This is a genomic window from Rheinheimera aquimaris, from assembly GCF_020531985.1.
Lineage (GTDB): Bacteria > Pseudomonadota > Gammaproteobacteria > Enterobacterales > Alteromonadaceae > Alishewanella > Alishewanella aquimaris.
In genome coordinates this window covers 172,005-229,675 of record NZ_JAJAVQ010000006.1, presented here as the reverse complement: position 1 = coordinate 229,675, position 57,671 = coordinate 172,005, and the positions used below count along the sequence as shown (strand labels likewise).

Genomic DNA, 57,671 nt, shown 5'->3' with positions numbered 1-57,671 from the left:
ACCTGCCACTGCGTTTCACAGCGCTGCAAAGTATAAGAGGTATGGCAGGTAAACAGCACTTTACTGTTACTGTCATAGAAGCGCCAGTACAGGCTGACGAACTGCAGCTGTTCAGATAACCGCAACTGATGCTGCAGCACAAAATCTGCATTTTCTACACCCAGCTCGCGGTATTTCTCAACACGTGACAGCACATAGCCTTGCAGGCTTTCGATATCAGTCAGTAAGGTTTTATTGTCGCCGGCAAGCAACATGCTGGGTAAGGATATCAGCTGGCCGAAACGCTGCAGATCGCTGCTGATATAAGCCTGAGCATATTGCTGAAAAAAATCTGACACTGCTTGCATTTAACTGATCCCCAGATATTTGTGAACCTGCACACTTAAACGAAAGTTATACCGTTTACACATCGCGATGGCTAACTCCGTGGCACGGCGCTGCTGGCTGATTGGCTGCAGGTAAACCAGCTTAGCGGTTGTGTCTGTGCGTTGCAATAACTGCAACAGTTCATCAACATGTTTCTCCATCGCTACCGGGTGTTTAATTTCGTTTGCTCTGTCCAGCGCACTTTGCAGTACTGTATAGCCGCCTGCCATGTTGACCTTGGGTGATACGGTAACCCAGGTGTCAGCAGGCGCTTTTACCTCAAAGGTGCCGCTGGTTTCAATCTGGGTGCTATAACCATGCTGGTGCAGTATATGGCATAGCGGGTTCAGGTCGTACATGCAGGGCTCACCACCGGTAATCACCACATGCTTAGCCTGATAACCTTCGGTTGCAAACAAGGCAAGCAGCTCAGCAGGACTTACCTCTGCCCAGTGTTCAGTCTCAGCGGTTTTAATCACGATATCGCCAAGCGGCTGACGCAGCGTATCTTTTATCTCCCAGGTATGTTTGGTATCACACCAGCTACACCCTACCGGACATCCCTGCAGACGGATAAAAATAGCCGCAGCACCGGTAAAGCTGCCCTCCCCCTGAATGGTTTCAAAGACTTCGTTAACTTTATACACGCTGTGCTTTACCCTTTAGCCCATGGCCGATTTACTGTACAATGCGCGCCCCGCTGCAGCAGAGCGGCGAAGTTGCTGAATTTGAGCTGCATTATACAAGAGAGGGCCAGCGATGCCGAACAAAGTTGTTGTGATTTATTCCGGTGGAATGGATTCGTTTACTGTATTACACAAAGCGATTCAGGCCGGGCATGACGTCTATGCCTTATCCTTTAACTATGGTCAGCGCCACGTAAAAGAGTTGCAATGCGCCGCCGAGGTGTGTCAGGAACTGGGAATAAACCATAAAATTGTTGATATATCTGCTATCAATCAGTTACTTGCAGGCTCTTCGTTAACCGACAATATCGACATTCCGGAGGGCCATTACGCCGCCGACAACATGAAGTCGACCGTCGTGCCTAACCGCAACATGATTTTGCTGTCACTGGCCGTTGGCTATGCCGTATCACTTGGCGCCAGCCAGGTTTATTATGGCGCTCATAGTGGCGATCATTTTATTTACCCGGATTGTCGGCCCGAGTTCGTGCAGAAAATGCATGATGTCTGTCAGATAGCCAACTACGAGCCGGTCGATATTATCAGCCCGTACTTAGCGCAAACTAAAATTGAAATTCTTGCTGATGGCCTCGCCATGGGGCTTGATTACAGCAAAACCTGGACTTGTTATAACGGCCGGGAAAAAGCCTGTGGTAAATGTGGTTCCTGCCAGGAGCGGCTGGAGGCCTTTACGCTAAACAATACTACAGATCCGCTGCCGTACGAGTAGAGCTCTAAATTTACCATCAGATCTGTTACAACTAACGAATCTGTTTGCCCACGCTAACACGCCGTAAACCCATCCCTGGGGGCTCGTTTCAGCCCGTCCAGGGCTTCAACGGTTAGCTTAGGGCAAACCGATTCTTACCTAAGTTTATCTGTTTAACCACACACTCTTTGTATCAAGCTGCGCTAAACAGGTTCTGGTGCAATTGCTTCACCACACCCGGTGCATCAGCATCCTGCACTAAGAAGCACAGGTTATGCTTGGACGCACCATGGCAAATCAGTCGCATATTGATGCGCTCCAGCGTATTGAACAAATCGCCGGTAATACCTTTACTGCTGTGCAGGTGATTACCAATTACTGCAACTAAGCTCAGCCCCTGCTCGACTGACACTTCACAAAAGCTGCGCAGCTCACTAAGTGCTGGCTCGACAGAAACATTGAACGCGCTGGTCATGCCGCCTTCATCCAATGTCAGTGCCACACTGATTTCTGATGTGGTAACCAAATCTACCGAGATCTGATGCCGGCTTAAAATATCAAACACCCGGGTTAAAAAGCCGGCGGCATGCAACATGGCAGGGCTTTTCACGGTGATCAATGTCTGTGATTTTCTGAGTGCAATGGCACGGTACGGCGGCCGGTCTTTTACGTCTTTGGCTATCCAGGTTCCTCCCGCTTTGGGTTCGCGGCTGGAGCCAACAAATACGCCGATATTGCGCCGCATTGCCGGTATTAACGTTGCAGGATGCAGTACCTTGGCACCGAAAGTGGCCATTTCTGCCGCTTCATCGAAACTGATTTCTTTAATACAGCGCGCCTGCTCGGTTAACCGTGGGTCAGTGGTAAAAATGCCCACGACATCAGTCCAGATTTGCACGACAGAGGCACTGAGTGCTTCGCCAAATAACGCCGCGCTGTAATCAGAGCCGCCACGGCCGAGCGTGGTCGTCTGGCCGATTTCATCGGCACCGATAAAGCCCTGTGTTACCACGATATTATCGGCCAGTAATGGCTGCAGGTGCACTGCACACAACTCGCTTATCTGGTTGACTTGCGGCTCGCCTTTACCAAAACGGCTGTCGGTACGCATCACACGGCGGGCATCGAAGCACAACGCTGATGCGCCGCGCTCACGCAGTACCTGCGCAAACAACACTGAGCTTAAGCGCTCACCAAACGACTGTATTTCATCTTTATGTGTACCGCTGTATACCGCGCCGTTTTCTATAAGTTCACGCAGCGCCGATAGAATCGTTTCAATCTCTGGGGCTGCCTGCTGTGGATTATCCAGCCGGTTTAATACCGCTAACGTAATACGCTCAATACCCTGATAACAGGTATAACGCTCTGCCACATCGGCATGCCTGGTGATATCTACCAATAAATTAGTGACGCCTGAGCTGGCACTGACAACCACCAAACGAATGGCAGGTTCAGCCAGAATAATGTCGGCACAACGCGACATAGCTTCGAAGTCTGCGACACTGGTGCCGCCGAATTTTGCAACGATAAGTTTGGACAAAGGTGCCTCTCCTTATAAAACATAATAAGCAGAGCATGGCATTTGCTAACAGCAAAACGAGAATGGAACAGACAGCTTCTGTAATTTCTGTAAACTGTAGTTAACAAAGGCCAGAAGCTCTCCACCGCTATTCAGGTGACAGTCGTAAGGATTCAGCCTTAGCGACCGAGAAGTAATGCTCTATAACATTACTTCTCTCGGCGTTAGTCCCCCTCATTCAGGCTGCGATGTATAGACATCTGTCCTGAGTTACCTGGCTAACGCACCTCTTCTGGTCTATCAGATATGATTGACGGACGACACCTTAACCTGTTTTACGGTCGCAGGCAATAGCCTTTTAGCCGTCTAAACAGAACTTTCTCAGAGGTTAACCGCGATCATATCTGCCAGCGCTTATATTTGAGCGCCATGGTAGCGGTTTAATCTGAACAAATCCTTAGCATCAATGAAATAAATCAGTAGTTAAGGTTAATTTTTTTAAGCTGTGCGACAAAAGCGTCCATATCGGCTTCATTGGCTGCATCGCTGTGCCATTTATGGTGAAAACCCAATGTTAACTGCACCTTGCCGTTACTGAAGTAAACTTCATAACCATCAAAGCCGGAGTTAACCGTTATACCATCCAGTTCAAAGCCTGCACCCAACTCATTGTTAATCGGCTTACCGTGTTTCTCCACTTTGCCAAACACATTAAGTAAAAACTTAGCATCCAGTTCGTTTTGCATGGTGTTATCCCCGGGTTATTTTCTGTCATCATACCACTGCTTTGCGCCAGCCACTGACAAAGGTTATAGTCCGGCGCGATAAAAAGGAGAAATACCCATGCAAAAGCTTATTTCCGGCTGTGCGCTGCTACTTAGCATTTCAGTTCAGGCCAACAGCATTAAAGAGGCGCCTTTGGTATCAATTGCCAGCCACGATAGCTTCTTTAATAATCTGGCGGCGCTTTGTGGCAAAGCATTTGCTGGCAACGTCAGTGTTGATACGCCTTCAAGTGATGGCTTTAACGACCGGCTAATCATGCATGTGCGTAAGTGTACAGACAACCAGTTGCAGATCCCCTTCCATGTCGGCGATGATCACTCACGCACCTGGATTATCACTAAAACCGGTTCTGGCCTTAGCTTAAAGCACGATCACCGGCAAAAAAATGGCGACTATGACAAATCCACTATGTATGGTGGCCATACCGTTGACGCCGGCTGGGCTAATGTACAAAGCTTCCCGGCAGATCAGTATTCCAAAGAGTTGTTTGCCCGCTTAGGTAACCCGCAGTCCAGCAGTAACATCTGGCAGATGTATATTTACCCGCAGACTTTCAGCTATCGGATGATCCGCGAAGGGCGAGAATTCAGAGTCGATTTTGATTTAACCAAACCGGTTACTTTGCCACCAGTGCCTTGGGGGTATCAGGATTAACCGTCAATTGTGGGCGGTCAGCAAACTGGTCAGTACATTAGCGGTACGCTAAGATAAATGGCTTTTATATCAGGCTTGCTCTGCAGCGGGCTTTATAACGATAACAATACGGAGTATTTATGACTACCCTATCCAGGTTTACCAACCTTGCCGCAGCTCTGGCAGCAGCAAGCTTGCTTGCCGCCTGTTCAGAGCCGGCAACCGACGTTAACACAGCCGAGCCGGCAAAAACTCAGACAGAGGAAGCTCAGCAAGCACTGAAGCTGACTGAAGTAAATCCACGTCTGGGAGAATATATCAAAACCTTGTCGTCAGACGAGTTTCAGGGCCGCGCGCCGGCAACGAAAGGTGAAGAGCTGACAGTTGCCTATCTGGAAGACAATTTCCGCCGTATTGGCCTCAAACCTATCGACGGTGACAGCTACAAACAGCCGGTATCATTGGTACAAATCGATCCGAAAGAGGTGTCGGCGATGACACTGAGCGGCGACAACGTGCCGGCCCAGTTTGCTTATCGTGACGAAATGACGGCCTGGACCAAGCAAGTGACTGAACAGGTAGAAGTGAAAGACAGCGATATGGTGTTTGTCGGCTACGGTATCGTCGCACCGGAATATGGCTGGAACGACTACGAAGGCCTGGATGTAAAAGGCAAAACCGTGGTGATGTTTGTTAATGACCCGGGCTTTGCTACGCAGGATCCTAAGCTGTTTAATGGCAATGCTATGACGTACTACGGCCGCTGGACCTACAAATATGAAGAAGCTGCCCGTCAGGGTGCTGCTATGGCGCTGATCATTCATGAAACCGACGCTGCCAGTTATGGTTGGGGTGTGGTCGCGCATGGTTCGCCGATTAAGTTTGATTTAATCAACGAGAACAAAAACGCGGATCTGGCAAAAGTAGAAGGCTGGATCACCACCGAGTCGGCAGAAAAGTTGTTTGCCAATGTCGGCACAGACCTGGCCACCATGCATAAAAAAGCGCTGGAAAAAGACTTTGCCCCGGTTCCCTTGAATACCAAAGCGTCAATCACGGTGAAGAATAACCTGCGTGAGCTGACATCAAGCAATGTTGTCGGCTATATAGAAGGTAGCAAGTATCCGGATGAGTACGTGCTGTATATGGCGCATTGGGATCACCTGGGAATGGATTTTTCTAACCCGACCAACAAAGTGTTTAACGGCGCCCAGGACAACGCCTCCGGCACCGGTGGCTTACTGGCGCTGGCTGAATATTTCACACAGCAGCCACAGCCTGAGCGCTCGGTGGTCTTTGTTGCCGTGACTGCAGAAGAGCGTGGCTTACTGGGCTCCGCCTGGTATGCAGCTAACCCGGTGTTCCCGCTGGAGAAAACCGTCGTTGGTATCAATATGGACGTGATGAACGTCTATGGCCCGATGAAAGATATGGTGATTGTTGGCCTGGGTAACAACAACGCGGAAGATATTCTGATCAAGTACACCAAGCAGCAAGGCCGTTATGCCGTGCGTGAGCATAACCCTGAAGCGGGTATTGCCTATCGCTCAGATCATTTCAACCTGTCGAAAAAAGGTGTGCCGATTTTATATGCCAAAGGCGGTAATGATCATTTTGAGAAAGGTGCTGATTGGGGTAAAGCGCAGCGTGCCGAGTTTAACAAATGCTGCTACCACAAAGTGAATGACGAATACGATGATAACTGGGATTTACGTGGCGCCCAGCAAGACTTGTTCCTGTTTTATCAGGTAGGTAACGAGCTGGCTAACAGCCGTAGCTGGCCAAACTGGAATGAAGGTAACGAGTTCCGCGCCCTGCGCGATGCGTCAGCGGATCAGCGCAACTAAGCAGCAATACCGCAACTCAGAATTAAGGGCAGCGTTCGCTGCCCTTTTTTATCCAACATCGTGTATTCATACAGAGCCCGCCCCCGTGCACTGCAGATGGCAGCGCCCTACTAAGCCTGATATATTCATAATCTATTCAGTGAGTTCGGCTTAATGTCAGCCTATCAACCGAAAGGACACTCTATGCGCTGGTGGCACAAAACGCTGCTTACAGGCTTAGCTTTATTACTGCTATTAACGGCAGGCGCCTACTGGTACCTGCAAAAGCAGCTGGCGGCGTTACCGGTGCAAAATCTGCAATTTAATATTGACGCTATCAGTCTGCACCAGCTACGCCTTGACAGCATTAGTTTTCAGCTCGAGCAAACTGCTGCGCAGTTTACCCTCAGCGATATCAACGTTGTCTGGTCTTTTAGTGGTGGTTTCAGCCCTGCGCTACGTGAAATCAGGCTTGGCGCTGCCGACATCAAGCTGACACAATGGCCTGAGCAGGACTCGCCCGCTGCAGCTACCGATAATGAGCCTTTTAGCCTGCCACAAAACTGGCAACTTCCGCCCACGCTGCCCGAGCGCATCAGTCTGCAACACGTCAGTCTGCAACTGCCTTGTGGCGACAGCCTGTGCCACTACCAGCTTAATGGCCAGATGACAGCCGAACAGCAAAAACTGCGCTTTGCACTCACCGGTTTTGACGCTACAGACATGCAGCAGCGTTTGACGCTAAACGGCAGCTATGAAACGGTGCAAAATTTGCCACTGCTAAATGTCCGGCTAATGCTTGATGACAGCATCAATCTGAGCTTACATCAAAGCCTGATACAACAAAACAATCTGCTGGCTGAGGGCGCTGTAGAACTTACGATATCCCCGCCCTCATCCTGGCTGCTGCAGCAGGCAAAAGCCTGGCAGCTTGAATTACCAGCCGATGCTGTCGCGCAGTTCACAGCACCGGTACGTGTTTTCAGCCAATGGTCGTTTGATCTGCCAGAACAAACCGACCTGGCCAGTATCAGCCAGCACATAACAGGCCACTGGCAACTTGATGCGGATTTACCAGTACCTTTCGCCGTGCCGGGCATTGGCAACTTGCAGGGCCAGTTAACGGCAGCCGTTGGCTTCAAACAGGGCGAACTTAACCAGTACCAGCTAAACAGCAAGCTGACACTGCAGCAGCCGGTTGTACCGGAGCAGCTGCAACAGCGCGGGATTAATAGCGACACCGTGTATCTGGATTTATCGGCTGATGGCAGCAACCAGCCGCAGCTGACCGCTTTGCCACTGAGCGTAAATATCCGTACAACCGGTGCCAGTCAGTTAACGTTGTCTGCCGATACGTTGATGAACCTGACGCCGCCGTTCAGTGCCAGTTTAAAAAATGGCAAACTGACATGGGCACAGCCGCATTTAACAGCGGCAACGGGTATCGAACTTGAAAAGCTGAAATTGCAAAGCCAATTTAACGCTTACTGGCTGGCAGACAGCTGGCAACTCAACTTAAGCAACAGCGAGATCAGCACCGCAAAGCTGCAGAGCACAGAATATGGCGCCAGTAATATTAAGCTTTCGGCCACATCATCGCGGTTAACTGGCGACAGTGTCTTTTCTGCGCTGACGTTTAAAACGGATATGCTGGCTAACGCGGGTGATATTAAACAGGCCGCATTAAAGGCACAGAGCTGGCAGTGGCAGGGTAAGCTCGAAGGCACGGTACGAAGCGGCAGCACTGATAACCTGCGGCTTAAAGCCGAAGGCAAACTGAGTAATCATGCCAGCCTCGGGCTTAGCCATCAGCTCGATTATCAGGCGAGCGTGTTAACGCTTAACTGGCAACTGGACGATGCTTTTTTACTGGCCGGCAACCCTTTTCAGCAGAGCCTTACCGATTGGCCTGCCCTGTTAGAGTTTAACCGTGGCCGTATAACCGCAAGCGGCAGCGTAACACTGGCCGATACCATCGCCGCTCAGGCGGACATTGCGCTGTCGGGTGTCAGTGGTATTTATGACCGCAGCCTGTTTACCGATCTTAATCTGCCGCTGTCAGTCGAGTACAAAGGCGATACCGTATCAGTTCGCACCAGTGGTGCAACGCTGGCTGAAATACAGCATGGTGTTGTTGCCGGCCCGCTGCGGATGCAAGCCAGTTATGTGACACCGGCTAACACCTTAACCGCCGGTAAACTTGATATCAGGCAGCTGCAGCTGCTGGCGATGGGCGGGCAAATCCGTGTTGAGCCAACGTTATTGGATCTGGCGCTGCAACAGCAGCAGATCACCATGCAAGTTGAGCGCATAGATCTGACCAAATTACTGCAGCAACACCCCACGACAGACTTAACCGGTAACGGCCTTATCTCCGGTACCATTCCACTGCGGTTAAACCGCAGCGGCGCCAGTGTCGAAGGGGGTTACATTGCGGCAGAAAGCCCGGGCGGACAGTTACAATACCGCCCGCCCACAGCTGAAAACATGGCGGCGACCAATCCGGGAATGAAAGTAATGTTAAAAGCACTGGATGATTTTCATTACTCTGTGCTGTCCAGTAATGTTAGCTATGATACAAACGGTAAGTTACTGCTGGCACTGAAGCTACACGGTAACAACCCGGCGCTGGAGGGCGGACGGCCGATTAATCTGAATATTAACCTGGAGGAAGATATTCCGGCACTCATCACCAGTTTGCAACTTAGCAGCCAAATCAGTGACAAAATAAAACAGCGGGTACAACAACGTCTTCAACAGCAAAGCGCCGGTAAGCGCTAATGGAGCATCTTAATGATTAAGCAACTGAGCAGTACCATATTCCTCCTGCTGAGCCTGGCAGCCTGCACCCCCAAAGTGCAGGTTGCGATGCCAGCTGAGCCAATTAATATCAACCTGAATGTAAAAATTCAGCATGAAATTTATATCAAAGTCGATAAGCAGCTCGATGAGCTATTCAGCGACGACAGTGGGTTATTTTAAGGAGCATAAAATGAAATCTTTAAGCAAACTGAAAATGTTGCTGTTACCTGCCCTGTTTGCCATCAGCCTGCCGGTGCTGGCAATGAATTTACAACAGGCGATGGCGGCGTTAGGCCAAGCAAAAGCGCAGGGGTTGGTTGGCGAGCAGGCCAATGGCTATCTGGGTGCGGTGCAAAACAACAGTGAAGCAAATGATATCGTTAAACTGATTAACGATGCCCGCCGTGCTGAATATGCCAAACTGGCTAAGCAAAACAGCATTGCCGTGGCCGATGTAGAAGCCATGGCAGGCAAAAAAGCACTGGAGCGCACCAGTGCCGGCCATTACATACTGTTGGATGGTAATTGGGTAAAAAAACCCTGATTGCTGATTTTGTATTACAGTAATAGGCAAATAAGCAGCAGCTGCTAAGCTATTGACAGGCAGCATGTAATGAAGGCGATGTATGGCAATTAAGCGGCTTTTCTGTGCACTGATTGTACTTTGCTGTAGTTGCGCGCATGCAACGCCTGAGCAGTTTGATGAGCTGGTACACCAGATTGAAAGCGGTCAGCGTTATTTTTTCAGCCTGACCGACTTTCAAACCACCCTGCAAGAGTTAGAAACCTCACTGCCTGCCAATGACCCGGTACGGCGTAATATCTTTGACAGAATGCGCTGTATGCTGGGCTTTTTCGACCAGCCGCAAAAAGGCATTGAATACAGCGATACGCAACTCGCCGCCGCCAAAGCACGCGATGATAGCGCAGCGTTGGCCGATTACTACGTTTGCCGTTATTACCTGTTCAGCCAGCTTGGACAAGCGCAGCAGGCAGAACAAAACGCGCAGTTGGGTTATCAGGCCGCCAGCGATAGTGAAAACCCGCTTAGCATTGCTATCAGCCTGAGCCTGCTTGGCAGCATAGCGTCTTATCAGGGCAATTATGCCGATGCGATGCAGCATTATGTTACCGCTTATCAGTTGCAACGTGGTTTAGGCTACAAACCTTATATCAGTGATTTAGTATTATCCATCGCTGCCACCTACCGGCGAATGGGGCTTTATCAGGACGCGCTGAATTACATTGACCAGGCCGAGCAGGAGTTTAACTCACCGGATGAGCAGTTCCGGCATGCTTTAATCATGCATGAAAAAGCGTACTCCTATGCTGAGCTTGGCCAGTATCAACAAGCGCTGCAATTGTTTGAACAGTCGATGACAGTGTACCAGCAGTTAAAAGAGCCAATGTGGCGCACCTTTACCAAAGTGAATCTGGTGTGGATTAACAATTTGCTTAAACGTTACGACATTGCGATGACACTGGCAAAGGAGGCGAAAAGCGAACTGGATACGCTGCAAACTTATGATATGTCCTCTGTTGGCACATACCGCGGCTTGCTGGCAATGTACCATGGTGAAACCTTGCTGGCTCTGCAGCAGGTGCCGGACGCATTGCAACAGTTTGCCCTGGCTAAGACCGCGCTTAGTGCAGACGGCAACCCGCGCTATTTGCTGATGCTGTACAAAGCCAAGGCAGCAGCGCTAGCGGGTGCTAAACGGTATGATGAAGCCTATGCATTGTTAAACCAGTATCTGCAGAAAACGCAAATCCAGCAGCAAAAAGCCCGTGAGCAACAAAGTAATTTATTACGGGTACAGTTTGATTCTGTGCGCCAGCAAGAGCGTAATACCCAGCTTAAAGCGGAGAAACAACTGGTAGAGCAGCATGTCAGCGCATTACAACTGGCACAGCGCTGGCAATACGCGGCACTGGCACTTATTGTACTGATGCTGGTCATTTTACTGGCGTTTGCTGTCTCGCTGAAAAAGCGTAACCAGCGCCTGCACCGCCTTGCCATGACAGATGAGCTGACCAATGTTGCTAACCGGCGTCGCATTATGATGCAGGCTGAGCAGGAGCGGATAAAGGCGATTGATACCAAGACTGAGCTGAGTTTTCTGATCCTCGATCTGGACCATTTTAAACAGGTCAACGACTGCTTCGGCCATGACGCCGGCGATATAGTGTTACAACAAATGTGTATCACCGTCTGTGCCATGCTGCGAGAGCAAGACAGATTTGGCCGCACCGGCGGTGAAGAGTTTTTAATCGTATTACCTGATGCCAATGCGCAGCAGGCAGAAATCATTGCCGAACGGCTGCGTCAGGCGATAGCAGCAATTGCCTTTACCGGCTATGACAATTTAGCCGTCACCTGCAGTATTGGTATCAGCCAGTATCAGGCACCGGAAGCGCTGAATAACAGCCTGGCACGAGCGGATAAAGCGCTATATCAGGCCAAAGCAGAAGGCAGAAATAAAGTGGTGTGTGCGTAATAAAAAAGGCCGTTAAACGGCCTTTTTTAATTCGATAAACACTAAGCGTGCGCTGGTGTACGTTTTTGGTGCGCAACAAATAAACCGATAAGCACCAACACGGCGACCGCTACACCAATAGGCTTGCTGTACGTAGCTGGCAGGTTAAAACCAATACCCGCAGTGGCAATATACGCCACTGTAATTGCCGTACCAATTACCGCAGGAATACTGGCAATCCAGTGGAAAGTGCCACGGTCAAACAGGTACTTAGTTGCTAACCACAATACGCTGGTGGACAACAGCATGTTAGAGAACGCGAAATAACGCCAGATAAGAGAGAAATCCAGGAACGTCATTAAATAAGCAACACCCAGCAGTGGAACTGCTAACAGCAAGCGGTGCAATGTGGTCTGCGAAATATTAAACGCATCCATAATGGTTAAACGTAATGAACGAAACGCGGTGTCACCTGATGTGATTGGGAATATAGCAACAGCCAGTATTGCCATTACGCCACCGAACACGCCAAGGTAACTGTTCGCAATATGGTTAACCACTAAGCCCGGGCCACCCTGCGCTAACATCGCTTTTAACTCGACATAGCCACCCGGGAAAGCTGAAATACCGGCTAAGGCCCACACACAGGCTACTATACCTTCACACATCATAGCGCCATAGAATACCGGGCGTGCATACTTTTCATTAGTAAGACATCTGGCAATCATCGGTGACTGAGTAGAATGAAAGCCACTGATGGCACCACATGTAATCGTCAGGAACAGCAACGGCCAAATAGGCGCGCCATCCGGGTTAGGTGTTAAAAAGTCATGGTGTTCGTGCGAGTCAAAGTAAGCAAAGATATCGTTTACCTGAGGTAAATGTGGTGCTTCCAGCAGTATTGAAATGGCAATAAGGCTGGTCATCACAATCATTAATGCACCAAACATTGGGTATAACTTAGTGATGATTTTATCAATGGGTAATAACGTCGCTAAAAAGTAATAGGCCAGAATCACCAATACCCAAAAGGTATTACCCGCCAGAATCGTACCTTCAAAGAAAGATAGGTTACTCAGTAAGCCTGCCGGGCTCATGATAAACACGACGCCAACGAAGAACAGCAACATCGCAGTAAAAATCAGCATGAAGCCTTTAAAAATCACATTGTAATAATGGCCGGCTATTTCGGGTAAGCTCTTACCGTCTTCTTTTAAGCTCATTACACCAGAGAAGTAATCGTGCACAGCTCCGCCGACAACGTTACCTATTACAATCCACACTAGTGCAACAGGGCCATATACAGCACCTAAAATAGGACCGAAAATTGGCCCTACCCCCGCTACATTCAGAAACTGAATGAGGAATGCTTTTACAGGATGGATAGCGACATAATCAACACCGTCATGCAGACGCTCCTGAGGCGTGACAGCGCTGGGATCTATGGCTGCTTGTTTTTCAACAAACGGGCTGTACAGTTTATAGCCAAGTAAGAGTATGGCGATACTGATAAAGAATATTAGCATTACGCAGATTCCTCGTTGTTTTATAGTTTGCCAACCTGCATCAGCGCAGAGTTATGCAATTTTATGTAGGGCGCCGCAGCTTAGCATGGAAATATTTAGGGTAATACTAGCCTATAGTCGAAGTAACGGATAACGATTGGCGTGCATTCGCTTCACATTACGTCGATGTCAGCTGATATTTTCAGACAACAAAAAAGTACCTGAAATAAACGGGCGCAGTGCCGAAAGGCTCAGCCTGGAAAAGTGCATTTACAGCAAATAGCGCAGGATTTCGTCAGGCTGCCGTTATGCAAAGTGCCGCTGCAGGCAACCGATATTTAGGGCATTGGCGCCTTGCAGCATATGGCAACGTTACTGGAGCAAGCCGGTTTATAGCCGGCTGCTATGAGCGAGAAGCGGATTTTGCCCGGACTTCTTCAGAATAGCTTTGTTAAAGTACGAGCAAATATTTGTTAGTTGAGAACAGATGCTTTAGGCTTATTGTCATTGCTTGAGATATCAGGATAAACAGTGTTGCGCCCTCTGGATTTAGCTTCATAGAGGTTTGCGTCTGCTAGCTCAACCACCTTCATGTTCTGCTTTTTTGCAACATTAAAAGTTGATATTCCGATACTGACAGTTAACCGTCGATGTGATGAGGTGACGTGCTCAATATTCTTATTAAAAAAAGCTGAGCGGATCCGCTCAGCTACCTCTGAAGCACCTTCGAAATCGGTGTCAGGCAAAACAACAGCAAATTCTTCACCACCATATCGACTGACAAAGTCAGCAGGACGTAATAGTGAAGACTTAACGAGGTTTGCGGCATTGCGCAGCACTTCGTCACCTTTAAGGTGACCGTAGTGATCGTTGTACAGTTTGAATGAATCGATATCTAGCAATAGAACAGCAGTGTCTGTCGTTGTTCGACTTCCTATATTCCCGAATTTAAGTAGATGTTCATCAAAGTACCGCCTGTTATAAACGCCGGTGAGCCCGTCAACAAAGACCAGCTGCAACAATATATCTCTCTGGTATTTAATTGTTAAATGAGCTCGTATCCGGTTAATCAGAGTGGTCGCATTTACTGGCTTGGTGATAAAGTCTACTGCCCCGGCTTCCCAACATGATGACTCTTCTTCCTGGTCGTTTATAGATGTAACGAAAATGACAGGGACATCCCTGATCCTCTCGTCACGCTTCAGTAAACCACACAACTCTAACCCTGACATATCTGGCATCAGTACATCTAGCAATATCAGATCTGGTATTTTCTCCAGACATAATTCCAGGGCATCTTCTCCTGATGTCGCCGCTAAGACAACGTAAGTCGGGTTCAAGATGTTATAAATGGTTTGGATATTTATAGGCTGGTCGTCGACGACTAAAATGGTAGCGCCACTGGTATCCATTTGAACCTGGCTGTCCAGTTTGCTAATTACCATTTGGGTTTCCTAACATGTCATTTAATTCAGCTAATATCACCTTTGCCTCTTTGAATTTCAATTTGTTAAGTGACGCTACTAATTTATCTGCGATAGCAGGTGATACGTTGTTCAACTCAGGTAAGATCTCTAATAGAGTATCCAACGCATGCATATTGAAATTAGTTACTTCTGAACATAGCAACTCAAACGTCTGTAAAAAATCAGCTTTATCTTCCGTCACTGAACTACCCACACTCTGTTCATCCTGACTTCCCATTAAAGCTCTCAAGCGTATGCTTTGCTCGAGCGCCACTGACAAGTTTCTCAATGCAAGATTCATTTGCTCCGGTGATAAAGATGCTGAATTATTACTCGCTATTGATTGCTCTAATTCTGCAGAGACTTCTGATAACGGCGAAAATCCTAAAGCCCCAGCTGTGCTCTTTAAAGTATGAAACAACCTCTTAAGTTCATCATGCTCTGTGATGCCTCCAACTAGCTCATCAGTATATTGCTGTAAGTCTAAGATAAATAAATCGAGCGATCGTATGTACGTTGGTACAACATTACTGAAACGCTGCATAGCGGCATCAATACTTATAGAACAGCTCTTGCAATAGGCTATAACCTCTTCGGACATCGCTAGACGATGATCCTTTAGTTCACGTACATACTCAGTTTGCGGCGTGCCTTTCAAAACACGCTCAATAGTGAAAATAACCTCTTGCAGATCAAAGGGCTTGCCAATATGAGCAATCATTCCAGCATCAAAACATTTCTGTTTGTCAGACGGCAGAACGTTAGCTGTCATCGCAATTATCGGAAGTAACTTGAACTTGTCTTTAGTTTTAATTCGTCTGCAGGTTTCATAGCCATCTAAACCTGGCATCTGAATATCCATTAAAATGACATGAAAATTGAGCAAACTGTTTTCCAGCTCACGTATCGCCTGCTCACCACCACTTGCAATAGTCAGAATTGCCCCACGCGCTTCTAACAACTCTTTTGCAATAAGTTGGTTAGTTGGATTATCTTCTACCAGTAGGATCCTTACTCCCGCGAGTGCTTTTTCTTCAAAGGTACTGCCATGTTTTGTAAGGTCAGGCACAGACAGCGCATCAAAATAGGCATTAAATATTTGCGACCGGGTTACAGGTTTGGTAAGAAACCCATTAAGCACATTTACCTGTTCATTGAATTTATCAGATAACTCATCCCTGTTATGTGCTGTAACCATAATAAGTAATGGCATCTTATCTACCGGCGTAATTTTTCTGATCTCTGCTGCTAGTTCCCAGCCATCAGTCACCGGCATTTTCCAATCTAACAATGCTATATCAAACGGCTCGCCGTGATCACAGGCCGACATATACAACTGCAGTGCTTCGTCGGGTTTTGTGGTTGATGTAATATTCCAATTAAGCTGAGCCAACGTATCAGTGAGTATCTGAAGACTTGTTTTATTATCATCAACCAACAGAACATTTACCTGCTTATGTGGATCCGGGATTCTGACGGTTTTCAAACTGGATGCTGGACCGACCAAAATGTCGCATATAAATTCAGACCCGCTCCCAACCTCACTTTGCACTTTGATGTCTCCACCCAATAATTGTGCGTATCTAGATGCAATTGTAAGCCCTAACCCTAATCCTCCATGCTGACGCGATGCCGTATTATCCGCCTGAGAAAACAGTTCAAAAATGGAAGTAAGTTTATCGCTTGCAATACCAACCCCTGTGTCTTTAACACTTATTCCAAGTCTTATTTTACCGTTATCCAGCGTTTCCATCACAAAGATACGAATAACTACCTCACCCTTATCAGTAAACTTTACAGCATTACCCCCTAAGTTCTTTAGGATACGTTTTATCTTAATCGCATCAGTACTGAAGAAATGTGGTACGTCTTTATCTACAGAGTAATGAACCTCAACAGGCTTATTTTTTACCAAAGCATATAGCTGTACCCCAACCTGACTCAATATCTCATCGAGCTCTACATCACTATTTTTGATAGCAATTTGCTCACCATCCAAACTGGTAAACTCCAAGATATCATTCACTATGGATGTTAAAGACCCCACAGCCTCTTTGGCTGCAGCAAGATAATTTTGTTGTTTCTGCTCAGACTCTGTCAGCTCCAGCAGCTGTAAGCTTCCACTTACAGCATTTAAGGGGGTTCTTAGTTCATGACTCATGTTGGCTATAAAATCAGTCTTTGCGGTGCTTGCTGCATCCGCTTTTTCAAGCGCAATGCTCAGAAGCTTTTCTTTTTCCTGTATCTCAGAGATGTCCTTCGCGGCCAGGTAGATGACTTGCTCATTTTCTATCGTTAACAGACACGCCGAAACCAGGTTGTAAGAGATGTATCTACCATTTTTATAAAATGAAGCCTCAAATGTTTTCCTACCGCTTAATAGCACAGACTTACGAATGTTGTCCCATGTGTCAGAATGGTTGAGATTCATAACCTCCGATATATTTCTTTTTTGTTCAGCGGATATATTGAGGCCCAAAATGATTTTTGCGTAAGGATTGCAATGAAAAATATTTCCGTCAGGTGTTAGCCAGAGTAATACATCCTGAGCGTTATCAACCGCAGACTCGACCAACTCTAAATTACGCGCTAATAATTGGTTCTGGCTTATGTCATTCACGATAAAAACGTAACTTTCGATCTTATCTTCACCGTAAATAGGAGCAACATTGAGTAAAGTTGGAAAGAGCTCATCAGATTTATTTTTAAGTAAACATTTAACAGATATATGCTCCCCAGCCATAGATTGGCTCTTCATCTGATGAAGGAAATCCTCAGGCAATTTATCCGCCTGGGGAGCTATTTTGAGTGCGGTTGCATCGAAGAATTGCGTTATGTTTCTCTTACCAACGACCTCGCTTACTGAGAATCCGAATAATCGACAAGCCATCTGGTTGAACAGTGTTATTTCACCGTCAACCCTACATTTTATGATGGCAAGGGTTGTATTGTTTAAAATACTGTCTTCGAAGGATATTTGACTTAACAGCTTTTGTGATGTGCTTGATATATCTTTAAGCAACTCTTTATTTTTATTCATTAACTCGTGTTGAAGATTAACAATATCAGTAGAATCATGAACAGTTATCGTAGCACCTGAAAACTCCTTATTGATGAACAAAGGAGACATGTTGATGGATAGATATCGTTCGCCTTTGGTCTCAAGTGGCTGATATTTTATATTGATATTATTGAGCACCTGTCCTTTTGCAACTTGCTTATACATCGAAATAAGTTTTTCGCTGGATATAGCTCTACCAAGCCAATTAAGGAATGGTTTATTTACGGACTCGGGTTCGACAAAATCAAAAATGCTTTTCGCTGACTTATTCCAACTGGTTACAGCAAACTGGCTGTTCAAACCAATAACACCATCAGAAGCATTTTCAACGACAGAAGCAAATGAGAGTCTACTTTTGAGATGGCTCAAGCGCTGGCTGAAGTAGTGAACTACGACAAAGAGCAGAACCACAATTAACATGGTCACAACGACGATCTGCCAGAATACAAAAGTTGCATTTTCGAGCGGCAACTCTGCTAAATAAGTAGGTGTTGGTATCCCCTTAACTAACCATCTGCGACCGAAAACATCGACTTCATCTGTAACAAATACTTTGGCAGAAAGTTCACTCTCATCCCAATTGCCATAAAAAGATATTGGTACAGGGGCTGTCACATCTGATATAGCAACATTGAATGCCTCCTGCCCCTTTGTCACAGAATCTAATATTTCATGGATTAACAAAGGAGCATAAACCCAGCCAACCAGCTCCTCTTCCAAACTTTTTGCATTCACTTTAAATATAGGGTGCAGCAACAAGAAACCATGCTTCGCTTTCTGGCTTGCCTGAACCAGGGTAATTGGGCCGGTCAGCTGTGTCGTTCTCGACGTTGCACTTATTAACGCAGCTTGACGACGAAAGAACTCTGAGCCGACATCCAGGCCCACGGCTTGACCATTAACATTTTCAGGCTCTATATATTGAATAATAAACAGCGGGTCTTTAGGGCTATCAAGCTGTTTAAGGTTAAAGTCGCCATTCCTATCATTTCTCGCAGCGTCGAGAAATTTTTCTAAATCCGCTTCAGCAACTTTTTTGATAACACCAAACCCCCTGGCCCCCGGAAACTCAGTGCTGTAGTCTCTGCTTTTAAAATAGCTAAGTTGTGCTTGATAATTAAAATTTTCAAACCCAACTGTATCTACTGCAGCTTTTAAAGCTCTTAACCCGTACTCGTAAGTTCTGACCGCTTCGCTAACTGCCTCAACAACACTTTTCAGTTCAGTCTCAAGGCTATCGTTAATTACTGCTTCATTGCGTGACGTTATAAGGTGCTCACTGTAGAAGGCTGTGCAAACGCCTGTAATCGTCAACAACACCAAAAACATAAATAAACTTTTTTGATTAGCTATACGCAATTTCATGTCCTACTACAAAGTTGGCTTTAATACCTAGTCTGGCATCCCTACCTGCATGTTCACAATAAGCAACCATACCTTTATGAAATTAAGACACTTTTGTCAAAAAAAGCACCAAATTATTAAAAAGTAACCTATTATAAACGGACTGGTAATACCTCGCTGTTTAGCAGGTTTCAGTGTTGACTAATTTACAGGAGTGTCAAGTTGTTGTTTACAACCCCCCAAGAAGAGATCAGCAAAATTCTTGTCGTTGATGACTCCTTACTTAACATTATGTCTTTAAAAGAAATTTTACGTGATTGTGGGCAGTTATATTTTGCAGAATCAGGCAAAGACGCACTTGAACTTATCCCCAACGTCAACCCGGATGTCATTCTATTGGATATCGAAATGCCAGATATGGATGGCTGGTCGATGTGCAAAATATTAAAAAAAGACCCTCGTTTTGCCGAAATCCCCGTCATTTTTATTACTGGTCATGATGAAAAAGACTATGAGTCAATCTCACTTGAACTTGGTGGTATAGATTTTATTCACAAACCTTTTTCACCGAAGACGTGTAAATTACGCGTGACCAATCAACTTAAAATGAGAATGCAGAATAAGTTGATTAATAAAGGCAAAGAGCAGCTTCATGCACTAGTCAGACAGGTTCCGGTGCTTATCACTTACTGGAGTACCAAATGGGTTAATATGTTTTCAAACGATTACAGTGGTTCATGGTTTAATTTAAATAACTCTGCAGACTCACAGTTTACTATTGATCAAGCTTTTCCTCAGGAGCTATCTGATGCCATACAATCAAAAGCTGATTATAACTCGGAACAAAAATACACCGTTAAATGCACAGTTGACTCAGAAATCCGCTTCTACCAACTGTTCCAGACACCCGTAATTCATCAGGAAACACTCGAGGGCCATTTAGTTACTATTGTAGATATAACCGAGCTTAAAATAGCAAAACAAGCTCTTTACTCTGAAAAAGAACGGCTACGGGTAACGTTGAATTCGATTGGTGATGCCGTAATTGCAACTGATATTAACGGACACATCACTTTTATGAACCCCATTGCGGAGAGGATGACCGGGTGGCGATTTAAAGATGCAAGAGGTGAGAAAATTGAGAAAGTCATGCCGCTTAGAGATGCCAGCTCGAAACATTCGTTAACCAACCCGCTGTATTTAGCGTTGCGGGAACAGCGTACCGTTGCGATGGCGTTGAACAGTGAGCTGTTATCTCAGAATGGCCAGATTTACGCAGTAGAGGATTCTGCAGCCCCGATCAGAAATGAGAATGGTGAAATAATCGGTGCCATTATGGTGTTTCATGATGTTAGTGAAGCGATGGCGATGGCGATAAAAATGAGCCATTTGGCTAATCACGACCAGTTAACTGATTTACCGAACAGAATACTTCTGCAAGACCGTTTAACCGTTGCCTGTGCAACAGCCAAAACACACGGCTCTAAAGTTAGTGCTTTATTGATTGACATTGATAACTTTAAATACCTAAACGATTCGCTAGGCCATCAGGCAGGTGATGAACTCATTTGCTTAATGGCAGCCAGACTTAAAGCTTTAATTCCACAATCCTATACACTTGCCCGCCTTGGTGGAGACGAGTTTGTCATACTCATGAGTGATATCTCCTCGGCAGATTTAGTCGATAACTTGGCATCTAAGTTGCTGGACGCTATGCACGAACAATTCAAGTTAAAAGATCAACTTTACAGCGTATCTATCAGCATTGGGATCAGTGTCTTTCCGGACGATGCACCTGATGCCGAACAATTGATAAGACATGCAGATGTTGCTTTGTATAAAGCCAAACACGAAGGCCGTAATCGTTACAGTTTCTTCTCTGACGAGTTAGAGTCTGCACTTATGCATCGTCACCAACTGGAGAGTCTGGTTAGATCAGCACTGAAAAATGACGGACTGGAGGTTCACTTTCAGCCAAAGTATGACCTGGCTTCCAAAAAAATTGTTGGCGCAGAAAGCCTGGCCAGACTTAAAGACTCCTCCGGAAATTATGTTTCACCAGCTGATTTTATACCACTTGCAGAAGAGTCGGGATTGATCATTGAACTAGGTCGTCAAGTATTATTGAATACATGCGCAGTTGCTAAAAGATTAGCTCAGTTAGGATATCGCATACCTATATCAGCGAATGTTTCAGCCGGGCAATTTTGTTCCGTGGAGCTGGAAAACCATATAAAGACAGCTTTGGAAGAAAACGAATTATCGGCCAACTTGCTGGAGTTAGAAATCACTGAGACCGCCCTCATGCTTGATGCTGATTTAACGAAAACAAAGTTAGAGCAGCTAAAAAAATTAGGTATATCTATTTCGATTGATGATTTCGGGACAGGATACTCAAGTCTGGCGTACCTTAAAAAGTTTGATGTCGATATCATGAAAATAGATATGTCATTCGTTCGCGACATGCTTTGCAACAAGCACGACTATGAAATTGTGAAAACAATTACCTCCCTTGGCTTATCTATGGGGCTCAGCCTGGTTGCAGAAGGCGTTGAAACACAAGAGCAGAACGACGCACTACTGAGTTTAGGATGCGGCACCGGACAAGGCTTTTTATTTAGCAAACCTCTCCCGGTAGAGGACTTTGTTCAGTTTGTTTCTAAAGCTAATGGTGGCTTATGACTGTACCTGCCTATTTGAGAACTCTCAACAGAAATTGGCTACCGTTTGTTGGCATAATAATTGTACTGCTAAGTGCTCTGGCAGTGTATTTCGGCTTTTCTGGGTACACATATACCCAATTAAATAAACAGCAATCTGAGTTGCTTGATAAAGCAAATGCTTTAGCTGTGAAAACCGTTTCTGACAGCCTGCAAGAAAGCATAAGTGAAGTTGAGTTTCTTCATGCAACACCGCCAGTAAGTGGTATTGCCCGGGCTCAACTGCATGGTGGTATAGACCCAAAAGATGGCACTACAACACAACAATGGCGAAAAAGACTTGAAACAATATTTACCGCCTATCTTCAGACTAATTCAGAAATAAGGCAGATCCGCTATATTGGCAAGGCTGATAACGGTAAAGAGATTGTCAGAGTAGAACGCAGTGCAGGTAAAGTTGTCGTTACTCCACCCGATTTATTGCAACCAAAAGCTGATAGCGACTATTTTAGGGACATACTGCAGTTAAACACAAATGAGCATTACATCTCAGATGTAACTTTGAACCGAGAGCATGGGCGCGTCGAAACACCTATTTGGCCAACATTTAGAGTTGCGAAACCTGTATTCGATGAGAACTATGTTTTTTTTGGGTTCATCATACTTAATATTGATGCTTCGAACTTGCTGGACACTATCCAGAACAGCGCCAAAAATTCTGGATACTCACTTTTCGCTATTGACCAAAATGGCTATTTTGTTGCATCTCCATATGAGGAACTGACATTTGGTTTCGACTTAGGTAATGAAAATGTCAGATGGGATGTACTTACTGATAAAGCGGATATCCCCTGGGCAGGAAAAATTACAAAGTTAACCGTTGATGATGTCAATTACACTCTGATTGGCAGAAAAGTGCTGTTATCCGGCAAAGATAACAGAGCGCTATATATAGTGTCAGGTCTTCCCGAAGCCAGCCTCGATGAAATGTGGGCTAAGCAGCGTAACTATATCATTCTGCTTATAGCAGCATTAGTATTGGTCTTAGCCGCTGTTATTTATGCCTACCAGCATTTTCTAAATAAATTATTGAGGTTATATAACGATCAGTCACGCTATGAGGCCATTATTTCAGGCTCATCTGATGCTATTCTTAACGTCGATAAATATGGAAACATTCTCAGCTGTAACGAATCCGCATCCTATCTATTTGGCTTAAGTGAGGAAGATGCTAAAGAAAAAAACATTAGGGAACTGTTGCCTCTCGCACCAACAGAAACCAGGCTAGATTCGCAAGTATTTCAAGATGTAATCGACAAAAATAACGCTATATCTGTAGAAATGGAGATTGCCCTAAACAGTAATAAATCTAAAACTTTTCTAATAAACCTTTCGCCAGTCATTCCTCAAAATGAGGCATTAAAAGCCAGTGTCGCCGCTATTATTCGTGATATTACTGAAACAAAAGATTATCAGAGCAAAATAATTGCCATTAACGAATCTCTGGAGCATCAAGTCGCAGACAGAACAAGAGAACTAATGGAGGCAACTAAACAAGCCATAACCGCAAACCAAACGAAAAGTGCTTTTGTCGCCAATATTAGTCATGAAATACGGACTCCATTAAATGGTATTGGTGGCATGCTTGAGCTGCTTAACAGAGAGAAGCTGACCGATAGACAGTCAAGTTACTTGAGTATGGCCAAGAGCAGTGTGTCAACATTGAGTGTGCTGATTAATGACCTACTAGACCTATCTAAAATTGAGTCAGGCAAGCTGGATATAGAGCCAAACTCTTTCAACATAATTGAAACGGTAAGCTCAGTAATTGCAACTATGGTATTCAAAGCCCAGGAAAAAGGCTTTGCACTGCATGTCGATTTTTCTGACGTTCATCATGAAAACTTAATTGCTGACTCCTACAGGCTTAAGCAGGTCATTATTAACCTAATCGGAAATGCAATAAAGTTTACAGATAAAGGTTACGTTCTAGTGGCCGTCAGCACAAAGTTAGCTGGAAAAAATGTAATAGCGGAAGTTACGGTAAAAGATACAGGGATTGGTATCAGCGCAAGTCAGCAAGAAAAGCTGTTTCGACCATTCACACAAGCCGATGCTTCGATAGCCAAGGAGTTTGGGGGAACAGGGCTTGGTTTGTCGATTTCTAAACAATTGGTAAATTTACTCGGTGGAGTAATATCCGTAAAAAGTGTAGAAAACGAAGGCAGTGAATTTACATTTTCAATACAGGCATTGATTGACCCTAACGCTGACTACAAAGTTGTGGCTCCTGTTATGGCAGGAACTAAGTGCCATGTGCTGATTAGAAGCGAACTTGAAAGAACGCTTTTAATTCAACAACTCAATGTATGGCAGGCTCAATCCGAAATTTTGGATTCGGTAAGCGATTTATATACTTTTCCAGACAATTTGCTTCCAGATCTAATCATTAGTGACGAAGAGTGTTTGGATGCTGAGTTTATTACCTGGCAGCAGAAAAAAGCAGGCCAAAAAAAATGCAAGCTCATATTTATCAGTAATATAAATTCAAGCTCACATGTAGTGACTGAGAACGATATTCGAGCAAAAATAACGCGTCCAATACTGCCAATGCAAATTTTGTTGTCACTCAAATTGCTACGCCTTCCAGAGTTGAAGCATGCGGTCAGCGAAGATAATTCCCCACTTCCTGTAGAAAATGGTTATGGTTCAGAAAAATATACTGTGCTGATTGTTGATGACAATGAAATTAACAGATTTGTTGCCGAAGGATTACTTGAAAAATACCCAATAACAACGTTAACAGCGCAGAACGGAGCAGAAGCAATTAGTATCATCAAAGAGCAGATGGAGAATAACCCATTGCATCTGGTACTAATGGACTGTCAGATGCCGGTCATGAATGGTTTTGAAGCGACCAAATTAATTCGTGCTGGAGAAGCGGGCTCACAAGCCGCAAGTATCCCAATAATTGCAATGACTGCAGGAGCTATGTCTGGGGATAAAGATTCGTGCATTCAATCAGGAATGAATGATTTTATCTCCAAACCTCTTGAGCCATCTGTGTTCGAAGCTAAGGTTATGCAATGGTTAGGCAAAATGAAAAAGATAAATGCTGATTCAGCCAGTGCACAGAATACTTAATAATTGAGCTTAGCCGCTGTAATCAATTCCTTATAGAGGCATAAAGCCATTTGAGATCATTGGCGCATATAGCCCTTTAGCTTTATAAATGATCTTTTAATGCTAAAGATACAATTTGACTTTGTCGTGAGCTTTCCCCGCAAACTAAACGTCCGCTTATGGCACAGGCTGTGTAAAAACTCATATTTTTGGCTTTTTCAGCGGCGCTCTGGGCATGTATTGTTAGTGTCTCGCTGAATTTACTCGTATAGGCTGTAATTGTCATTCAGGTGGTTCGGGACCTTCTGAAGCCCGGTGTTTAGAGCAACTGGGTTGTTACCATGGGTTGAAGCGGCTATCGTCGCTAACCGTAATGCTCTCGCAGCTTACTGGCTAAGCCTTCAGTACCCCAGATTGATATCATCCTTTTCAGGTTGTAGGCCAGTACATGTAGACTGATTTCGGTGCTGACGTTTTTAAATCGTCGCATCAGGAAGTGAGTCGCACCCATCCACATTTTAATTGTTCCGAACGGATGCTCTACAGTTTGCTTTCGGATTACTGCTGTTTGTGGAAGTGCATCAAGCCTGGCTTGCATATCTTCTATTTCAGCTTCATGAACCCATCGCCGGATACGTCTGGGATCTCGCTTGGATGTAGTGCATTTTAACCTTTGGCTGCAATCCCGGCAGGCGATATTATTAAAGTACATTTGCTGTTCCAGCCCATCTTCAAATGCTGTAAACCTATTCTGAAGCTCGCTGCCAGCCGGGCAAATATAAACGTCGTTTTCTCGGTCATACCTAAACAGCGAACGGTTAAAAAGGCCTTTACGGTCAGCGCCGGAGGTATCACCCTTCGGCACCAGCGCCACAGCACCAGTATCGAGTACTGCTTTAATATCGCTACGGCTGTAATAACCTTTGTCGGCCAGTACAGTTATGTCCTCTCTACCAACGGCTTCCTGAGCCAATGTTGTCACGTAACTAAGTTGGCCTCGATCTGTTGTGTTGGTCACTTCATGTGCAACGATCAGGTGATTCTTCGTATCCACGGCAGTCTGCACGTTGTAACAAACTTGTCGGTTCATGTTGTTTGTTTTCATTAACCGGGAATCTGGATCGGTTAAAGACAGTTGCTTGTCTGGCTGTTGTTCAACTGTTTGTTGGATCTCCTGAAGTTCACCCAACCGTTTTTTTAGCCATGCTAGTTTAGTTACGGTTAATTCTGCACTGGTATCAGGTTCTGAGCATTTGTCTGCTTCATCCAGCTTATTCAGATAATTGCTGATGCTTAATTCAACCCGCGCAATATGGTCTTTCGCTTTTTGAGGCGTAAAGTTGTTGGCTTTACTGTTTACTGCTTTGAACTTGCTGCCGTCGATGGCCACAATGACATCTGTGAACATTTGCATATGCCGACACAAGTCGATAAAAGCCCGGCAAGCATTCTTGATACCTTTACCGTTACTTTTTCTGAAGTCTGCGATGGTTTTAAAGTCCGGGGTAAGTCGCTCAAGTAGCCACATCAACTCAACGTTCCGATGTGTTTCTTTTTCCAGCCTGCGGGAAGATTGGATGCGGTTCAGGTATCCATAAATGTACAGCTTCAACATGGTAGCAGGGTGATATCCTGGCCGCCCGGTTTGCTTAGCGCTGACTCGCTCGAAGCCCAGAGAATCAAGTTGTAGTCCATCAACAAAGATATCGACTACCCGGACAGGATTATCTTCAGTAACGAAGTCATCCAGCGCCTCAGGAAGTAAGGCTACTTGATGCCTGCCCTGGCCTTTTATATGGTGGGTCATACCAGCACACTTTGTTCTAATTCGTATGCTGTTAATTTTAGTAAAGTGGCAGCTAACCACTTGGCTTTATCAAGAACGATTGATCATATAAATCTGCTGCTTAGGCCAAAAGGTGATCAGCAGTTTTCACACAGTCTGGGCACTCAACGGACAATATGCTTTAGTTCGTTTGCATTGCATTTAGCTTCAAACACCATACAGCTCTTGCTGCAGCAGTTTAAACTGCGCTTTAAACGCCTGCTCTGCTTCCGCCGGAAATGGATAACCTGCCGGGCCGACGAAGACAAAGTCTGTTTGGGCGGTGAGCGTGGCGTCGTTTCGAATACGGTTATAGGCTTCTATCCAGGCGTCGTAGTGCTCTATCAGCGCTATGGCATGCGCCATCAGCTGCGCTGGGATTAAGTGGCCTTTGGCCAGTAGTAAATCGCGGATGGCAATGTTGCCTTTTTGAATAACCTCGGCTTCCAAGTGCAGGTTTTTATTGTCCCAACGTTCAAACGCGCGTTTGGTGCGCTCCAGCTGCATTTGTAGCGGGCCGAATAGTTCTGCCAACGCCTGCTCTTTCCAGCTGCGGGTAGATTCAAATACTTTCAGCCCCTGACTGAACTGAGCTTCAATCTGTGTTTCAATGGTTTTATTCCGGCGCAAAAACAGCACGCCCAGTAATGCTGTAACCACACTGCTGCCAAGAAAACTGCCGATAAATACATCTAGAAATTGCGCCATGTTCTGCCCCTTAGGCTGCTGCTGTAGCAATAAAAATAGCAGGCGACAAAATAATATCGCTATGGCAGTTAAAGCTTTTTTGATCAGGCTGTATTTTAGCAGCAGCTGATGTAAAGTAGCTGATAGCTATAGGTAACGAAGCCTGTCGTTACAGCAGATCAGGATGATCCGGCATGCGTAGTATGACTTTATATATCGGTTTAACCCTGTGCACATTTAATGTGACCAGTGCCGAGAACATTAGTGATCATGAGCTATTTTGCAGCAAAGTAACTCAACAGCCTTGCTTGCTCTATATCAGGCAACAGCTTACTGCCCTGCAGCCTGCCTCTGTTAGCTGGTTTAAAGTAAAATCGTACGAGCTTGATTACCTGTTTGATAAACAACAGTTTGCAGAGCTAAAGCAACAAACTGAACAACTGCTTACACTCACGTCTGTTCCCGGCAGTTTTAGTGCGCAGCTGTATTTTTATCATGCCAAAGTGCTATACAGCGAGGGTGACACAGAGCCAGCCCGCCGCTGCGCTGGCCTGGCACTTAACCAGCTGCAGGGTGCATTTGACACCTTTGGCGCACCGCTCCGGCTGGTAGAGCTGGCTAACCTGCACTACTCGCTGCGCGAATACGATAAAGCCGACGCCATACTTAATGACGCGGCGGCGCACTTTAAAAAGAACAAAGATCCGCTGTTCTGGTTTGAATGGTACTCCAATAAAGCACTGATAGAACATGGTCGTGGCCAGCTGGCCATCGCCGCCAGCATGAGAGAACAGGCAGTTAGCGCCGCTAAACAAATGGGTCATAACGGCAAGATGATTATTGCACTTGGCAACCTGGCCCGCACCCAGCAGCTGCTACAACAGTATGAAGCAGCCTATATGAATTATCAGCAAGCGATGACCTATATGCAGGATGGCAGCGACGATATCAATAAGGCAATTTACCAGCTCAGAATGGCAGAAATCAGCTGGCAAAGTGGTCAATATCAGCAGGCGGTTAATCACCTGCTAGCGCTGGATAAAACCAAGCTAAGAGCGCCGCATCTGGTCGTTTACGACGCGCTGACGGCAGAAAAAGCACTTGCTGAACTGGCGGCCAGCCCGGCTTCTGCCAAACAATAATACCCGCCGGGTGACTATTCTGTACGCTTAAGCATGCCATGCATTGTTAACCAGCTAACGAACGCATTAAACCAGCCGGTACTGGTCGTCTGTTTAGGGTACATGCCAAAGCCATGACCGCCCTGCTCATAAAAATGAAACTCCACCGGTTTTTTCGCTGCCTGCCAGCTTTCTATCAGGCCAAATTGACTGCTGGCAAAAAACGGATCATCGGCTGCCAGCGCGACAAATAAAGGCGGTGCATCAGCCGGCACCGTTACCGCTGTGACAGGGCCATAAATATTGCCAATAAAAGCAGGCTTTGCCTCGTCGCCGGTAAGCGCAGTGGCCATCGTTAACATGGCGCCGGCCGAGAAACCGAGCATACCGATACGATCCGGGTCAATTTTCCACTCAGCCGCGCGGCGGCGGATTAACGCGAATGCTGCGTTGGAGTCTTCAAGCTGCACGGCAAGCTGTGCCCTCATTTGCTCAGGTTCAAGCTGCGGTGCCTTGCGCCCGGTGTTTGAGAACATCTGGTCCATTGCTCGCTTAAATGCCGCCATCTCAGACGGAGTCTGGTTTAAACGGTACTTCAGCACAAAGGCGGCAATGCCCTGTCTGGCAAGCGCCCGGGCCACATCCCAACCTTCGTTTTCCATTGACAGGGTGCGTAAGCCGCCGCCGGGCGCCACGATAACTGCAGCGCCACTGGCGTTTGCCGGCTCAGGCAAAAAAGGCGTTAGTGTGGCCAGCGTAACATTACGTGCAAACCGGCTGCCATACTGTGAATGCCACGCTTCCTGCACCTTAGCGCCAGGCAGCGGCCCGGTACCGATATCAATAGCATCAGTTTGCTCAGGTGTAGCAATCACTGTCATGCTATCGTCCGCCTGGCCTGTCACTGGAACGGCAAATAAACACACGATTAGTAGCACGACCAGGTTAAGCACGTTACATTTTACGCCGGGCAGTTCAAACAAGGGCTTAGCAAGACGTTTTTCAATCAGGTTCATACCAACAGTATCCTTTTCTATTTGATGGTGCGTACTATAGGCTTTAGGGTGCCATCGGCATTAAAGTACACTCTGTCTACACTGACTGATCTGCGGTAACTGCCGCCACCGGGAAGATCGGCGCTGTGATAGGCAAGATAAGTGTTGCCTTTAAAATCAAACATCGCCGGGTGAATAGTGGTGGTGCCAGGCAGCGGCGGCAGAATAATACCCCGGTACTGCCAGGGCCCTGTGACAGAGTTACTGGTGGCATAGGCAATACTTTCCGGAAAACCCGCTGCATACAGCAAATAGTAAATACCGTTGTGCTTTGATACATAAGGTGCTTCTTCAAAATTGGGTAAGGTATCAACGGTATGAATTTCGACCAGCTCGGTACTGCGGTTTTGCATCTTTGCGTCGGCATCCAGTGTGTAACTTTCGCCTTTGAGGTGTATCAGATCGGGTTCAAGCTCAACCCACCATAGTTGCTTATTGCCCCAGTAAAGGTAAGCCCTGCCATCATCGTCAATAAACACCGCCGGGTCGATATTGCGCCAGCTATGGTCTTTATACGCTGCGGTATCTTCAAGCAAGATCATCGGCATGCCACGCGGATCGGTAAAAGGGCCTTGCGGGCTATCTGATACGGCAACACCAATGGCAAAGCCAAATTGCCCCCCCGTTTGGCCACCTTCTACGGCCGCATAGAAATAATACCGCGCCTTACCTGATTTATCTTTGTGCGCAATCACATGATGCGCGTAGGCGTTACCGGTTTTCTCATCGGTGCGGGCCCAGCTAAAATCCGCCGCCCGGAACACAGCACCTTTATTTTGCCAGCTGATCATGTCTTTGCTGGTCCAGAGCCGGTAGTCGTACATGCGATAATCTTTACCCTCTGCATGCTGCTCATCATGCGTGCTATACAAATACACGGTGTCGTCTGTCACCATCACGGCAGGATCGGCAGTATAAATAAACTCGCCGACCTCGTTTGTCGGGTCCTGGGTGTCGTATTTAATAATGGGGTTATCAAAGTGGGAAGGCGCGGTGGTGTCCGCTTCTGTAATGTTGCTGTCAGAACGCGGCGCCGGCGCTTTGCTACAGGCACAAACCGCTGCAACAGTGCTGAGCAAAACTATATGCCTAAAACGGCGTTTAATGTTTTTTACGCTTGTCGCTGTAAGCATTAAAGGGCATCCCGGGGTTATAAAAATCAACGAACTGACAGTTTGTTGAAATTTTTGCCCTAACGGAACGCCAAGCCTATTACGAAACTGTTTAATAAACTTATCTTATTTGCCAGCCAAACTCAGTTGCGCATGGCAGGTACCCTGCAGCAGATTTGCTACGACCACAGAATACTTAGAATAATCAGCCCCATAATCGCAGTAATAAATAACACGTTATACAAAGAGCTGGTTAACCAGAACTTCAGTGTGGTTTTCAGCCAGCCTTGCTGATAGTAAAACTTCTGACATAAAAACAGATAAACCGGGATCCAGATAAGCGTTACCGACGCCAGAAATCCACTAACGTCAGCCAGCCACGGCCAGCTGGCTGCCGCCGACACAGTCTTCAGCCCCAGATACAGCGCTGACATTTGTAAGATAAAGCTGTGGCTATGCAGCGCGACGATTAAATGCTCCATGTAGTAACGGTCAGAGCGGATGTACAGCAACTTCAGTAATAACGCAAACAGCGGCAGCAGTAAAAACATCATCTGCGGTGCCAGGCTGAAAAACTTATTAACTGCCAGCTTAGGATTACTGGTCAGCGCTTCCAGTTTTTTATCAAATTCAGCCTGAGCAGTGTCGGATAAAAACCCAATCGAGCTATCAAATGGCTTCTGCTGTTGCTGCTTTTCCTGTTCGATATCGCGCTTAATATCGGCCATCACTTGTGACAAGGTGCCAGGCTGGCTGGCGGCATTTTCCAGTTGCTCTGTAGCCGGGTTAACCGTTACCGGCACCTCCGGCACCAGCTGGGCGAAAATCAAAAATGCAATTATAGAGGTAAACAGATAGAGCCTGAGCGGCGGCACGTACCGCACGCGGTGGCCGGCCACATAACGGCGGCTTAAATAACCGGGACGGAACCATAGCGGGATCAACGTTTGCCAGACCCGGGTGTCCCAATTACTGAATTCGCCGAAAAACTCGGTTATCACACCACTGACATTACGGATATAACTCTTCTTTTCCTGGCCACACTGATGACAAAACGCACCATGTAAGACGGTGTGGCAGTTATCACACGTTTTTTGCTCTGTTACATCCATATCAAGCACCCGCGTTATTTATTGGTTATACGACACTGCGCTGTGTTCCACCGATTCTACGTTAAGCAGTTGTTTTGGCAAGCGTTGTCCGCTAAGCCTGCGCGGACAGTTAAAGTGTCCGCGGACACTGCCAAACACACCCAAAAACAAAAATAATCATTCAAAAACAATCACTTAAATATTGGCATTAATACTGCTATAACACTACAGCTTAGCAACACATAAAGGACACCAATAACAATGATCCAGGGTACTGAGACACAGGACAACATTATTCAGCGTCAGCCCAAAACGCTGCTTCGCCGCGTTCTCCCCGCCGCCGCTATTGCCGGCACCGTAATAGTGCTGGCAGCGGCTTTTTTTCACTCTATCGGCGAAACCGCCAGTTTAGTACTGCCGCGCTCACAAATGCAGTTTGCCACAGTACAGCGTGGTGATTTAGTGCGTGATATCGCCGTACAAGGCCGGATTGTTGCCGCCAATGCGCCAACACTGTACAGCCAGGAAACCGGCCAGGTGCAGTTATTTAAGCAACCGGGTGAAGCTGTTACCTTAGGCGACCTGCTTGCCACCATCAGTAGCCCGGCGCTACAGAATGACTTACAGCAACAGCAGGCAGTACTTGAGGGTATGCGCTCTGAAGCTGAACGCGCTGCACTGGCCGCCCGTGAGCAACAGCTGGATATGGAACAGGTAATGAATAACGCTCAGGTTAATTTACTGGCGGCACGGCGCGAGCTAGAGCGCGCGCAGCAGTCGATTGAACTTGGCGTGATCCGCAAACTGGATTTTGATATCGCCACCGATAACCTGACCAAAGCCGAGCTGGAATTTGATCACGCCAAACGCAAAGTGGAACTGGCCAAAGACAAGCTGAGCTTTGAGCAAAGCTCACGCACGCAGGATATCCACCGCCAGCAGCTGGTGGTTAATGAGCTGGAACGTAAAGTGACCGCCCTTAATATCACGGCGCCGGTTACTGGCCAGCTGGGCAACTGGCTGGTAGAGCAGCAAAGCCATGTGCTGCCAGGGCAAGCCCTGTTAACGGTAATCGACTTAAGCCGCTATGAAGCTGAATTGGCCGTGCCGGAAAGCTATGCCCGCGACTTACTGCCTGGCCAGCAGGTAGAAGTGAGCATCGGCAGCCAGCGATTAAACGGCGCTATCAGTTATATCGCCCCTGAAGTGCGCAATAACCAGGTCAGTGCCCGGGTACGTTTTGACGACGTTGACAGCACCGCCCTGCGTCAGAGCCAGCGTTTAACGGCCCGCGTCATCCTTGAGCATAAAACCGATGTGCTGAAGATTGCCCGTGGTGAATTTATCAGCTCTGGCGGCGGCCGTCAGGCCTATCAGGTGCTGGACAATCAGGCGGTACGCAAAAACATCGAACTTGGCGCGTTATCAGTGCAATGGGTAGAAATACTTGACGGAGCCAGCGAAGGTGAGCAATGGGTTATTTCAAATTTAGCCGACTTTAAAGACCAGAACCGGGTCAATCTGAATTAAAAATTAAGGATAACAATATGATAACGCTAACGAATTTAAGTAAAATTTTCCGCACCGAGCTGATTGAAACCCATGCGCTGCGCGATATCAGCTTACAGATTAATGAAGGCGAATTCGCTGCGCTGACCGGCCCTTCCGGTTCTGGCAAATCTACGCTGCTGAACATTCTCGGCACGCTGGAGCAGTTTGACGACGGTGATTACCAGTTGGATGGTAAGTCAGTAAAAGGGTTATCTGATGCTGCGCTGTCGAAATTGCGCAATGAAAAAATAGGCTTTATTTTTCAAAGCTTTAACCTGATTAAAGATTTCAGTATTTACGATAATATCGAGCTGCCGCTGCGCTACCGTGGCTTAAAGCCAGCGCAGCGCAAACAGCGTATTGAGCAAGCGTTGGAGCTGGTAGGCCTGCACGCCCGGCGCAGCTATCTACCGAGTCAGTTATCCGGTGGTCAGCAGCAGCGGGTGGCCATTGCCCGCGCTATCGCCGGCCAGCCCCGCATTCTGCTGGCGGATGAACCGACCGGTAATCTGGACTCTTTGATGGCGCGCCAGGTTATGGAGCTTCTGGAGCAAATTAATCAGCAGGGCTGCACCATTTTAATGGTCACGCACGACCCGGATCAGGCGCGCCGCGCCGGCAGACATATTCAAATCATCGACGGTCAGCTCAGCGATGCAGTGCTGTATGACCCGCTGGCAGCACAAAGCGCTTAAGGAGCCGGCAATGGAACAGTTTATTTATTATCTGAAAGTCAGCCTGATCAGCATCCGCCGTGCACCGCTGCCGTATGCGCTGACCATTTTTATTCTCAGTGTTGGCCTGGGGGTGTTTTTTGCCAACGCCACGTTTTACTACCAGCTAAACAGCGATCCGCTGCCTGAAAAAAGCGATAAGTTGTTTTTCCCGATGCTGAATCTGGTGCCGTATGAATGCAGCACCGACTGCAGAACCCCTAGGGTACTGAGCTACAGCAATGTTGAAAAGCTAAGCCAGACGGATATACCAAGCCAAGCCGCTGCCATGTACAGCGCCGATGGCTATTTGCGCCAGCGTGCCGATCAAACGCCGCTGCCAGTCAGTATCCGCATTACGCAGCGCGACTTTTTTGCCATGTTTGATGTACCCGTACTGCACGGCAGTATCTGGCCGGATAACAGTGCTCGGCCGGAAGTGATTTTAACCAAAGCGACGGCTCAGAAGTTATTTGGTAAAAGCGACGTTGTCGGTGAAAAATTGCTGCTGGATGATCGCAACGTGACCGTCAGTGCCGTATTGGATGACTGGCAAATGCTGCCGCGGCTGTATGATGCCAATAACCGTAATCACTTAAGCGAGGCAGATGATATCTACCTGCCGCTGGAAACCGGTTACGACATGAATTATCTGTCAAACAGCCAATCACAAACGTTCGACGACACTGACTATCGCCAGTTAAGCACTCAGGGCCGCACCGGTGCGCTGCATCAGCTACAGTACTGGGTAAAACTCGACACCCCCGCCCAGCAGCAGGCATACCGCCAGTTTATGACCAATCTGGTGCAGGATGAAAAAGCTGCCGGCCGTCATCCATCGCCACCCAATAATCAACTGGTCGCGATGCGGGATATCGTCAGCTATTTTGGTGGTGACAGCAGCGATATCAAAGCCTTTGCATTGGTAACCTTATTGTTCTTGCTGGTATGCCTGTTTAATGCCAGCCACCTGTCTTTAAACCGCTATCTGAGTAACCAGTATGAATTCAGTTTGCGCCGTGCGCTGGGCGCCAGCCGCAGCCAGTTACAACTGCAAATGCTGGCAGATGTGCTGATCATGGCGCTGTTTACCATCACTGGCGCTCTGCTGACCGGTTATGGAGGTATTAAGCTGATGAATAATTTGCTACCAGCCAACAGACTGTTTTCCGACTGGGATTTAACGCTGCTGTTAGGCCTGCTGACGGTGGCTGTTATCTGTAGCTACCTGGTAACGCTGTACCCTTCACTACGCGCCTCTTTTGGCTCACTCAATCAGCAGCTTAAGGAATAATAACAATGTCTTTTTATCTACTTTTCAAAGTATTGTTCAGCCGCAAAGTAGTAACCGGTTTGCTGCTGTTACAACTGGCAATGACACTGGCCCTGTTACTCAACAGCATTTTGCTGGCCAAGCAAACTCATCAGCAGCTGAACCAGCCTACCGGGTTGGATGTGGACAACACCCTGCTGGTACAACTCAAACCAACCATGGCATCACTTCGGGTGTACCCGGCGCTGGAAGAACTGCTAAACCGCCAGCTTGATGCAGTACAGGCAATGCCTGGTGTCATTGCAGCGGCCTACACCAACCAGTCGGCCATTTTGCAGGGTGGTAACAACGGTAATGTTTATATCGATGGCGAGGAAGACCGCACCAACCAACCCTCGGTACCAATGTACTTTGTATCGAAAGACTTTTTCAACGTGCTAAACAGCGACGTGCTGCAGGGCGAGCTGCCACAGCATTCGGTGTCACTGGATAACCCGGTACAACCGGATGTGGTGATCACCAAAAGCCTGGCCGATAAACTGTTTGCCGGTAAACCGGCAGTGGGCCAGCAGCTGAACCGTGGCCGGGTGGCAGCGGTGATCTCTGATTTTTATGGTCAACGACACGGCACGAACATTATGTTTAACAATATTCAGGTCGCACCGCCTTACAGTGTCGACTGGGGCTACGGCATACTGCTGCGGGTGCAACCGGGGCAGGCGGAAAATGTGCGCCAACAAGTGGACAAAGTACTGCGTAACGTCGAACCCAATATTGAAATACTGCATGTTCGTACTTTAGCAGAGCAGTATCAGCGGCTATACCGCAACGAATATGGCCTGGCAACATTGCTGGCATTATTAAGTGCGCTGATGCTGCTGGTTACTATGGTATCAAGCTATAGCAGTACGCATTTTCATGCGCTTAAAAGGCAGCAGGAAATTGGTGTAAAACGTGCGCTGGGCGCCAGTAAAAAAGTGATTTTTCTCGAGCTGTTGAGCGAAAACTGGCTGTGTACTGCTATAGGCGCCTTGTTCGGGATCGGCTGTGCACTGCTGTTAAATAAAGCCTTGTCGCAAGTGATTACGATACCGCCACTGGATCTGTATCTGCCGCTGCTGGCCAGCCTGATCCTGCTGGTATGCGTGACAGTGGCAACATGGTATCCTGCGGCCATTGCCACCCGGATATCACCGGCCACAGCGACTAAAGCCTTATAAACTATGCTGAAAATACTGGTCATTGATGACAATCAGCCTATCTGCCAGGCCCTGCAGACCCTGTTTACGCTGCAGGGGTATCAGGTAGAGTGTGCCGGTACGCCAGAGCAAGCCTGGCAAATACTGGCTCAAAACAACACAGATCTCATTCTGCAGGATATGAATTTCAGTGCCGGCCAGATGCACGGTGACCAGGGTAAAGCCTTGTTTTACCAACTGCGCCAGCAGTACCCGGCCATTCCTGTTGTACTGATGACCGCCTGGACCCAGCTGGAAATGGTGGTCGAGCTGGTAAAAGCCGGCGCGACTGACTACATTGCCAAACCCTGGGATGATCAGCGGCTGCTGTTAACCGTAGCTAACGCACTGAAGTTAAAACAGTTAACTGAACAGCAGCGGCGCAATGAACAGCAACGCCTTGCCGCTTTTGCCGGTAAAGACTTATGCGGCCTGGTGTTTGCCAGCAGCCAGATGCAGCAGTTACTGCAAATGGCGTTGCAACTGGCACCGTCCAGTGCCAGCGTGTTAATCACCGGCCCCAACGGCGCAGGAAAAGAAGGCATCGCCAATGTGCTGCATGCCAACTCTGAACGCAAACATAAGCCTTTTATTAAGGTTAACATGGGCGCCCTGCCCGCCGATTTAATGGAAGCAGAGCTGTTTGGCGCCGAAGCGGGTGCCTACAGTGGCGCCAGCAAAACCCGTATCGGCCGCTTCGAGGCGGCAGATGGCGGCACCGTTTTCCTTGATGAAATTGGTAACCTGCCTTTAGCCGGCCAGGCTAAGCTGCTACGGGTATTACAAACCGGCGAATATGAGAGGTTGGGTTCCAGTGTGACGCGAAAAGCCGATATCCGGCTTATAAGCGCCACCAACGCTGACTTAACCCATGCCATCGCGCAAGGGCAATTCCGGCAAGACTTATACTACCGTATCAATGTCGTGCAGTTAGCGCTGCCGGCCCTGTGCGAACGTCCGGATGATATTCTGCCGCTGGCGCAGTTCTTTCTGTCCGGCAAAAAAAGTCTAAGCCGCGAGGCGTCACAGCTTTTGCAGCAGTATAGCTGGCCGGGCAATGTCCGTGAGCTGCAAAACGTCTGCCAACGCGCTTTACTGTTAAGTAGCGGCGCGGAAATACAAAGCGCCGATTTGGGGTTACCGGATACCGCTGCCAGCGCTAAACGCTCACTCGATGATATTGACCGCAATCAGTTAGAGCAGGCCTTACTGCAAGCCGGAGGCGTAGTATCGCGCGCCGCCAAACAGCTTGGCATCAGCCGTCAGGCACTGTACCGGCGTATGGAGCACTATGGCATTGAAACGCCCTGATCATGTTTTGCGTTTAACCAGACTGAGTAGTCAAAGCCGGCTTAATCTGCTGTGTGCTGCTCTGACCTTGTTGGCCCTGATATTACAACAGCAGTACCTGGGAACGGATATGTTGCTAAGTGCTGGCATCTGTGCGTTTTTTCTCGCGCTGGCAATACTGCAGCAGCGTGCTTTAGCGCCGCTGCACCGGGAAATTCAGGCGCTTATCCTGCATGCGCAAAATTTGCAGGACGGCAGTTTTAACACCAGTGCAAACCAGCTGCGGGTGCACGAGCTTAAGCCATTGGCTGATAGCCTTAACCAGATGTCGGCGCAATTACGCAGTGAGCGAGCTACACTGTACCAGCGCGAATTGCTATTGGATACAGTACTGCAAAGCAGCCCCACCGCCCTGCTGTTGACCGACGCAGCCGATACGGTACTGATGAGTAATCCTGCAGCACGGCGTTTATTGCATCAGGGCAAAGCCTTCGATGGCAGTAAGCTGTTCAGCGTGGCGACAGACAAACCCGAACTGCATAAGGCACTGACAGGCCGTCAGCAAGGGCTGATCAGGTTAGATAATGCCGAGCAAAGCGTCTGGCATTTATCGGTCAGCCAGTTTCAGCTTAACCAAAAACTACACTGGCTGTATTTATTAAAACCGCTAACCCGCGAAATTCAGCGCGAAGAGTTAAATGCCTGGAAAAAACTGCTGCGTGTTATCGGCCATGAGTTAAACAACACGCTGGCGCCTTTGTCATCGCTGGCTTTTTCCGGTAAAGCCATGGCCGATAAGCAGCATCTGGCCGCGTTAAGTCAGCTGTTTGACACCATAAGTGAGCGCTGCCTGCATTTGAATCAGTTTGTACAAGCCTACATTCAGTTTGCAAAGTTGCCGGCGCCTAAACTGGCACCGGTGAACTGGCCACGCTTAATCAACCAGTTACAGGACCAATACGATTTTGAGCTGCTCGGACAACTGCCAGTGCTGCAGTGGCAGGCCGATCCCCAGCAATTGACTCAGCTGTTGCTGAACATACTGAAAAACGCCCATGAATCAGGCTCAGCACCTGAGCAAATCAGTTTGCGTTTGCTTGAGCAAAATACGGCGTTAACGCTTTGTGTTCAGGATGGCGGCGGCGGTATCCCGGACGATGTACTGCAACATGTGCTGGTACCGTTTTATACCAGCAAAACCACCGGCTCCGGTATTGGCCTGACGTTGTGCCGCGATATTATTGAAGCGCACGGCGGCACGATCAGTTTACGTAACAATGCCGGCGGGCTGTTGGTTAGCCTGACGCTGCCGCGCCATGACGGCTTTTAGCCAAGCCTGCAGCGCGCAGCAAGAAAGCTGAGTGTCACTCCCAGGATACCGGACACTGCTTTTTCTGAGCCTTCTGCAGCATCTCCAGCAAAGGTATAGCGCGGGTATTGAGGCTGATGTATTTTTTGCCATCAGAGCTGGCCTGCCCTTCTTCTTGCTGCTGCACTTTGACTTTTTCTTGTTCAGCTATCTCTGCCAGGCCTTGCTGCAACTGTTGCAGCGCTGCTGGCACATCTTCGGCATACAGTGCTGAGGGCACTTTGTCGTCACGGCCCATCAAATTAAGCAGCTTTAAGGCGGCATCTTTGAAATAAATCAAATCGCCGCTGGCTTTGGATTTAAAGGTTACAATCATACTGTCTCCATTTGTTGGCATAGGCTTTAGCCTGTTTTACTGCTAGGCTGCACAATAACTTAAGCATAACGCTAAATGCATCTGTCATGGCCAAATATATACTTTCAATTGATCAGGGTACCACCTCCAGCCGCGCTATTCTTTACAATAAAGCGCTACAGGTTATCGCCTGCCAGCAGCAAGAACTGCCGCTTAACTACCCTAAGCCGGGCTGGGTAGAGCAAGACCCTGAACAAATCTGGCAGACGGTATACCACTGTATCATCGCCGTTTTGCATCAAGCCGGTATCAACGCATCAGACGTTGCCGGTATTGGCATCACCAACCAGCGCGAAACCACTTTGCTGTGGCACAGAGCAACCGGTAAAGTGCTGTACCCTGCCATAGTCTGGCAGGACAGACGCAGCAGCAAACAGTGCCAGCAACTAAAAGATCAGGGCTTGGATACACTACTACAGCAAAAAACCGGTTTGCTGGCTGACCCCTATTTCTCTGCTACTAAGCTAGCCTGGCTACTACAGCATGTCGCAGGCGCGAAGCAGCAAGCAGAAAACGCTGAGCTGTGTTTTGGGACTGTAGATAGTTACCTGCTGTGGCAACTGACCGGCGGCAAAGTACATGCCACAGATGCCAGCAACGCCAGCCGCACGTTACTGTTCAATATTCACAGCCAGTGCTGGGATGATGAGCTGCTTAAGCTATTTGATATTCCCGCAACGTTATTGCCAGAGGTAAAAGATAATGCTGGCCTGTTCGGCCTGACCGACAGCAAACTGTTTGGCGCCGCTATCCCGGTGCTGAGTATGATAGGTGATCAGCAAGCCGCGCTGCTTGGTCAGGCCTGTGTTAGTGCCGGTATGAGCAAAAGCACTTATGGTACCGGTTGCTTTGCCGTGGTAAACACCGGCGAGAACATCATTAGCAGCCAGCATAAGTTATTAACGACTGTTGCCTGGCGGCTAAACGGCAACTGCACCTATGCGCTGGAAGGCAGCATTTTTATGGCCGGTGCCACTGTGCAATGGCTGCGTGATAAGCTGGGGGTTATTCAACAAGCCAGTGAGACAGAAGCCCTGGCAGAGCAAAGCCATTATCAGCAAACTGAGCTGCTGATCCCCGCTTTCACTGGCCTTGGCACACCCTACTGGCAACCGGAGATCAAAGCCGCTTTGTTTGGCATGACCCGGGATACCGGCCGCGCTGAGCTTGCTGCGGCAGCACTTTGTAGCGTGGCGTATCAAAGCCGCGATCTTCTTACGGCCATCGCTCAGGATGGTATAACAGTGGACAGCCTGCGTGTTGATGGTGGCATGACGGCCAACCGCTGGTATTTACAGGCGCTGTCTGATTTGACTCAAACCGAGATTACCCGCTGCCACACCACAGACGCTACGGCATTGGGTGCGGCCTTTTTAGCGGCGCTGCAATTGGGGTACTTCAGCTGTTTGAATAATATTGAGCAGATTTGGCAGGCTGGCTGGCAATTTCAGCCTCAGCTGCCAGCCATTACAGCTGACGGTCTGTACCGGCGCTGGCAGCGCGCTGTAGTGGCACTGACCACGCTTGATCTGTCAGTCTGAAGCACGCTGTAGTAAGCTAAACCGCAGTGAGCTTTTCAAGGATAAAGTAAAGGAGTACTGCAGCATGCGCAGCATATTGATTGCCGTGATTGATAATCCGGGCCCGCAAACTGGTACTGAGCTGTATCAACAGTTGCTTAGTCTGGCTGACTGGCAAGTCGCAAAAGATTGCCAGGTCCAGGTTGAACATTTGCCCTGTGTGTTCAAGCAAAGTCTGACGGCACTGGAACAGCTAATTACTAACTGTAAACCGGCCTATTTATTGCTGATTAATCAGTGCCGCTCGAAGGTTGATATTCAAGTTGAAAAAGTAGCACTGAATATTAATGACGCCAGCGAGCCAGATAACAATCAGCAGCAACCCAGAGACAGCCTGACGGCTCAGCACGGGCCGGCAGCCTATTTCAGCAACCTGCCGCTCAGTGCTATTGTCGATGCACTGCAAAACCATGCTTTACCTGCCCGGTTGTCATACAGCGCCGGTACCTTTGTCGCCAACCACCTGTTTTACGGTTTAATGCATTATATAAAGCATCAAAATACCAGCCTGCATGGCGGCCTGATACAGGTACCTTTGACACCGGCGCAAGCCTGCAAATTCCCTGGAGCCGCCAGCATGAGCACCAGCCTGGTGCTGGAGGCCATAAAACTGACAATCAGTATCAGCCTGGCCCACAGTGACAGTATGTTGCGCTCTACCGGCTAACAGGTATAACCAGTTAAATTTAAAAATAATTTCAATTCAGTCAAAATTAAGCTTGCATAAAAAATAGCCGTTAATTAGAATGCGCACGCTCGAAAGGCAAGTCATCCGAAAGGGTGTACACGCAAAGCTTCAGGTCTAAGGTTACTGCCGTTAAGCAGTATCTACGATAGCTGGGCTGCCGTCGCAAATGCGATGTGTATTCTGCTCTGTCAGAGTTACTCGACATGCTGCATGTCCTTTCGTAGTAAGCACTTCAGATGACTGAAACTGCTTAATTAATGATTGTGAACTAACTCATTTTGGAGCAAGACTATGAAAGCCAAACTAATCTCTTTAGCTACTGTTATCGCAGCCACTTCATTTATCAGCACTCCAGTTGCAGCTGACGATCAGCTGGCGCAATCAATCTGTTCTTATGTTGCTGCTGACAGCAAAAACAACCTGCGTAAAACACTGTCTGATAACCGCTTACGCTTACGCAACGTGTACGACGGTGTAGTTTGTGATGGTTTACCACTGATCCGCCACGCAATTAAATATAACGCCGCTGACACTGCAGGCTTTATCATCAGCCAGTTACCAGGTAGCCAGATTGCCGCTTCAGGCGATATCGAGTGGGCAACCAGCAATGGTTTCGGCTCATCACCAATTATCGCTGCTATCAAAGAGCGTAGCGCAAGCTAATTGGAATACTAAATTCATAAAAATAAGGCGCCTTCAGGCGCCTTATTTTTTTGTCAGGTTATTTCCCCACTACGCCAAAGCAATGCTGTTTAACGTGCTCAGCGATACCAACCCCAGCTTCTGACATTGTCAGGTATGTCTGGTCAGCACCGGCAGCAATGATGTCACGCGCTTCATCGTCGTGCATGCTGTGCGAGACAATAAAGCCTTTAAAGCCAGCATTTCGCAGTTTTTTGGCTGCAATCATCTTGGCTTCGACGTCATTCATACTGAGAATAACGGCTTCAACATCGCCAAAATGCAGATCCTGCCAGAACACCTGATCTTCAGCATCAGCATAGAAAATATTGATCCCCTTGCGCTGATGCTCCCGCACTTTTGCCGGATCTGAATCCATCGCAATGATTTTACGGTTGTTCTTCAGGTAATTATAAGCCGCACTGCCGGTGCGCCCCATGCCCATAATCAGCACCTGCGCGTCGCCAAGCGATACCGGCTGTTCATCCGGATGGTGGATATTACGCTCAAATTTCAGCAGCCAGTTACACAGTCTGTCGTACAGCGGGTGTGCCATCCGGTTCAACGGCGCAGAAATTACAAAAGAGATTGCCACTGTCAGTGCCAGCGGAATGAGCCACTCTGGCAGCACAACACTGGCGACAATCAAGCCAAACTCACTGTAGTTTGTCAGGCTGATACTGGTTAAAAACGCGCTGCGGGCACGCAATTTAAACAGGATAAGCAGCAGAAAAAACAGCAGCGCTTTTAACGGTAACAACAGAGACATAACACCGGCAAATAACCAGGCATTGGCATCCGGTAAGCCATCTATACCAATCTGCAGGAAAAACCCGACCAGAAAAAACTCTTTAATACTCCAAAGTGACTTAGACAACTCACCCGCCCGCGGATGCTTAGCCAGCATGGCACCAAATACCAGCGCCCCCAGCTCTGAACTTAGCCCTACCAGCTCAAAGCCCTGACCGCCAATCACCAGCGCCAACATCAAGCCAAACAGGATCAGCAAGTCTTCGTGGCCACTGGCGTCGAGCAGTTTATAAAGTAATGGCCGAAGCAGTGGCAGCGCAAATACCAGCAAGGCCCACGGTGACGGCGTAGTACCATTGGCAAGGCTCATCACCAGCAGCGCCAGTAAATCCTGCATAATCAGAATACCGATAGCGACACGGCCATGAAACGCCCGTATTTCGCGCTTCCCTTCCAGCACTTTTGCCGCCAGCACTGTACTGGAAAATGCCAGAGCGACGGCCAGCATCAGCGCCTGATACCAACTGACATCAAAAATAAACAGCACTGCCGGTAATGTCAGTACGATGGATAACACAAAATGCAAGGTGCTGCCGCCCAGGACTTCAGGTTTGCCTAGGCTGCGTACATTAAGCTTTAAGCCTACGGTAAACAGCAGCAGTAAGACGCCAAGATGGGCAACGTGATGAATAATAGACGGGCCTTCGGGTGGCAGGTTAAGGTCGGATGCCGTTGCTGAAATGACAAAACCTGCCAGCAGATAGCCAACTAATGGCGGCAAACCGATGGCTCGCACCACCAACCCCAGAGAAAATGCAAACCCTATCCAGACTGCCTCAAGCATCAAATAGCCTCTTATTTATTATATTATTCAGCATACTAGCCTAACTTAATGGCACAGATATTAATGTGGATCATCAATATCCGCTCTGGCCGTGGGAATGTCATCTTTACGCCGGCCAAACAAGCTGCCGTTTGAGCGGTGTAACCATTCGTTATAGGTACGATGTACCCCACGGCGCATCGCTGACGACGAGTTCTCCAGTATATCGATACCAACCAGCACAGCTACCACCAACAACGATAATTTAATTGCCACCAGATCCTGACCAATACCGATACAAACGCCAACCGCAGCCAATACCCAGATAGTGGCAGCGGATGTCACCCCTAGCACCATACCATCGCGGGCCAGCATAACGCCGGCGCCAAGAAAGCCTACACCGGTAATTACCTGGCCAATAATGCGCGAAGGGTCTGTCATGTTGCTGTTAACAGACATAGATGCAGCGATAAATACGTAAGTACCCATAACAATCAAAATAGAGGTACGGATACCGGCAGGCTTACCCCGCAGCTGGCGCTCCAGCCCGATGATAAAGCCACAAACCAGCGCCGTTCCCAGCTCATGCCAGGAGAAAGGTTTTACATCCAGTATCATTTGCCAATCCAGCATAGGCTTTCCTTATCAGCGCACAGGCTTTTGTGATTTAGCTGCCTGCCATTCAGCCTGGGTTATCGGGTACGTTTCGCCCTCAACAATGCTTTGAAATGCAGCAACCTGCTTTCTTTTAGCAACCTTATGTAATATAGCGGCATTTTCTTCATCTGTGCGTTTGTTCCAGTCAACTATTTCTGCAATGTGACGCAAACAACCCACACAATATTTATCATTATTCAACCGGCAAGATGCCACACAAGGTGATTCTATCACTTGCTCCCCTCCAGAATTTATCGGCTTTTGCCAGAGTTCTGACGCAAGCTCACAGCCAACGGCTTAACACAGGCCCGAGTTTATGTCACTCTGAGGCGGTAGCAAACTAACAATCATAACAAAACAGCATAAAAATACGGGAACCTTCAGATGAAATCACTCTCCTCCACACTATGGACGCCATCAGTGCTGGCGCTGGCTATCAGCAGTTTCTTTTTGCAGGCAGAAACAGCAACAGATAAAGAACAGACCTGGGATGTAAACGCCCCTCAGGGACAGTTTGAAACAGTTGATATTAAGGTGTCTAAAGGCAGCTGGATGAATATCGCATTGAGTCCCGATGGCAAAACCCTGGCGTTTGATTTACTGGGCGACATTTACACCATGCCCGTTACGGGGGGGACAGCGACACTGCTGACAAAAGATATCGGTTGGCAGATGCAACCGGCATTTAGCCCGGATGGTCAATATATCGCCTACACCAGCGATGAGGGCGGCGGTGATAATATCTGGATTATGCGCGCTGATGGCAGCGAACCGCGTGCAGTTACCAATGAAACCTTTCGTTTATTAAACAGCCCGGCGTGGAGCCCAGACGGCGAGTTTATCGTCGCCCGCAAACATTTTACCGCCAGCAGATCATTAGGTGCCGGTGAAATCTGGCAATACCATAAAACCGGCGGCAATGGCATCATGCTGACCGCCCGGGAAAATGACCAGAAAGATTTAGGCGAACCGGCATTCTCACCCGACGGTAAGTACATTTATTTTTCTCAGGATGACACGCCAGGTAAAACCTTTCATTACAGCAAAGATTCAGAAAGCGGTATCTACAAAATAAAACGCTTTGAACGTGAAACCGGTAAGTGGGAAACGATACTTGATGGCGCAGGTGGCGCTATCCGGCCAACACCATCCCCCGATGGTAAATACCTGGCCTATATCCGCCGGGTAGATTTTCAAAGCACACTGTTTTTATATGATTTAACCAGTGGCGAGCATATTAAACTTTACGACGGTCTGGACCGTGATATGCAGGAAACCTGGGCCATTCACGGTGTATACCCGACGCTGAGCTGGACACCGGACAACAAAGCGCTGTTATTTTGGGCCGGTGGAGAAATAAAACAACTCACTGTCGCGGATAAGACACTGGCAACCATCCCCTTTGTGGTAGAAAACAGCAAACAGATACAAACTGCGGTGCAGGTTAAGCAGAATATCGATAACGATCAGGTTAAAACAAAAATGCTGCGCTTTGTGCAAGTGTCTCCTGATGGAAAACAAGCGGTATTCACCGCTTTGGGGCACTTATACATTACCGATGTTGATGAGCCGAACCCGAAGCGTCTGACAAAGCAAAGCACAGACTTTGAGTTCTATCCGCAGTTTTCCCGCGATGGCAAACAGCTGGTCTATGTCAGTTGGAACGATAATGAGCAAGGCGCGGTAAATCTGCTTAATTTACGCAACGGCAGGGTAACCAAACTGACTGATGAACCGGGTAAATATGTCGAACCGGTATTCAGCCCGGACGGTAAAACCGTGGTATACCGTAAAGCCGGCGCCGGCAGTTTACTGCCACGGCAATGGTCTTTACATACCGGTTTATACAAAATCAGCAGTAAAGGCGGGAAACCAGAGCTTATCAGTCAGACTGGCCGCAGCCCTATGTTCGGTGCCGGCAATGAAACGGTTTATGCCATGCATAACAACCCTGCCCCAAGCTTACTGCGTATAGATTTGACCAAACATACTCAGCAAACCTTGTACACGGCAAAGTTTGGCACCGAGTTTAAACTCTCCCCTGACGGTAGATACCTGGCCTTTGCCGACAGATTTAAAGTGTTTGTAACGCCGTTTACTGAACGTGGCAAGGCCATTGATATCAGTGGGACTGACAAGCAGTTCCCGGTTAAACAACTGTCTGTGCGTGCAGGCGAATATATCAGCTGGAGCGGCGACAACCGTAATTTATACTGGAGCCTGGGGCCCGAGTTATATCATGCCAGCATTGATGGCTTGTTTGACTTTAGCGACAACACTGATTTTGCCGCCAAAGACGGTGTCGATTTAAGCTTTAGCGTACCGGCAGACTTTCCACGCGGTAGTGTTGCCTTTGTCGGCGGGCAAGTTATTACGATGAAAGGTGACGAAATCATTCAGGACGGTGTGGTACTGGTTGAAAACAATAAAATTAAAGCGGTAGGAAAACGCAGTGATGTTGCCGTACCGGTTAATGCAAAAGTATTTGATATCACAGGTAAAACCATTATGCCGGGCCTGTTTGATGCCCACGCTCATGGCAGCCAGGGCAGCAACCAGATTACGCCACAGCAAAACTGGCAAAATTATGCCTCGCTGGCTTTTGGTGTGACAGCCATTCATGACCCTTCTAACGATACCCGTGAAGTATTCTCTGCCAGCGAAATGCAACAGGCTGGCATGATTGCAGCGCCACGTATTTTCTCCACCGGTACTATTTTATATGGTGCGGAAGGTGCCGGTTACACTTCTCATATCGACAGCCTGGAAGACGCGAAATTTCATCTGCAACGCTTACAAAAAGCAGGAGCATTTAGCGTAAAAAGCTATAACCAGCCGCGGCGTAATCAGCGCCAGCAAGTGATACAGGCGGCGCGTGAGCTGAATATGCTGGTGGTACCCGAAGGTGGCTCGTTGATGCAACATAACCTGACGATGATCGTGGATGGCCATACCACCATTGAGCATGCGTTACCGGCGGCTAAAGTGTATGACGATGTTAAACAACTGTGGCAGGCCAGCAACACAGCCTATACTCCTACGCTGGTCGTCGCCTATGGTGGGATCTGGGGTGAAAATTACTGGTACGACAAAACAGAAGTCTGGAAACACCCCAAAATGCGCACCTATGTTCCAATGGATGAATTAGCACCACGTAGCATGCGCCGGCCTACAGCACCTCAGCATCACTACAATCATTTTTCTGTTGCCAAAACAGCAAAAGAGCTGAGTGATATCGGTGTAGTAACCAACATCGGTGCGCACGGCCAACGTGAAGGTTTAGGCGCTCATTGGGAGATCTGGATGTTTGCTCAGGGTGGGATGAGCCCGTTAGAAGCGCTGAAAACCGCCACCATTAACCCGGCAAAAACCTTCGGTATGGACCATCAGCTCGGCAGCCTGGAAGCTGGCAAGCTGGCCGATCTTATCGTGATTGACGGCAATCCGCTGGACGATATCCGCGTCAGCGATAAAGTACAATTCACTATGGTCAATGGCCGCCTGTACGACGCGAACACCCTGAACGAAATAGGCTTGCGTGAGCGTAAACGGGCAAAATTTGAGTTCGAACCCCGTCTGTAATGCCAGACTGTGCCCGTCAGCCGACGGGCACAGTGCTTTTTGTTTAACAATACACAATTAAAAATCAACCTTTTTACCTATTGAGCCGACAAAACAAATCACTTATCTTGGCATGCCTTATTTAAAACCAACTAAGAGGTTGTTTTGCGTTACATTATTATTATATTTGCATTACTTACAGTTTCAGCCTGCGCAGGCAAAAGTAGTACACCACAGAAAAACAATAATTCAGCCACTTCGGGATCAACTCAGGTATCAGGTAATACAGATGATGTCTCCGACGAGCAAATTATTTGTCGGCTGGAAAAGGAAATAGGCTCAAATAAAAGAGTACGTACCTGCCGTAAGGTATCAGGCACCTAGCGTCGGACAACTCAGTTATTTAATAACAAACGCAATGCATTACGCACATCCTGTTCGTCCTGATTGTCAAATGGCAAAATAATATCGTCTTTGCCATTGCCAGTCAGGTCGGCCACTTTCACCCGGCGGGCATCGCGTGGCAGTGCGTAATCAAACGACTTACCATGCCGGCTGAATAAGCGTTTATCTTCCTGCGAGTAAAGTTTAAGGGTGTCTTGCCCATCTCCTACCAATAAGCTTTTTTTACCGCTACCATCAATATCCGCCAACTCAAACAGCGGCATATCAAAGCGAAAGTTACCGATACTGACATCTATGGTGGCCTGCTGGCGAAAATCGGCTTTAGATGGGTATTGCCGCTCAGCATTTAATAAAAAGAAATCGATATCCAGATTTGCGCTGCCGCGCAGCAATACCCGTATCAGCGTACCTACCCCGAAATGAGTGCTTGGTATGTAAAAGTCCTGCCGGCCATCACCGTTAATATCATCGATATTGACCTCAATAGGGGAAGTTTCCGTTGTTAACTGAGTATCTGGTTCGGCAGCGAACATCAGCCCTTTAGCAGTATGTTTGCCAAAATACACCCGAAAGGCGTTATTGCGCTCCAGCGCATCTGCCAGTTGCTCGCGGTTGACGACTAAATCCACTATGCCGTCGCCATCAATATCCGTTATCTCACGCAGCGAATCGATAAACTGGCCATTGTAACTGCGGCCGGCGTCATTACGCTGGTCAGCTTCTTGCTCTGTAGACAATGCTACCGGCCAATCCATCACGGTTGCTGTGGTAGCAAAACGGCCATCAGGTTGCTGCATAAACACATGAAACTTCCCCTGCCAGACAAACAGCAAGTCGGTATTACCATCCCGATTCGCGTCTATCAAATAGTGCTTTCTGGGTTTATAGTCCGGTTCTGCCCGCCAGCTTTGCACCAGTGCCGGAATTTGCAGTGCATAATGCACAAAGCTGCCGTCATTCTGCTGACGATACAGATGTGTATACTGAAAGTCCGGCACAATAAAATCACTCAGTCCTGAACCCAGTTCCACCACAAATTCTGCTTCGCGCAGCCGGTTCTGATCCAGCACACGATATATCGACTCTGCCGTCACCAGCCGCTGTGCCTCAGAGGCATCTGCATTTAACCGACTGATGCCTCCTATACCCATAAACACCAGTTGCGGTTTATCGAACCCGGCTAGCGTAGCCTGATTAAAAAACTGGGCGTCATCGGGTATCGGCAGTTGCCTGGCAGTGAAATCTTTCAGCTCAACCATACTCAGCCAACGGGCAAACTGACTAAAACCAGACACTGCCAGCTGTTGTGTTGCTTTCAGATGAACAATATCGCCATTGGCAGGATGGGCTAACGGCACAGTTTTTAGCTCCATACCGGCTACAGCTGTGGTATTTAACGCTACAGTAAAAAGCAAAAAATAGCGGCTAAGTCGGTTCACCGTTAGATACTTCCTGTTATCTGTCAATATTTTATGGTCAGAGCAATATTTAGTCAGAAAGTTGCGCTGTGGATCAAGTTCCTGAGGCATTATTATCTGTAAGCAACTATTAATCCGTTAGTTAAAATGCAAAAAAGCCGGCATTAAGCCGGCTTTTTACACACTAACATTTCAATTAGCGTGCATTGGTGCTTTCAAAAATCTTATCGGCAGAAGCCGCAACAAAACCAGTGTATAGTACGCCGTTTGCCAGCGGGTAGCGCCGGGCAAACTCATAGAAACAACTTGGAATTGTCGCCACAGTATCGCTAAATTGCACCGGGTGTAAATCGGCCAGTGTCGATGACTGCTCCAGATAGACCTCTGGCGTGCCTTTAATTTCGCCGCCAGACGTATTTAGCAGGAAGCCAGCGTCTTTCAGTGCAGTATTTACTTGCTCTAACGTGTCGAAACTGTGCAAGTCGTTCACACTTACCGTAAAGTGGTTCGCGCGATAGCCCCAGGCCGAAACCCAGGCTGCATATTCACTTTCTGCCAGTAATTTTTCGTAAGTAGCCTGGCTGACCTGCCAGTGTGTGCCACTGTATAAAAAGTTATCTGCCGTTACCGCTTCTGCCGGGATCTGCTCTACTAAAGCGGTAATGGTGTCGCGTAAATAAGCCGAACATTTATCCAGCAACAGCTCAGAGATAAATACTTTTGGCAGGCTGCGATCAGGGTGTTCATAGTGTTTGGCGTATAACTTCTTCGCTTCAAAGTGATACTCGCCACACTCTTCATAACCCAGCGCGATAAAGTGCGCAGCCAGCTTCTCCAGCCCGACTTTTTCCAGGTTAAAGGTACGCAGCGCAATGTGATCGTTTATCACATCATCCTGCTGTGAACTGCCCAGTAAGCGGTGTACGTTCTTGGCAGAAGGAGTGACCGCTACATAATTTTGCCACAGATTGGCAAATAATTCTTTTACATCAGTATGCATTATTAATCCGCCTTAACGTTTACCAAATTAACTTGCAGGCCTTCTCAGGCCTTATCCAGAATAATAAATCTTGCCAGGTCGCCATCGTGCAGCTGCAAGGTATCGGCAAACTCTGCACTTAGCAATAACACGCCCTGATCTGCATCAAACTTTGCCGCTTTTCCAAAGCTGGCCCTAAACTGCTGCAATGCCGTGTTGGCAACGGCCAATGTTTGCTCTCCCTGAACATCGGCAATTTTTACCGGCACCTTCTTACTTGCCGCAACCGACTTAATCTGACTTAACCTGGCTTCTACCGTTGGCCCGGCGTCAAACAGGTCAATATAGCCACGGTGAATAAAGCCTTCACTCTCCAGCATTTTAAGCGCTGGTTTTGTATTCTGATGCACCTGCCCTATCACATCTTGCGCCCCCTGCGGCAGTAAGCCAACATAGATAGGATGACGCGGCATCAGCTCGGCAATAAAGGCCTTCTTACCAATACCGATAAGATGATCAGCCGTAGGAAAACCAATCGTCAGAAACAGTTGCTGCAGCCAGTGCCAGAAAGGTGGCTGGCCGTTGCTATCAGCAGCGCCGCGCATTTCAGCAATAACACGGTCACTAAAACGCTGCGGGTGTTCCGCCATAAACAAAAACCGTACTTTTGATAAAAAGCGCCCGGCATGGTTACGCCGGTAACTTTCCCGCAAAAATAAAGTACAAATTTCAGACGCGCCGGTGTAATCGTTACACAGCGTCAGTGTTTTCAGCTGATTAAACACATTCAGTTCAGCACTGTGGTGAATAACCGTATTTTGCTGAAAGTGATACAGCGGCGTGCTGGTACCTACTGCCGCTTCAATACCGGTAGTACCGACTATCTCACCACTGGCAGTGTCTTCCAGTACAAACAGATAGCCCTGATCTCCCGGCGCTGTCACATCAGCGGCAAAGCTATGCTCTGCATGGGTAATTTTCTGCTTCAACCGGTCATCATTTACCGGCAGCGAGGTAAAACCCGCACCGGACTCAACTGCGATGTGTTTTAGCGCAGCAAAATCAGCTGCGGTGATCGGCCGGATCACTAACATAATTTAGCCCTTTACCACGCTGGCAACCGCCTGCTCAAAACGCGCCAGGCCAGCTTCAATATCTGCATCCGGGATCACCAGTGACGGCGCAAAGCGCACTACATTGGTACCGGCAACCAGCGCCATCAGGCCCTCTTCTGCCGACGCCAGCATGATATCGCGCGCTTTACCCGCATAATCACTGTTTAATACCGCGCCAATCAATAAGCCTGCACCACGGATTTCGCTGAATACATGGTACTTTTCATTAATTTTGTTCAGGCCGTCTTTAAACAGTTGAGCCTTGGCTTTAACACCGCTAAGCACTGCCGGTGTATTCACGGTATTGACTGCAGCCAGCGCTACGGCACAGGCCAGCGGGTTACCGCCATAGGTAGAACCATGGGTCCCCACGACCAGATGCTTAGCGATCTCAGTAGTCGTTAACATAGCGCCAATCGGAAAACCACCACCCAAGGCTTTAGCCGTCGTCAAAATGTCTGGCGTGACGCCATAACCCATATACGCATACAGCTCGCCGGTACGGCCGACGCCGGTTTGTACTTCATCAAAAATCAGCAGCGCGTTGTGTGCATCGCACAGCTCGCGCACACCTTTGATAAACTCTTTCGACGCTGGCATCACACCGCCTTCACCTTGCACCGGCTCAACCATTACCGCACAGGTGTTGTCGTTAATCAGCGCTTTTAAGCTATCCAGATTGTTAAACTCTGCATGCACAATAGCATCTGGTTTCGGGCCAAAGCCGTCAGAGTAAGCGGGCTGACCACCCACTGTTACTGTAAAGAAAGTACGGCCATGGAAGCCTTGTTTAAAGGCGATGATCTGGTTTTTCTGCTCGCCATATTTGTCTTTCGCATAGCGACGTGCCAGTTTCAGTGCAGCTTCGTTTGACTCTGCGCCCGAGTTAGCAAAATACACTTTCTCAGCAAAAGTGGCATCGACCAGTGCTTTGGCTAACAGCAATGCTGGCTCATTGGTCATTACATTAGATAAATGCCACAGTTTGTCGGCCTGATCTTTTAATGCAGACACCAGCGCCGGATGACAATGGCCTAAACAGTTAACCGCAATACCACCGGCGAAATCGATAAACTCATTACCTTGCTGATCCCATACGCGTGAACCTTCGCCTTTGACCGGAATAATTTTCGACGGCGCATAGTTAGGTACCATAACTTCATCAAACAAACTTCTTGTTACCTGCATAAAAACCTCACTGTTGCTATAGAAAACACCGCCTGTTCTCAATTCTACTGGTGGCGGTACGCTGTAATAGTTGCTTTATTATATTGCCGACGGCCGTCACATTGCAGTATCATTATCAGCAATATAACAAGCCAACATTGCAATTTAACGGAATCAATTAGCAAAATGATAAGCAAGGAAGATGAAAAACTATTAGCCGTATTAAAGCACAATGCCAGAGCCAGTATTTCAGACCTGGCCAGAATGCTGGATCTGTCCCGTTCTACGGTGCAAACCCGTATTGCCAAGCTTGAGCACAGTGGCATTATCAAAGGGTATTCGGTAGATTATGGTGATGACTATCTGGCATCACTGGTATCGGCCCATGTCAGCATAAAGGTTCGGCAAAAGCTGACGGCTAAAACCAATATCGAACTAAAACAAATCCCGCAAGTGTCGGCGCTGTATGCGATCAGTGGTGAGTATGATTTGATTGCGATAGTGCAGGCTCAGAGCACAGAGCAGCTGAGCCACATACTGGATGACATTGGTAACCTTGACGGCGTTGAGCGCACTAACTCTTCAGTGATACTGGAAACGAAATTTAAACGTTAACTCAGCGCAGTAACGTCACCGTTGGCTGGCGTGGTTGCGAAAGCAGCGACGGTGTGGCTTTCAGGTAATCAATAACAGCCCGGGCGGCGACCTTGCAATCGGCGCCCTGTGCATCACAAGGAAGTTTGCCGATATCATTGTAGACTGCGCTAAACGACGTTGCACCGCTGCTGTCCATTGTGGCCGTCACTTTATTTACGCTAAATACCGCCGGTTGACCGTGCTGTAATATAATATCCCGCCGGTCGCTGCTATGTTGCTGTATTTGCTGCAACACCTGCCAGCCATCGTTACCATCAGCCAGGTATTGCGTTGTTGCCATCGTATAGACATGTTCCGGCTGAATATTCTGCCACTTTCCATCACGCCAAAACTGCAGCTGACTAAGCTCAGCTTTACCTGCCGCCACTTCTGATGCGATATAGCGCAGCTTGCCGGTGTACGGGAACTTACCGCTGTGCGCACCGGGTACTAACGTGGCACTGATCGTCTCTGTCAGCAGCTTTTCAAGCTGTGCGCCACTGATACTGATGACGCTGAGCGGCGTATTAAATGGCAACACATCAAGCCGCACATGGCCCTCATACACATTCCCAGCTTCAATAGCTGAGCGGATATTGCCCGCACCGATCAGCGCAAAATCGACGTTTTGGCCCGAAACTGCCCTGACATCACTACGATTAAGCCAATATACCATCGCATCGGCAACAAGCCCTGCCAGTTCGGAACCATGGTTCGAGCTACCGCCACTACCAGGCAACCTGACATGATTAATTTTGCGTTCGGCAACGGCAATTTGCTCACCATAAGCACGGCTGACCGCCGGTTTGTACTTAGTGTCCAACAGCTGACGCAATGAGGCGTCTTCTGCCACTATCGCCGTGCGTGGCAAAGCCGCAACATACTGCTCTGTGTTGTGCTGTTTACGGCCGGTAAAGCGGCTTTGCTCGTTGCGCTGTGCTGAGGAAAAATAATCCCGGCTGGCAAGTAAAGTGTTCTGACCATTGCAACGGATTAATTGTCCGGCGTTGTTAAAACTTAGCTGCGCCTGTCCTATCGCCTGAGCAAACTGTCCGGCCTGCACCACACAGGTTCTGCCCTGTCCGTCAGGGTTAATCACCAGCTCGGCATAAGGTCGCTGCTGCCCCAGGCCCCAGTGACGGAAATCGCCAAGCAAACTATGCGAATGGCCGCCAACGATAGCATCAATGCCGTTCACAGCCGAGGCAACCGCTAAGTCGCGTTGATGGCCAAGGTGCGTCAGCGCAATGATGTGTTTAACACCTTGCGCAGTTAACATATCGACAGCTCGCTGCGCAGAGTGGATCTCATTATGAAACACCAGCGCACCGGTTTCCGGAGCAATTGCCCGCATATCTTCAAGTGCTAAACCAAAAACAGCTACCAGCTCGCGCCCCTTGGCCTCGGCTATGTCAGCAATAGCATGCAGTTGGTGTTGTTCCACAACAAATAATGCATAAGGCTTTATGTTTTTACTGCCAGCCAAAGCCGGCTCTTCTGCCGTATCAACGTTGGCCGCCAGTAACGGAAAGTTAACCTTACCGATAAAATCTGACAGCTTCGCCAAGCCAATATCGAACTCATGGTTGCCAAGTGCCATAGCGTCAATATGCATACGGTTTAACACATCAATATTAATGCGCTGCTCAAACAGCTCAAAATAAGCGCTGCCTTTAAACGCATCCCCACCGTGTAAAAACAATGCCGGGATCTTATCCTGCACAGAACGCTGCTTAAGCTGCTGTGCCTGCGTCAAAATACGCGGGTGCCCGCCGATAAAAGTGTAAACCGGCTCGCCATCCTGCATCACGCTGGCCGGGCTGGCATCAAAATGGGAATGGGTGTCGTTAATATGAATAATATTCAATGTCAGAGCGTTCTCTGACGGCGGCTGTGTTGCACATCCCACTGAAAAGAAAACAGAAATACTTAAAAGGCTCAGTATACGCACAACAGCGATTCCTTAACGACAATAACAACTGCGCTTCAAAAGCCGCTACCTTAAGTGCAATTTGTCGCAAGCTCAAGTGAAAATCACGTGACAAGACTTGTTAAACAGATACAGCACTGGCAGGATCCGCGCACTTTAAAATACACAGGAGTATGCTGTGGCACATATTGCAAATGTTGCGCTGTTGGTAGACAACTATGACGAGGCTATCGCGTTTTATACCACCAAACTTGGGTTTGAGCTGCTGGAAGATACCGACTTAGGTAAAGGCAAGCGTTGGGTACAGGTAGCCCCCAGGCAGCACAATGGTACAGCGTTGTTATTGGCCAAAGCAGCAACTGAACAGCAAAAGCAATCTGTTGGCATGCAGGCTGGCGGCAGGGTGTGGTTGTTTATACAAACTGACGATTTCTGGCGGGATTATAATGCGATGAAAGCAGCCGGCGTCACGTTCCTTGAAGCACCACGTGAAGAAGCTTATGGCACTGTGGTTGTTTTTACCGATCTGTATGGTAACCAGTGGGACTTACTGCAACGCACTGACATCTAATGCCAGGCTACCTGACTACGACCTTTTTTCTTTGCCTGATAAAGGGCTGCATCGGCCCTTTCAAATAGTGTTCTGAAGCTGTCATCAGCTTTCAGCGCTGCGACACCAAAACTGGCGGACACGCTCAGATCGTTTGCCAGCTGAATGTCTCTGAGGCGGCCAATAATACGTTGACCGATAGCAACAACCACATCTTGCTGAGTATGCGGCAACAACACGACAAACTCATCTCCGCCATAACGACCTATCACATCCGTAGGTCTGAGCAGCTGCTGCGCAGTATGACAGGCATCACGCAACACTTGATCGCCAACACTGTGGCCCAGTTGATCGTTAATTTGCTTAAAATGATCAATATCAAACACCATCAGGCACAGTGGTTCCTGTTGTTCCAGCGAACGGGCAATCTCCAACTCAGCTCTTTGCTGCAAATGCACCCTCGATGCCACTTTAGTCAGGCTGTCGGTTGACACAATCAGCCGCAGCTGTTTATTCGCCGTCATCAACGCCGGTACCGCCAGGCCAAACAGCGCATTAGCAGCAATAACGTTAATAGCAAACTGATACACCATGGCGTACTGCATCAGGCCAAGAAAATGCACCAGCAATGCTATTGCAAAACTACTCAGCGCAACACTAAGAGCAGTAAAAAACGCAGACTCGGTACAGGCAATCCACATATGCGGGATCACCAGAAAAAATACCGCAAAAGCACTTTGTGGCGAGTCGGAGTAGCGAGCAAGCAGCATTGCCAGGCTGAGCAGAATAACATTCACCATCAGTTTAAACTGATAGCCGCTGCTAGCCGCAGTTTGCTGTGGGCCGATGTAGTCTTCCAATACAAACTTGGGGGATGGGTAAAGCACAGCCAAAAGGCCACAAAATACTGGTGCAATAACAATCACGCCAGCCATATCGCCAATCCAGAACGGTAACCAGGTGTGGGCAATATCGTCAACCGGCATCATAGATGACACTACCAGCGCACCCAGCACTGAAAAGGTGGCAACTAATGAACTTAGCGCCGCAACCAGCAAAAAACCGATAACAAATAATGGCAAATA

44 protein-coding genes and 2 riboswitches (2 of these 46 cut by a window edge) are annotated in these 57,671 nt (G+C 48.0%); of the genes, 22 read left to right on the top strand and 22 right to left on the bottom strand.

The features are described from left to right. Nucleotides 1–347, bottom strand: partial view of a hypothetical protein gene (locus tag LHL18_RS18085; protein WP_226768136.1) — the 5' portion only. Its footprint begins 64 nt before the window's first position; the window shows 347 of its 411 coding nt (coding positions 1–347); it begins with the start codon at nucleotides 345–347; its stop codon lies off the left edge, out of view. Next, nucleotides 348–1,013: a 7-carboxy-7-deazaguanine synthase QueE gene (gene queE / locus LHL18_RS18080; protein WP_226768135.1), complete on the bottom strand. Its 666-nt coding sequence runs from the start codon at nucleotides 1,011–1,013 to the stop codon at nucleotides 348–350. 112 nt (nucleotides 1,014–1,125) lie between these two features. On the opposite strand from queE, the gene queC reads away from it, so the two are divergent. Next, entirely contained in the window at nucleotides 1,126–1,782 is a 657-nt protein-coding gene (gene queC, locus LHL18_RS18075) for a 7-cyano-7-deazaguanine synthase QueC (RefSeq protein ID WP_134055356.1), read from the top strand. Nucleotides 1,783–1,954: 172 nt separating this feature from the next. Here queC and lysC read toward each other — a convergent pair whose 3' ends face one another. Next, nucleotides 1,955–3,304, bottom strand: coding sequence for a lysine-sensitive aspartokinase 3 (gene lysC / locus LHL18_RS18070; RefSeq protein WP_226768134.1), 1,350 nt, complete (start codon nucleotides 3,302–3,304; stop codon nucleotides 1,955–1,957). Nucleotides 3,305–3,410: 106 nt separating this feature from the next. Next, nucleotides 3,411–3,583, bottom strand: a riboswitch (Lysine riboswitch). 176 nt (nucleotides 3,584–3,759) lie between these two features. Then, entirely contained in the window at nucleotides 3,760–4,029 is a 270-nt protein-coding gene (locus tag LHL18_RS18065; RefSeq protein ID WP_134055360.1) for a DUF3081 family protein, read from the bottom strand. Nucleotides 4,030–4,126: 97 nt separating this feature from the next. Between LHL18_RS18065 and LHL18_RS18060 the strand changes: the two genes are divergently transcribed. The 6 genes from LHL18_RS18060 to LHL18_RS18035 all read left to right on the top strand — a co-directional run bounded on the left by LHL18_RS18060 (nucleotide 4,127) and on the right by LHL18_RS18035 (nucleotide 11,828). Next, complete coding sequence (locus LHL18_RS18060; protein WP_226768133.1) at nucleotides 4,127–4,723, top strand: hypothetical protein; 597 nt, start codon at nucleotides 4,127–4,129, stop codon at nucleotides 4,721–4,723. A 119-nt stretch (nucleotides 4,724–4,842) separates the two neighbouring features. Beyond that, nucleotides 4,843–6,549, top strand: a complete 1,707-nt coding sequence (locus LHL18_RS18055; RefSeq protein ID WP_226768132.1) for a M28 family metallopeptidase — start codon at nucleotides 4,843–4,845, stop codon at nucleotides 6,547–6,549. Between the two features lie 183 nt (nucleotides 6,550–6,732). After that, complete coding sequence (locus tag LHL18_RS18050) at nucleotides 6,733–9,309, top strand: YdbH domain-containing protein (RefSeq protein ID WP_226768131.1); 2,577 nt, start codon at nucleotides 6,733–6,735, stop codon at nucleotides 9,307–9,309. A gap of 12 nt (nucleotides 9,310–9,321) precedes the next feature. Next, nucleotides 9,322–9,510 carry a YnbE family lipoprotein gene (locus LHL18_RS18045; RefSeq protein ID WP_226768130.1) on the top strand — a complete coding sequence of 63 codons (189 nt, stop codon included), beginning with the start codon at nucleotides 9,322–9,324 and terminating at the stop codon, nucleotides 9,508–9,510. 10 nt (nucleotides 9,511–9,520) lie between these two features. Then, entirely contained in the window at nucleotides 9,521–9,874 is a 354-nt protein-coding gene (locus LHL18_RS18040) for a YdbL family protein (protein WP_226768129.1), read from the top strand. 82 nt (nucleotides 9,875–9,956) lie between these two features. Next, a complete protein-coding gene (locus tag LHL18_RS18035; protein ID WP_226768128.1) occupies nucleotides 9,957–11,828 on the top strand; it encodes a tetratricopeptide repeat-containing diguanylate cyclase in 1,872 nt (623 codons plus the stop codon). Between the two features lie 41 nt (nucleotides 11,829–11,869). Here the strand turns inward: LHL18_RS18035 and LHL18_RS18030 are convergent, their stop codons facing one another. The 3 genes from LHL18_RS18030 to LHL18_RS18020 form a co-directional block, all read right to left on the bottom strand. Next, nucleotides 11,870–13,333: a carbon starvation CstA family protein gene (locus LHL18_RS18030; protein WP_134055372.1), complete on the bottom strand. Its 1,464-nt coding sequence runs from the start codon at nucleotides 13,331–13,333 to the stop codon at nucleotides 11,870–11,872. A gap of 452 nt (nucleotides 13,334–13,785) precedes the next feature. Then, nucleotides 13,786–14,757: a diguanylate cyclase gene (locus LHL18_RS18025; protein ID WP_226768127.1), complete on the bottom strand. Its 972-nt coding sequence runs from the start codon at nucleotides 14,755–14,757 to the stop codon at nucleotides 13,786–13,788. Next, complete coding sequence (locus tag LHL18_RS18020; RefSeq protein ID WP_226768126.1) at nucleotides 14,747–19,204, bottom strand: response regulator; 4,458 nt, start codon at nucleotides 19,202–19,204, stop codon at nucleotides 14,747–14,749. Before LHL18_RS18020 ends, LHL18_RS18025 begins: the two co-directional genes overlap by 11 nt. A gap of 201 nt (nucleotides 19,205–19,405) precedes the next feature. Between LHL18_RS18020 and LHL18_RS18015 the strand changes: the two genes are divergently transcribed. Both LHL18_RS18015 and LHL18_RS18010 read left to right on the top strand, forming a co-directional pair. Further along, the gene (locus LHL18_RS18015; RefSeq protein WP_226768125.1) at nucleotides 19,406–21,865 is read left to right on the top strand and encodes a two-component system response regulator; all 2,460 of its coding nucleotides are present in this window, start codon (nucleotides 19,406–19,408) and stop codon (nucleotides 21,863–21,865) included. Then, nucleotides 21,862–24,987: an ATP-binding protein gene (locus tag LHL18_RS18010; protein ID WP_226768124.1), complete on the top strand. Its 3,126-nt coding sequence runs from the start codon at nucleotides 21,862–21,864 to the stop codon at nucleotides 24,985–24,987. Before LHL18_RS18015 ends, LHL18_RS18010 begins: the two co-directional genes overlap by 4 nt. A gap of 343 nt (nucleotides 24,988–25,330) precedes the next feature. Here LHL18_RS18010 and LHL18_RS18005 read toward each other — a convergent pair whose 3' ends face one another. Both LHL18_RS18005 and LHL18_RS18000 read right to left on the bottom strand, forming a co-directional pair. Next, complete coding sequence (locus LHL18_RS18005) at nucleotides 25,331–26,773, bottom strand: IS1182 family transposase (RefSeq protein WP_226768123.1); 1,443 nt, start codon at nucleotides 26,771–26,773, stop codon at nucleotides 25,331–25,333. Nucleotides 26,774–26,959: 186 nt separating this feature from the next. Further along, nucleotides 26,960–27,499 carry a hypothetical protein gene (locus LHL18_RS18000; RefSeq protein WP_226768122.1) on the bottom strand — a complete coding sequence of 180 codons (540 nt, stop codon included), beginning with the start codon at nucleotides 27,497–27,499 and terminating at the stop codon, nucleotides 26,960–26,962. A gap of 173 nt (nucleotides 27,500–27,672) precedes the next feature. Here LHL18_RS18000 and LHL18_RS17995 point away from each other — a divergent pair, with 173 nt between their 5' ends. Beyond that, entirely contained in the window at nucleotides 27,673–28,620 is a 948-nt protein-coding gene (locus LHL18_RS17995; RefSeq protein WP_226768121.1) for a tetratricopeptide repeat protein, read from the top strand. 14 nt (nucleotides 28,621–28,634) lie between these two features. Here LHL18_RS17995 and LHL18_RS17990 read toward each other — a convergent pair whose 3' ends face one another. From LHL18_RS17990 to LHL18_RS17980, 3 genes are all read right to left on the bottom strand, one after another. Further along, the gene (locus LHL18_RS17990) at nucleotides 28,635–29,615 is read right to left on the bottom strand and encodes an alpha/beta hydrolase (protein WP_226768120.1); all 981 of its coding nucleotides are present in this window, start codon (nucleotides 29,613–29,615) and stop codon (nucleotides 28,635–28,637) included. 17 nt (nucleotides 29,616–29,632) lie between these two features. Next, entirely contained in the window at nucleotides 29,633–30,787 is a 1,155-nt protein-coding gene (locus tag LHL18_RS17985) for a glycoside hydrolase family 43 protein (protein ID WP_226768119.1), read from the bottom strand. Nucleotides 30,788–30,945: 158 nt separating this feature from the next. Then, on the bottom strand, nucleotides 30,946–31,878 hold the full coding sequence (locus tag LHL18_RS17980; RefSeq protein ID WP_226768118.1) for a DUF3667 domain-containing protein: 933 nt from the start codon (nucleotides 31,876–31,878) through the stop codon (nucleotides 30,946–30,948). Between the two features lie 240 nt (nucleotides 31,879–32,118). On the opposite strand from LHL18_RS17980, the gene LHL18_RS17975 reads away from it, so the two are divergent. Genes LHL18_RS17975 through LHL18_RS17950 form a run of 6 tightly spaced genes read left to right on the top strand, consistent with a single transcriptional unit; the run spans nucleotide 32,119 to nucleotide 39,252 of the window. Then, nucleotides 32,119–33,387 carry an efflux RND transporter periplasmic adaptor subunit gene (locus LHL18_RS17975; RefSeq protein WP_226768117.1) on the top strand — a complete coding sequence of 423 codons (1,269 nt, stop codon included), beginning with the start codon at nucleotides 32,119–32,121 and terminating at the stop codon, nucleotides 33,385–33,387. Nucleotides 33,388–33,404: 17 nt separating this feature from the next. Then, nucleotides 33,405–34,103 (top strand): ABC transporter ATP-binding protein, encoded by a 699-nt coding sequence (locus LHL18_RS17970; RefSeq protein WP_134055390.1) that lies wholly within the window; start codon nucleotides 33,405–33,407, stop codon nucleotides 34,101–34,103. Nucleotides 34,104–34,113: 10 nt separating this feature from the next. Next, complete coding sequence (locus tag LHL18_RS17965; RefSeq protein WP_226768116.1) at nucleotides 34,114–35,415, top strand: ABC transporter permease; 1,302 nt, start codon at nucleotides 34,114–34,116, stop codon at nucleotides 35,413–35,415. Between the two features lie 5 nt (nucleotides 35,416–35,420). Next, complete coding sequence (locus tag LHL18_RS17960) at nucleotides 35,421–36,614, top strand: FtsX-like permease family protein (protein WP_226768115.1); 1,194 nt, start codon at nucleotides 35,421–35,423, stop codon at nucleotides 36,612–36,614. A gap of 3 nt (nucleotides 36,615–36,617) precedes the next feature. Next, on the top strand, nucleotides 36,618–37,943 hold the full coding sequence (locus tag LHL18_RS17955) for a sigma-54-dependent transcriptional regulator (RefSeq protein WP_226768114.1): 1,326 nt from the start codon (nucleotides 36,618–36,620) through the stop codon (nucleotides 37,941–37,943). Beyond that, nucleotides 37,924–39,252 carry a sensor histidine kinase gene (locus LHL18_RS17950; RefSeq protein WP_226768113.1) on the top strand — a complete coding sequence of 443 codons (1,329 nt, stop codon included), beginning with the start codon at nucleotides 37,924–37,926 and terminating at the stop codon, nucleotides 39,250–39,252. Before LHL18_RS17955 ends, LHL18_RS17950 begins: the two co-directional genes overlap by 20 nt. A gap of 34 nt (nucleotides 39,253–39,286) precedes the next feature. Here the strand turns inward: LHL18_RS17950 and LHL18_RS17945 are convergent, their stop codons facing one another. Next, nucleotides 39,287–39,607 (bottom strand): DUF1840 domain-containing protein, encoded by a 321-nt coding sequence (locus LHL18_RS17945; protein WP_226768112.1) that lies wholly within the window; start codon nucleotides 39,605–39,607, stop codon nucleotides 39,287–39,289. Between the two features lie 86 nt (nucleotides 39,608–39,693). On the opposite strand from LHL18_RS17945, the gene glpK reads away from it, so the two are divergent. From glpK to LHL18_RS17930, 3 genes are all read left to right on the top strand, one after another. Further along, nucleotides 39,694–41,187, top strand: a complete 1,494-nt coding sequence (gene glpK, locus LHL18_RS17940; RefSeq protein ID WP_226768111.1) for a glycerol kinase GlpK — start codon at nucleotides 39,694–39,696, stop codon at nucleotides 41,185–41,187. A gap of 64 nt (nucleotides 41,188–41,251) precedes the next feature. Then, on the top strand, nucleotides 41,252–41,893 hold the full coding sequence (locus LHL18_RS17935; RefSeq protein ID WP_226768110.1) for a pyroglutamyl-peptidase I family protein: 642 nt from the start codon (nucleotides 41,252–41,254) through the stop codon (nucleotides 41,891–41,893). Nucleotides 41,894–41,978: 85 nt separating this feature from the next. Then, a riboswitch (cyclic di-GMP riboswitch) is annotated at nucleotides 41,979–42,076 on the top strand. Nucleotides 42,077–42,205: 129 nt separating this feature from the next. Further along, entirely contained in the window at nucleotides 42,206–42,577 is a 372-nt protein-coding gene (locus LHL18_RS17930; RefSeq protein ID WP_134055404.1) for a DUF3718 domain-containing protein, read from the top strand. 58 nt (nucleotides 42,578–42,635) lie between these two features. Here LHL18_RS17930 and LHL18_RS17925 read toward each other — a convergent pair whose 3' ends face one another. The 3 genes from LHL18_RS17925 to LHL18_RS17915 are packed head-to-tail and all read right to left on the bottom strand — an operon-like array spanning nucleotide 42,636 to nucleotide 45,041. Beyond that, nucleotides 42,636–44,189: a cation:proton antiporter family protein gene (locus LHL18_RS17925; protein ID WP_226768109.1), complete on the bottom strand. Its 1,554-nt coding sequence runs from the start codon at nucleotides 44,187–44,189 to the stop codon at nucleotides 42,636–42,638. Between the two features lie 60 nt (nucleotides 44,190–44,249). After that, nucleotides 44,250–44,801, bottom strand: a complete 552-nt coding sequence (locus tag LHL18_RS17920) for an MgtC/SapB family protein (RefSeq protein WP_226768108.1) — start codon at nucleotides 44,799–44,801, stop codon at nucleotides 44,250–44,252. 12 nt (nucleotides 44,802–44,813) lie between these two features. Then, entirely contained in the window at nucleotides 44,814–45,041 is a 228-nt protein-coding gene (locus LHL18_RS17915) for a DUF1289 domain-containing protein (RefSeq protein WP_226768172.1), read from the bottom strand. Between the two features lie 168 nt (nucleotides 45,042–45,209). Between LHL18_RS17915 and LHL18_RS17910 the strand changes: the two genes are divergently transcribed. Beyond that, a complete protein-coding gene (locus tag LHL18_RS17910; protein ID WP_226768107.1) occupies nucleotides 45,210–48,407 on the top strand; it encodes an amidohydrolase family protein in 3,198 nt (1,065 codons plus the stop codon). A 374-nt stretch (nucleotides 48,408–48,781) separates the two neighbouring features. Here the strand turns inward: LHL18_RS17910 and LHL18_RS17905 are convergent, their stop codons facing one another. From LHL18_RS17905 to LHL18_RS17890, 4 genes are all read right to left on the bottom strand, one after another. After that, the gene (locus tag LHL18_RS17905) at nucleotides 48,782–50,230 is read right to left on the bottom strand and encodes an FG-GAP repeat domain-containing protein (RefSeq protein WP_226768106.1); all 1,449 of its coding nucleotides are present in this window, start codon (nucleotides 50,228–50,230) and stop codon (nucleotides 48,782–48,784) included. A 175-nt stretch (nucleotides 50,231–50,405) separates the two neighbouring features. Beyond that, the gene (locus LHL18_RS17900; protein WP_226768105.1) at nucleotides 50,406–51,209 is read right to left on the bottom strand and encodes a DUF1338 domain-containing protein; all 804 of its coding nucleotides are present in this window, start codon (nucleotides 51,207–51,209) and stop codon (nucleotides 50,406–50,408) included. A gap of 44 nt (nucleotides 51,210–51,253) precedes the next feature. Next, nucleotides 51,254–52,282 (bottom strand): arginine N-succinyltransferase, encoded by a 1,029-nt coding sequence (gene astA / locus LHL18_RS17895; protein ID WP_226768104.1) that lies wholly within the window; start codon nucleotides 52,280–52,282, stop codon nucleotides 51,254–51,256. A 3-nt stretch (nucleotides 52,283–52,285) separates the two neighbouring features. Next, complete coding sequence (locus LHL18_RS17890) at nucleotides 52,286–53,491, bottom strand: aspartate aminotransferase family protein (protein ID WP_226768103.1); 1,206 nt, start codon at nucleotides 53,489–53,491, stop codon at nucleotides 52,286–52,288. Here LHL18_RS17890 and LHL18_RS17885 point away from each other — a divergent pair. Then, on the top strand, nucleotides 53,444–54,085 hold the full coding sequence (locus LHL18_RS17885) for an Lrp/AsnC family transcriptional regulator (protein ID WP_455566978.1): 642 nt from the start codon (nucleotides 53,444–53,446) through the stop codon (nucleotides 54,083–54,085). The two genes, LHL18_RS17890 and LHL18_RS17885, sit on opposite strands and share 48 nt — an antisense overlap. A 1-nt stretch (nucleotide 54,086) precedes the next feature. On the opposite strand, the gene LHL18_RS17880 is transcribed toward LHL18_RS17885, so the two are convergent. Then, the gene (locus LHL18_RS17880) at nucleotides 54,087–56,057 is read right to left on the bottom strand and encodes a bifunctional metallophosphatase/5'-nucleotidase (protein ID WP_226768102.1); all 1,971 of its coding nucleotides are present in this window, start codon (nucleotides 56,055–56,057) and stop codon (nucleotides 54,087–54,089) included. 157 nt (nucleotides 56,058–56,214) lie between these two features. Here LHL18_RS17880 and LHL18_RS17875 point away from each other — a divergent pair, with 157 nt between their 5' ends. Then, a complete protein-coding gene (locus tag LHL18_RS17875) occupies nucleotides 56,215–56,607 on the top strand; it encodes a VOC family protein (protein WP_226768101.1) in 393 nt (130 codons plus the stop codon). Here LHL18_RS17875 and LHL18_RS17870 read toward each other — a convergent pair. Beyond that, a protein-coding gene (locus LHL18_RS17870; protein ID WP_226768100.1) for a GGDEF domain-containing protein crosses the window boundary here: on the bottom strand, nucleotides 56,604–57,671 show its 3' portion. Its footprint extends 378 nt past the window's final position; only the last 1,068 of its 1,446 coding nucleotides appear in the window; its start codon lies beyond the right edge, outside the window; it ends in the stop codon at nucleotides 56,604–56,606. The genes LHL18_RS17875 and LHL18_RS17870 overlap by 4 nt on opposite strands.

Coding starts and splice junctions, on each gene's coding strand:
- queC (WP_134055356.1), top strand. CDS start 1,126: ATGCCGAACAAAGTTGTTGTGATTTATTCCGGTGGAATGGATTCGTTT.
- LHL18_RS18065 (WP_134055360.1), bottom strand. CDS start 4,029: ATGCAAAACGAACTGGATGCTAAGTTTTTACTTAATGTGTTTGGCAAA.
- LHL18_RS18060 (WP_226768133.1), top strand. CDS start 4,127: ATGCAAAAGCTTATTTCCGGCTGTGCGCTGCTACTTAGCATTTCAGTT.
- LHL18_RS18055 (WP_226768132.1), top strand. CDS start 4,843: ATGACTACCCTATCCAGGTTTACCAACCTTGCCGCAGCTCTGGCAGCA.
- LHL18_RS18050 (WP_226768131.1), top strand. CDS start 6,733: ATGCGCTGGTGGCACAAAACGCTGCTTACAGGCTTAGCTTTATTACTG.
- LHL18_RS18045 (WP_226768130.1), top strand. CDS start 9,322: ATGATTAAGCAACTGAGCAGTACCATATTCCTCCTGCTGAGCCTGGCA.
- LHL18_RS18040 (WP_226768129.1), top strand. CDS start 9,521: ATGAAATCTTTAAGCAAACTGAAAATGTTGCTGTTACCTGCCCTGTTT.
- LHL18_RS18035 (WP_226768128.1), top strand. CDS start 9,957: ATGGCAATTAAGCGGCTTTTCTGTGCACTGATTGTACTTTGCTGTAGT.
- LHL18_RS18030 (WP_134055372.1), bottom strand. CDS start 13,333: ATGCTAATATTCTTTATCAGTATCGCCATACTCTTACTTGGCTATAAA.
- LHL18_RS18025 (WP_226768127.1), bottom strand. CDS start 14,757: ATGGTAATTAGCAAACTGGACAGCCAGGTTCAAATGGATACCAGTGGC.
- LHL18_RS18020 (WP_226768126.1), bottom strand. CDS start 19,204: ATGAAATTGCGTATAGCTAATCAAAAAAGTTTATTTATGTTTTTGGTG.
- LHL18_RS18010 (WP_226768124.1), top strand. CDS start 21,862: ATGACTGTACCTGCCTATTTGAGAACTCTCAACAGAAATTGGCTACCG.
- LHL18_RS18005 (WP_226768123.1), bottom strand. CDS start 26,773: ATGACCCACCATATAAAAGGCCAGGGCAGGCATCAAGTAGCCTTACTT.
- LHL18_RS18000 (WP_226768122.1), bottom strand. CDS start 27,499: ATGGCGCAATTTCTAGATGTATTTATCGGCAGTTTTCTTGGCAGCAGT.
- LHL18_RS17995 (WP_226768121.1), top strand. CDS start 27,673: ATGCGTAGTATGACTTTATATATCGGTTTAACCCTGTGCACATTTAAT.
- LHL18_RS17990 (WP_226768120.1), bottom strand. CDS start 29,615: ATGAACCTGATTGAAAAACGTCTTGCTAAGCCCTTGTTTGAACTGCCC.
- LHL18_RS17985 (WP_226768119.1), bottom strand. CDS start 30,787: ATGCTTACAGCGACAAGCGTAAAAAACATTAAACGCCGTTTTAGGCAT.
- LHL18_RS17980 (WP_226768118.1), bottom strand. CDS start 31,878: ATGGATGTAACAGAGCAAAAAACGTGTGATAACTGCCACACCGTCTTA.
- LHL18_RS17975 (WP_226768117.1), top strand. CDS start 32,119: ATGATCCAGGGTACTGAGACACAGGACAACATTATTCAGCGTCAGCCC.
- LHL18_RS17970 (WP_134055390.1), top strand. CDS start 33,405: ATGATAACGCTAACGAATTTAAGTAAAATTTTCCGCACCGAGCTGATT.
- LHL18_RS17965 (WP_226768116.1), top strand. CDS start 34,114: ATGGAACAGTTTATTTATTATCTGAAAGTCAGCCTGATCAGCATCCGC.
- LHL18_RS17960 (WP_226768115.1), top strand. CDS start 35,421: ATGTCTTTTTATCTACTTTTCAAAGTATTGTTCAGCCGCAAAGTAGTA.
- LHL18_RS17955 (WP_226768114.1), top strand. CDS start 36,618: ATGCTGAAAATACTGGTCATTGATGACAATCAGCCTATCTGCCAGGCC.
- LHL18_RS17950 (WP_226768113.1), top strand. CDS start 37,924: ATGGCATTGAAACGCCCTGATCATGTTTTGCGTTTAACCAGACTGAGT.
- LHL18_RS17945 (WP_226768112.1), bottom strand. CDS start 39,607: ATGATTGTAACCTTTAAATCCAAAGCCAGCGGCGATTTGATTTATTTC.
- glpK (WP_226768111.1), top strand. CDS start 39,694: ATGGCCAAATATATACTTTCAATTGATCAGGGTACCACCTCCAGCCGC.
- LHL18_RS17935 (WP_226768110.1), top strand. CDS start 41,252: ATGCGCAGCATATTGATTGCCGTGATTGATAATCCGGGCCCGCAAACT.
- LHL18_RS17930 (WP_134055404.1), top strand. CDS start 42,206: ATGAAAGCCAAACTAATCTCTTTAGCTACTGTTATCGCAGCCACTTCA.
- LHL18_RS17925 (WP_226768109.1), bottom strand. CDS start 44,189: ATGCTTGAGGCAGTCTGGATAGGGTTTGCATTTTCTCTGGGGTTGGTG.
- LHL18_RS17920 (WP_226768108.1), bottom strand. CDS start 44,801: ATGCTGGATTGGCAAATGATACTGGATGTAAAACCTTTCTCCTGGCAT.
- LHL18_RS17910 (WP_226768107.1), top strand. CDS start 45,210: ATGAAATCACTCTCCTCCACACTATGGACGCCATCAGTGCTGGCGCTG.
- LHL18_RS17900 (WP_226768105.1), bottom strand. CDS start 51,209: ATGCATACTGATGTAAAAGAATTATTTGCCAATCTGTGGCAAAATTAT.
- astA (WP_226768104.1), bottom strand. CDS start 52,282: ATGTTAGTGATCCGGCCGATCACCGCAGCTGATTTTGCTGCGCTAAAA.
- LHL18_RS17890 (WP_226768103.1), bottom strand. CDS start 53,491: ATGCAGGTAACAAGAAGTTTGTTTGATGAAGTTATGGTACCTAACTAT.